This window comes from Corynebacterium jeddahense (assembly GCF_028609865.1).
In the GTDB taxonomy this organism is placed as follows: domain Bacteria; phylum Actinomycetota; class Actinomycetes; order Mycobacteriales; family Mycobacteriaceae; genus Corynebacterium; species Corynebacterium jeddahense.
This window is the reverse complement of the sequence record NZ_CP063194.1, coordinates 1,411,064-1,468,474: the sequence shown is the minus strand read 5'-3', so window position 1 is coordinate 1,468,474 and position 57,411 is coordinate 1,411,064. Positions and strand designations below refer to the sequence as shown.

The following is a 57,411-nucleotide window of genomic DNA, read 5'->3' as shown; positions in this document are numbered from 1 at the left end:
CGGCGTCACCCCGTCCAACGAGGGCCGCGGTTACATCCTGCGCCGCCTGCTGCGCCGCATCATCCGCTCCGCGCGCCTGCTCGGCGCGACCGGGCCGGTGATGGAGACGTTCATGAACACGATCATGGACACGATGACCCCGTCCTTCCCGGGGATCGCGGACAACCGCGAGCGCATCCTGCGCGTCGCGGTCGCGGAGGAGAAGGCGTTCTCGAAGACCCTCGAATCGGGCACAACGCGTTTCGACGAAGCCGCGTCCGCACTAAAAACTGCAGGCGCCGCCGTCCTGCCGGGCGAGCAGGCCTTTGAGCTGCACGACACGTACGGGTTCCCCATCGACCTCACCGTCGAGATGGCGCACGAGGCCGGCCTCGACGTGGACATGGACGCGTTCAACGCCGCCATGGCGGAGCAGCGCGCCCGCGCGAAGGCCGACAACAAGGCGAAGAAGCACCGCAACCTCGACGAGTCCCTCTACCGCGAATGGGTGGACAACAACCCGACCGAGTTCGTCGGCTACGACCAGCTCACCCACGACGGCACCGTCATCGGCCTCGTGCGCGGCGGCGAGAAGGTCGGCGAGGTGGCCCAGGGCGACGAGGTCGAGGTCATCCTCGACGTCACCCCGATGTACGCCGAGTCCGGCGGCCAGATGGCCGACCGCGGCCGGCTGGTCATGGGCGACACGATCCTCGACGTCCACGACGTCCAGCGCGTGGGCAAGAAGGTGTGGCTGCACAAGGCGACGGTGCAAAACGGCGGGCTGGATCTGGGCTCCACCGTCACCGCGGAGGTCGACGGCGGCTGGCGCCACGGCGCGCGCCAGGCGCACTCGGCGACCCACCTCATCCACGCGGCGCTGCGCCAGGTGCTCGGGCCCACCGCCGTGCAGGCGGGCTCGCTGAACAAGCCGGGCTACCTGCGCTTCGACTTCAACTACACCGAGCCGCTCACGGAGGCGCAGCTCGACGAGATCGCCACCATCACCAACCAGGCCGTCGACGCGGACTTCGCGGTGAACACGATCGAGACCTCCCTCGAGGAGGCGAAGGCGATGGGCGCGATGGCGCTGTTCGGCGAGAACTACGGCGACGTGGTGCGCGTCGTGGAGATCGGCGGTCCGTTCTCCATCGAGCTGTGCGGTGGCACCCACGTCGGCCACTCCTCGCAGATCGGCCCCGTGGCCGTGCTCGGCGAGTCCTCCGTCGGCTCCGGCGCGCGCCGCATCGAGGCGTACTCCGGCATGGACTCGTTTAAGTACCTGTCGAAGGAGGCCGCCCTCGCCTCCGGGCTCGCCGCCGAGCTGAAGGCCCCGACCGAGGAGCTGCCGGATCGCATCGCGCAGCTGTCTGAGCGCCTCCGCGCTGCCGAGAAGGAGATCGAAAATCTGCACCGCCAGCAGCTGCTCGCTTCGACCGCGGATCTCGCGGCGAAGGCTGAGACGGTCGGGGGGCGAAAGCTCGTCGCTACGCAACTGCCCGACGGCATCACCACCGGCGACCTGCGCACGATCGCGGGCGACCTGCGCGGCAAGCTGCAGGGCGAGGACGCGGTGGTCGTGCTCATGTCCAACGCGGGCGGCAAGGTCTCGCTCGCGGCGGCGGCGACGGCGCCCGCGGTCGAGGCCGGCGTGAAGGCGGGCGACCTGGTCAAGCTCGTCGGCGGCTACATCGACGGCAAGGGCGGCGGCAAGCCGGACCTCGCGCAGGGCAGCGGCGCGAACCCGGCGGGGATCGGCGCGGCGCTGCAGGCGGTGCGCGACGAGGTCGCCTCCCGCTAGCCGCGGCGGAAGACACGCCGACCCGGCGACACGCCTGGCGCACAGGAAACCGATAGGTTAAACCAAGGCCGGCCGCAGCGGGGAAGGAGAGCGAATGAACATGCAGCCCGACACGCCGGGCGTCGACGACCCGGGCCCGGGCCGACGCATCGGCATCGACGTCGGCACCGTGCGCATCGGCGTCGCCTCCTCCGACCGCGGCGCGGTGTTGGCCACCCCCGTGGAGACCGTCGCCCGGGTCACCGGGTTCAAGGACCGCGACGGCGAGGACATCGAGCGGCTGCTCGAGATCATCCGCGAGTACGAGGCGGTCGAGGTCGTGGTCGGGCTGCCGCGCAACCTCGATGGCAACGGGTCCACCAGCGTCAAGCACGCCAAGGAGATCGCGTTTCGCATCCGCCGCCGCAGCGACGTGCCGGTGCGCATGGCGGACGAGCGCCTCACCACCGTCGCCGCGACCCAGTCGCTGCGCGCCTCGGGCGTGACCGAGAGAGCGGGTCGCGCCGTGATCGACCAGGCTGCGGCGGTGGAGATTCTGCAATCCTGGCTGGACGGCCGCAACAACTACCTCAAGGAGAAATAACCGTGTCCACACGACAAGCCGCGATGCGGCGCACGCGAGGCACCGCGGTGCTGGCCGTCTCGATCCTGCTCATTGTCGGCCTGATCGCCTGGATCGCCATCGCCCGCGGCGGCGCGTCCGGCAAGGACTTCGAAGGCACCGGCAACGGCGAGGAACAGGTTGTGGAGATCCCCGAGGGCTCGAACCTCTCCGCGCTCGGCCCGGAGCTGGAAAAGCGCGGCATCGTCGCCTCCGACGGCGCGTTCCAGACCGCGGCGGCGAACAACCCCAACGCCGACAGCATCCAGCCGGGCTTCTACCGCCTCGAGGGCGAGATGAGCGCCGAGTCCGCGGTCGACGCACTGCTCGACCCGCAGCACCGCATCACGCCGGTGCAGGTCTACGGCGGCGCGACGCTCATGGACATCAACATCCTCGGCGGGCAGACCCGGTACGGCATCCTCTCCATGATCCAGCAGGTTAGCTGCGGCGACACGCCGAAGCCGGGCTGCGTCACCGTCGACCAGCTCAACGACGTCGCCGCGAACGCGGACCCGGCGGAGCTCGGCGTGCCGGAGTGGGCGCGCGAGACGGTTGCCGGCCGCGCCGGCGACGGCAAGCGCCTCGAGGGGCTCATCGCCCCGGGCGAGTACATCATCGACCCGCACGCGGACGCGAAGGCCATCCTCACCGACCTCATCACCCGCTCGGCGAAGCAGTACGAGGACACCGACATCGTCGGCCGCGCAAAGGCCGTCGGGCTGACGCCGTACGAGCTGCTCACCGCGGCGTCGCTCGTGGAGCGCGAGGCGCCGGCGGGCGAGTTCGACAAGGTCGCCCGCGTCATTCTCAACCGCCTCAAGGCGCCGATGCGCCTCGAGTTCGACTCCACCGTCAACTACGGCCTGCCGTCTGTCGAGGTGGCCACCACCGACGCGGACCGCGCACGCGTGACGCCGTGGAACACCTACGCCATGGACGGCCTGCCGCAGACCCCGATCGCGTCGCCGTCGATGGAGGCGATCGAGGCGATGGAGCACCCGGCTGACGGCAACTGGCTGTTCTTCGTCACCGTGGACAAGGACGGCACGACCGTGTTCAACGACACGTTCGAGGGCCACCTCAACGACACGCAGCGCGCAGTGGACAACGGCGTGCTCGATTCGAAGCGCTAGCCGTGGAGGTCACCCACCGCGCGGCGGTTCTCGGTTCGCCGATCGCGCACTCGCTCTCGCCCGTCCTGCACACCGCCGGCTACGAGGCGGCGGGGCTGACGGGCTGGGAGTACTCCCGCATCGAGTGCGTCGCCGAAGACCTGCCGCGCGTCGTTGGCGAGGCGGACCCGTCGTTTTGCGGTTTCTCCGTGACCATGCCGTGCAAGTTCGCGGCGCTCGAGTTCGCGGACGAGGCGACGCAGCGCGCCGTCGAGATCGGTTCGGCGAATACGCTCACGCGTATCGACGGCCGGTGGCGCGCCGACAACACCGACTGCGAGGGCGCCCTGGCCGCCCTGCGCGAGCTGTTGGGCGACGCCATCCCGCAGCGCGCCGTGCTCGTCGGCGCCGGCGGGACGGCGCGGGCCGTGATGTGTGCCCTGCGCGAGCTCGGCGCGCGGGAGGTGACCGTCGTGAATCGCTCCGACCGCTCCGCCGAGTACGCCGAGCTCGGGCGGGGGATGGACGTGCGCTTCATCCCGCTCGACGCCCACGCCCAGCGCGCGGCGATGGACGCGGACGTGGTGGTCTCCACAGTCCCGGCGCACGTGCTGGGGGAGCACGCCAAGGCGCTCGGCCACGCCCCGCTCTTCGACGTCATCTACGCTCCGTGGCCGACCGCGCTTGCGGTGCGCGCCGCGTCGAACGGGTACCCGACGGTCGGCGGCCTGTCGATGCTCGCTGGCCAGTCCTACGCGCAGTTCGAGCAGTTTACCGGCGTGGCCGCGCCGCGCGAGGCGATGCGGGCGGCGCTGTTGGCGCACCGTGAGGCATCGCAACGCGAGGAGCGCTAGACTCCCCCGCATGGGGAGCGGGGGGATTGCGCTCGCCGCGGTGTGGACCGCGGTGCTGTGCGCGTCGGATTTGAAACGCAGGCGGCTGCCGGACGGGTGCACCGTCCCGCCGGCGCTCGCCGGGATTGTCGGTTGCGTGGCGGCGCCGCACTGCGCGTGGGGGCTGGTGTGGCCCGCGCTGTACCTGCTGCTCGGGCGGGGGTTCGGGGGCGGCGACGTGAAGCTCGCGGTGTCGCTCGGGGTGGCGTGCGCGGCGCTGGCCGGGCCGACCGGCGTGCTCGCGGCCATGGGGTTGTCCGGCCTGCTCACCGTGGCGTCGGCGGCGCTGCGGCGCGAGCGGGTGGTGGCGCACGGGCCCGCGATGCTCGCCGCAGCGTGGGCGGTGGGGCTGGCCGGGGTAGCGGCGCGAGGGGTTTAAAGGCCGAACTGAGTGCGGGCTGTGTAAGAATATCGCCATGTTTCGATGGACCACTGCTGGGGAATCCCACGGCCAAAGCCTGATCGCGCTTGTGGAAAACGTGCCCTCGGGCGTACCGGTGCGCAGGGACGAGATTGCTCACCAGCTCGCGCGCCGCCGCCTCGGCTACGGCCGCGGCGCCCGGATGAAGTTCGAGGCGGACGAGCTCACGCTGCTCGCCGGCGTGCTGCACGGGCGGTCGATCGGCAGCCCCATCGCCATCGAGATCGGCAACACCGAGTGGCCGAAGTGGACCACGATCATGTCGCCCGAGCCGGTGGACATGGACGACCCGGAGGTGGCGAAGGCGATGTCGTCCGGCCGCGGCGCCGCGCTCACCCGCCCGCGCCCGGGCCACGCCGATTTCGCGGGCATGGTGAAGTACGGCTTCGACTCCGCGCGCCCGGTGCTCGAGCGCTCGTCCGCGCGCGAGACTGCCGCGCGTGTCGCCTGCGGCGCGGTGGCGCGCAGCTACCTGCGCGAGGCGCTCGGGGTGGAGGTGTTCTCCCACGTGGTCACCATCGGCGAGTCGGCGGAGGCCGTCGGCGAGCGCCCCACGTTTGCGGACATCGAGGCGATCGACGCGTCGCCGGTGCGCGCCTACGACAAGGCCGCCGAGGCGGACATGGTCGCGCGCATCGAAACCGCAAAGAAGGACGGCGACACCCTCGGCGGCGTCGTCGAGGTCATTGTCGACGGCCTGCCGGTCGGCCTCGGCTCCCACGTCTCCGGCGAGCGCCGCCTCGACGCGCGGCTCGCCGGCGCGCTGATGAGCATCCAGTCGGTGAAGGGCGTCGAGGTCGGCGACGGGTTCGCCGAGGCGCGCCGCCGCGGCTCGCAGGCGCACGACGAGATCGTGCGCGGCGCGGACGGCATCGAGCGGCTGAGCAACCGCGCCGGCGGCCTCGAGGGCGGCATGACCAACGGCGAGCAGCTGCGCGTGCGCGCGGCGATGAAGCCGATCTCGACGGTCCCGCGCGCGCTGCAGACGGTGGACATGCGCACCGGCGAGGCGGCGACCGGCATCCACCAGCGTTCCGACGTCTGCGCGGTGCCCGCCGGCGGCGTCGTCGCCGAGGCGATGGTGGCGCTCGTGCTCGCCGAGGCCGTCTCGGAAAAGTTCGGGGGCGACACCATCGAAGAGGTCAAGCGCAACGTCGAGTCCTACGCGCGCTACGCTGCGCAGAGGCTCGATTTCGCCCGTCAGGAGGAAACGCATGGGTAGCCCGATCGACAGCCAGACGCTGGGAATTGTCAACGACCTCGGCCCCGCCTTGGATGACGGCGCCGACGCCGCCGCGTTCAACGAGTACGACGCGCCGAGCGCGACCGAGCTCGTCGAGGCCGCGCCGGCGATGGTGCACTCCGCGCCGCGCGTCGTGCTCGTGGGCATGCCGGGGTCGGGCAAGTCGACCATTGGGCGTCGAGTAGCGAGCGCGCTGAACCTGCCCATCGTGGACTCCGACGTTCTCATCGAGCAGGGCGAGGGCAAGGCCTGCGGCGACGTGTTCAGCGAGCTGGGCGAGGAGGCTTTCCGCAAGCTTGAGGTCGGCTACGTCGCCCGCGCGCTGGCCACCGGCGGGGTGGTCAGCCTCGGCGGCGGGGCGGTGCTTACCGACGAGGTGCGCACGCTGCTGCAGCGCCACACCGTGGTGTGGCTCGACGTCAGCGCCGAGGAGGGCGTGCGCCGCACCGCGGACGACGAGTCGCGCCCGGTGCTCGCCAGCGAGGATCGCGAGCAGCGCTACCGCGACCTGCTCGCCGAGCGCGAGTCGTACTACCGCGAAGTGGCCACGTTCCGCGTGCACACCGACGAGCGGCCGCCGCAGCGCGTCGTCGCGGAGATCCTCGGCTTCATCGAGGCGGACTAGGCCATGGCGGTGGTGAGCGTTACGGGGCCGAGCCCCTACGACATCCACATCGGCCGGGGCAACCTCGCCGATGCCGCCCGGCGGGTCGCCGACGGTGGGGCGCGCCACGCGCTCGTCGTGCACCAGGAACCGCTGCGCCCGGTCGCGCGGCGGCTCGCGGATGAGTTCGCCGCGCTCGGCGTCGAACCGGTCGCTGCGTGCGTGCCGGACGCGGAGGCGGGCAAGGACCTCGACGTGCTCGCCGGGCTGTGGGACTTGCTCGGCGCGCGGGGGTTCTCGCGCCAGGACACGGTCGTCGGCCTCGGCGGGGGAGCGGTGACGGACCTCGCCGGGTTCGCCGCCGCGACGTGGATGCGCGGCATCAAGGTGGTGCAGGTGCCCACGACGCTGCTCGCGATGGTCGACGCCGCGGTCGGCGGCAAGACCGGCATCAATACCGCGGCGGGCAAGAACCTCGTCGGCGCGTTCCACGAGCCGGACGCGGTGTTCATCGACTTGGACCGCATTGACACCCTGCCCGCGCCCGAGGTCGTCTCCGGCTCCGCGGAGCTGATCAAGACCGGCTTCATCGCGGACCCGCGCATCCTCGAGCTCTACCAGGATGGGCCAGACAAGCACTGGCCGGAGCTCGTCGAGCGCTCAGTGGCGGTGAAGGCGCGCGTCGTCGGCCAGGACCTCAAGGAGTCGGGTCTGCGTGAGATCCTCAACTACGGCCACACGCTCGGCCATGCGATCGAGCGCCGCGAGCGCTACACGTGGCGCCACGGCAACGCCGTCGCCGTTGGCATGATGTTCGTCGCTCACCTCGCCCAGGGCAGAGGGCTTATCGACGCCCCGCTGGTCGCCCTCCACGAGGACATCCTCCGCGGCGCCGGCCTGCCCACGCGCTACGAGGCGGGCGCGTTTGACGAACTCCACGACGCGATGCTGCTGGACAAGAAAAACCGGGACGGGCGGATCCGCTTCGTCGTGCTCGACGGGCTCGGGTCCTGCACCCGGCTCGAAGACGCCACGGTGGAGGAGATGCGCGCGGCCTACGACGCGATTTCGGAGGCGTGATGAAGGTACTCGTGCTCAACGGGCCGAACCTCGACCGGCTGGGGAAGCGGCAGCCGGAGATTTATGGGCGGACGACGCTGGCGGACGTCGAGAAGCAACTGCTCGAGCGCGGCGCGGAGCTGGGCCTCGAGGTGGAGTGCCGCCAGTCGAACCACGAGGGCGAGCTCATCGACTGGGTGCACGAGGCGGCGGACGGCGCGTGGCCCGTGATTATCAACCCGGGCGGGTTCACCCACACCTCGGTCGCGCTGCGCGACGCGCTGGTAGAACTGAATGACCACCACGGTTTCATCGAGGTGCACATTTCCAACGTGCACGCGCGCGAGCCGTTCCGGCACCACTCGTACCTCTCGCCGATTGCCGTCGGCGTGATCGCGGGCCTGGGCACGGACGGCTACCTGCTCGCGCTCGACTACTTCGCAAGGAGGATTTGATGGCACTCGCCGACACCCGATTTGAGGACCGCCGCCGGAAGCTGTCCACGAAGCTCGCGGAACGCCGCATCGACGACATGCTGGTCACCCACCTCACGCACGTGCGCTACCTGTCCGGGTTCACGGGCTCGAACGGCGCGCTGCTCGTGTCGAAGGACCGCAGCGCGAAGATCGCCACCGACGGCCGCTACACCACGCAGATCGGCGAGGAGGTGCCCGACATCCCCGCGACGATCGAGCGCAGGGTCGCCGCCGCGCTGCTGGAGACGGCGAAGGACGGCCACCGCGTCGGCTACGAGGCGGACTACCTCTCCGTCGCCGAGCTGGAGAAGCTGCGCGAGGTCTGCCCCGAGGGCGTGACGCTCGTGCCGGTGAGCGGCGTGATCGAGGACATCCGGCTGATCAAGGACAACGTTGAACTCACGCGCCTCACCGAGGCCGCCCAGTTGGCCACGGAGGCGCTCGAGCAGCTCATCGAGGCCGGCGAACTGCGCGCGGGCCGCACCGAGCGCGATGTCGCCGCCGACCTCGAGTACCGGATGCGCAAGCTTGGTGCCGAGCGGGTGAGCTTCGACACCATCGTCGCCTCCGGCCCGAACTCGGCGAAGCCGCACCACCAGGCGGGCGACCGCGTCCTATCAAACGGCGAGCTGGTCACCATCGACTACGGCATGCACCGCCTCGGCTTCAACTCGGACATGACGCGCACCTTCGCCCTCGGCCAGGTGGGCGCGCTCGAGCGCGAGCTCTACGAGGTCACGCTCGCCGCGCAGCTCGCGGGCGTGCGGGCTGCGACGCCGGGCACTTCGCTTGTCGACGTCGACAAGGCATGCCGCGACATCATCGAAGACGCCGGCTACGGCGAGTACTTCGTGCACTCGACCGGCCACGGCGTTGGGCTCGACGTGCACGAGGCGCCTTCGGCGGCGCGGACTGGCACCGGCACGCTCGCCGAGGGGGTGACGCTCACCATCGAGCCGGGGATCTACCTGCCGGGCAAGGCGGGCGTGCGCATCGAGGACACGTTGATCATCACCGCCGCGGCGCCGCGGGTGATCACCGAGTTCCCGACGGATTTGACCGTGCTGTAACATTGCTGTGTTTGCACACGTCTGACCAGGAGGGTATCCACCAATGGCAACTACCGCCGACTTCAAGAACGGCCTTGTGCTGAAGAACGAAGGCAAGCTGCAACAGATCATCGAGTTCCAGCACGTTAAGCCCGGCAAGGGTCCGGCGTTCGTGCGCACGAAGCTGAAGGACGTTGTCACCGGCAAGACCGTGGACAAGACGTTCAACGCGGGCGTGAAGGTGGAGACCGCGACCGTGGATCGCCGCGACATGACCTACCTGTACAACGACGGCACCAACTACATCGTCATGGACGACAAGACCTTCGAGCAGTTCGAGCTGCCGGCCGACAAGTTCGGCGACTCCGCGCGCTTCCTGCTCGAGAACATGCGCGTCCAGGTGTCCTTCCACGAGGGTGAGGCCCTCTTCGCCGAGCTGCCGATCTCCGTGGATCTGAAGATCGAGCACACCGAGCCGGGCCTGCAGGGCGATCGCTCCACCGGCGGCACGAAGCCGGCGACGCTGGAGACCGGTGCCGAGATCCAGGTTCCGCTGTTCCTCGAGACCGGCAACGTGGTCAAGGTGGATACCCGTACCGGCGAGTACCTCTCGCGCGTGAACAACTAATGCAGGACTACAAGCGACACGGCGCGCGCTACCGCGCCCGCCGGCGCGCCGTGGACATCCTCTTCGAGGCGGAGACACGCGACATCGACCCGGTCGCCATCGTCGAGGACCGCGCCGAGCTGTCCCAGGACCCCGCGAACGCCGTGGCGCCGGTGGCGGACTACACCCGGACCATCGTCGCGGGCGCGGCGGAGAAGCTCGACGACCTTGACGACGCCATCGAGCGCCACCTCACCGAGGACTGGGAGCTGTTCCGGCTGCCCGCCGTGGACCGCCAGATCCTGCGCGTCGCCGCGTGGGAGATCCTGTTCAACGACGAGGTCGACGCGCCGATCTCCATCAAGGAGGGCGTTGAGATGGCCTCGGAGTACTCCGGCCAGCAGGCGGCGCCGTACATCAACGTTGTCCTCGACGGCATCGCGCAGGGCGCGGCGGCCAACGCCCCGTTCGCGGGCGAGGCGGCCGACGACGCGTACCCGGTGGCGGCCGAGCCCGCCGCCGCCGAGCCGGAAGCACCGGTATCCACCGCTGAGACCGAGCCCGAGGCACCGGCCGCCGAGCCCGGCGCCGAGGTCGCGTCCGGCGCCGCCGAGGCCGCTACCGCAGCGGAGGCCGCAGAAATCGCCGAGTCGACCGAACCAGTCGCCGCGGACGACGACGAGCCCACCGATCCCACCAGCGCGCAGTAGCGCCGCGCCCGCCACCATTTTCCACACCGCATCTCGCACGAGGTGCGGTGTTTGCAATGCGCCAGGGCGGTGATCGCGCCTACCCTGGAACGCCGAGTACATCAACGAAAGGAACCCCGATGTCCACACTCACCTTCGAAGAAGCGCAGCAGTTCCGCGTCGGCCCGAACTTCCAGATCGAGGACGTCGATCCGGCGGCGACGCCGGGCGTGAACGACGTCGATACGGCATTCCACGCCTTCGACCAGGAACTCGACAGCCTGCAGGAATGCCTCTACGCGAACGGGCGCGCGGGCAACGAGAAGGCCGGGTCGGTGCTGCTCGTCCTGCAGGGCATGGACACGTCCGGCAAGGGCGGGATCATCCGCCACGTCATCGGGGAGACCATGGACCTGCAGGGTGTGCACGTCCACGCCTTCGGCCGGCCGACGGAGGAGGAGGCGGCGCACGACTTCCTGTGGCGCATCACCCCGCACCTGCCACAGCCGGGCCAAGTTAGCGTCTTCGACCGCTCGCACTACGAGGACGTGCTCGTGCAGCGCGTGCGCCAGATGGCGCCGCCGGAGGAGATCGAGCGTCGCTACGGCGCAATCGTCGACTTCGAAAACGAGCTCGCCGCAAACGGCACAAAGATCATCAAGGTGATGCCGCACATCTCCCGCGCGGCGCAGGAGAAGAACCTGCGCAAGCGCATCGAGCGCCCGGAGAAGCACTGGAAATACAACCCGGGCGACATCGACGACCGCCGCCTGTGGAGCGAGTTCATGGCCGCCTACCAGATCGCCATGACGCGCACGTCCACTGACAACGCGCCGTGGTACTGCATCCCGTCCGACAACAAGACGTACTGCCGCACCGTGGTCAAGACATTGCTTGTCGACGCCTTCCGGTCCCTCAACCTCGACTGGCCCGCCGGCGACTTCGATAAGGACGTCGAACTCGAACGTCTCGCGAACTCGTAGGTTTCGGGCGCGCCGAATTGCCCGCCCTGTTGGGGCGGGTTTTGGGTGGGGTGGGGGTTAGTCGAAGAGCAGCTCCATGGCGCCGGGGGTGGTCATGGGCACTTCGGCCCCGTTCGGGGCGATCCAGTAGATCCGCCCGCCGCGGGTATCAATGTGGCCGCGCCACGCGCGTTCCCGGTCATCGTCGTTCGCCCCGTTGTGGTGGGGGCACAGTTGCACGAGGTTGTTCATGTTGGTCATGCCCCCGTGCTTCCACGCCCGCATGTGGTGGGTTTGGCACGACTCCGCGGCGTGGCGGCAGTCCGGGAACGCGCACGCGGGACTGACCAACTTCGACAAGGTGCGCTGCTTCGTGTTCGCGAGTCGGCTCGTGCGGTAGAGGTTCACCGCACCTGCCTGCGGGTGGAACGCCGCGACCTCTAACGTGGCCCCGTACTCCTGTTGCATGAACTCCGCCCCACTCATCGTCGTGCCGTCCGTGAGCGTGAGGGCGATGTCATCCCCGGTGCCGGAGGTGATGCGTAGGTAGTCCGGGATGGGCACGAGCACGATGGGTCGTGGTGCGGCGTTCGGGACGGCAGCCCCGTCGTGGAGCAAGGCGTGCAGGGCGTGGGCGAGGTCCGCAGCACCGGGGATGTCGGATTCTGCCATCGTGCGCAGCAGGTGTTCGAGGTCGGCGATGTCGCGCTCGTTGTAGGTCCAGATCATGGTGCGCATCCCGGCGACGGACTTACCAAAGCGGCAGGCGGGTTGCGGTGCGCGCACCGGAACCTTCACCAACCGGGTGATGCGCTTGGACAGGGCGCGATACGAGCCGCGGTGGCGCACGAGGTCGAGGCGGATGCGCCAGCGCTCGGCAGCATCGGCCACCACGCGTAGTTTCTTCTCGATGAGCACCAGCTGGTCGAGCGGCATCCCCGCCGCAAACACGAGCGCATCAGCCTGTTTGCGGGTGAACTTCGTCGGCCCGTAGTAGGCCTCCCACACCCGCCCCAGGTCGCGCACCCGCGTCGTCGACAGGCCGGCGGCCAGGGCGGCGTCGCGGGAGAAACCGGCGAGCACCTCGACACCGGCTTCGCAGAATTCGTTGAACATCATGCGGATCACGCTAACCGCACAACAAACGCACTGTAAACACTTTGCCCACTAAAGTGCGCAACCCGGGGTCCTACTCCTCAGCAGCCTCGGCCTGTTTCCGGATCTCCCCGACGAGGGCCCGCATGGCGTCCTGGGTTTCCAGTACTCCGTCGACGGCGGCCTTGAGGGCGGCGGCGAGTTGGTCGTCGGAAAGCCCGGCGCTTACCTGGATGTCCTCCTCGGTGCGCACGACGATGTTCTCGGTCCGGTTGACCACGAGGGCGCGGGCGTCGAGGTAGGAGCTGTTCACCTGGTTCGCGGCGAGGTACAAGGTGGCGTCGGTGGTGTCGGCCGGCGTGTCGGTGACGGAGTCCGCGCGCACGATGAGCACGGAGTCGAGCAGCACGAACAGCAGGTTGTAGCCGCTGACGTTGGCGTGGCCGGCGCGTCCCGACGGGTCGTCGGTGACCTCCACGCCTTGGTCCGCCATGGTGGCGATGACGCGGTCGATGGTGACGAGCGTTGCGTTGCTCACGGTTGCGGTTCCTCCCAGGTGACGAGGGCGGGGAAAGTGGATGCGAGATAGTCGAACGCCTGCAGCGTCATGTCGATCGAGCTGGTGATGAAGGCACCGAGCTGGTTGAACGACGCGCCGTGGGCGATGTTGAGCGTGCGGATCGCGCTCACGGCGAGCGTATCCTCGCCGCGCTCGAAGAAGCGCAGCGTGGGCGCGAAGTGCGTCTGGTTGTGCTCGTTGCAGGCGTAGAGCACCTGCGAGGCGGTGTCGACGGGGAACTCGCCGCGCCACAGGGCCTCGAAGATGAGGTGATCGCCGTCGATGGCGACGACGATGGCGGCGTTGACGAACCCGGAGCGCACGACCTGCTCCTCGATACGGTACTCGAGGTGTTCCTCCTCGAAGATCGCGGCGACCGCCTCGGGCGTCACCTCCGCGGTGACGTTGCGTTCGGGGTGCTCGCTCGGCTGGACGGGCTCTTCAGTCTGGTCTGTAGTCACGCCTGCGAGACTAGCAGCTGCTCCTTGCCCAGCTCGTGGCGCAGCGCCGCGTCGAGGGTGGGGTAGCGGAAGCGCCACCCGCGCGACGCGGCCGCCGCCGGCACGACGCGCTGGTCCGCCAGCGCGAGCTCGCGCGCGCCCTCCGCGCCGAGGAGCAGCTTCGGGCCGAGCGTCGGGATTGCGAGCAGATCCGGACGGTGCAGCAGCCGCGCGAGCTGCGCGGACATCTCGGCATTCGTCACCGGCTCCGGCGCGGTGGCGTTCACCGGGCCGGCGACGGTGCCGTCAAACAGCGCGCGGATATAGATGTCGGTGAGGTCATCGAGGGCGACCCAGCTCATCCAGAAGTCGCCGCGGCCGAACTGGGCGGTCAGCCCCGCCCGCACGCTCCGCGCGAGCACGGGCAGTAGCCCGCCGGCCCCCGACAGCGCGAGGCCGGTGCGGATGTTGACGGTCCGGAGGCCGTCGATACGCGAGGCGTCCTCCCACGCGGCGCAGACCTCGGCGAGGAAGCCCTCGCCCGGCCCGGCGGCCTCGGTGTGGGGGGCGGCGCCGGCGGAGGTGCCGTAGTACCCGACGGCCGAGGCGCTCACGAAGGCGCCCACGCCCGCGTCGGCGGCGAGGCGGGCGAGCTCGCGGGTAGGGCCGATGCGGGAGTCGGCGATGCGGCGCTTCTTTTCGTCGGTGAAGCGGCCCATGATCGGCTCGCCGGCGAGGTGGACTACCGCGTCGACGCCGTCGAGCAGGTCGGGCGCGGGGTGGTTCGGGTCCCAGTGGCGCTCGCCCGGGCCGGCCGCCCCGCGCACGAGCGGTACGACCGCGTGCCCGGCGGTGGTCAGCTGCGCGCGCAGGTGGGTGCCCACGAGGCCGCTCGCGCCGTTCATCGCGACGGTCAGCGGCGCGGCGTCGGGCAGGGAGGCGAGAAACGTCAGGTCCTCGAGTAGCTGGCGCTGGCGGTAGGCCCACGCGGGGCGCAGGGCGGCTTCGGGGATGGGGGCGGTGACGTCGTCGATAAGCAGGGTGCCCTCCGCCGACTCCTCGAACCGGTGCTCGTGGCGCCACCACACCGTGGTGTCGGTGAACATCCGGCCGGCGACGTAGCCGTCGGGGTCGTGGCGCGCCACCCACCGCCCGGCGGGCAGGGAGAACACGGTGGTGCCGCTGCGTAGCGACGCCGCCTCGCGCTCCACCCGCATCGGTACAAACCCCGGCGTCAGGCGGGTCACCGCCCCCGGGCGGGTGTGCCAGCGCCAGACGGTGCCGCGGTCGAAGGGGAGGGTGGTCTCGGCGTGGATGCCCATTGGAAAGATCCTTCGCGGTTTATACGTGCAGGTGCTATGGTGAAACTCGGTTACCAGACTACCGCTGGCCCCGGGAGGCGGGGCCGGGCTCGAATTCCTTTAAATTCCGCACAGCGAGGCGGGGAAGGAGGTTCGATGAGTGAGAAGGAGAGGCCGACCGTGGAGCTCTTGGGCGCCCACGACGTCGGTCGCACTGTCGCACGCATCGCGCACCAGATCATCGAGAAGACGGCGTTGGACGAGGAGGGTCGTCCCACCGTGGTCCTGCTGGGCATCCCGTCGGGGGGCGTGCCGCTCGCCCAGCGCCTCGCCGAGGCGATCGAAGAATTTTCCGGGGTGGCTGTGCCCGTGGGCAGCTTGGACGTCACCCTCTACCGCGACGACCTGCGCGGCGGGCCGCACCGCGCGCTGCGGCCGACGAACATCCCGGTCGACATCGACGGCGCGATCGTCGTCCTCGTCGACGACGTGCTCTACTCCGGCCGCACCATCCGCGCCGCGCTTGACTCGCTGCGCGACATCGGCCGGCCGAGCGCGATCCAGCTCGCCGTCCTCGTCGACCGCGGCCACCGCGAGCTGCCGATCCGCGCGGACTACGTGGGCAAAAATATCCCGACCTCGAAGGACGAGGACGTCACCGTTTCGCTGACGCCGCTCGACGCCGAGGACCGGGTCACGCTGAAACGGGAGGCATAGGTGAAGCACCTCATCGACATCGCGGATCTGACCCGCGACGAGATCGTCGGCCTCATGGACGAGGCCGACCGGTTCCGCGAGGCCCTCGAGGGCCGCGAGATCAAGAAACTGCCCACCCTGCGCGGGCGCACGGTGATGACGCTGTTCTACGAGAACTCCACCCGCACGCGCTCCTCGTTCGAGACCGCGGGCAAGTGGATGAGCGCGGACGTGATCAACATCTCCGCGTCGAGCTCCTCGGTGAAGAAGGGCGAGTCGCTCAAGGACACCGCCTCCACGCTCGCGGCGGTCGGCGCCGACGCGATCATCATGCGCCACCCCGCCTCGGGCGCGGCGAAGCTGCTCACGACGTGGCTGCCCGGCACAAGCATCATCAACGCCGGCGACGGCCAGCACCAGCACCCGACGCAGGCGCTGCTCGACGCCGTGACCATGCGCCAGCACATCGGCGACGTCAGCGGCAAGACCGTGCTCATCGTCGGCGACATCCTCCACTCGCGCGTGGCCCGCTCGAACGTCGACCTACTCCACGCGCTCGGGGCCGAGGTCGTCCTCGTCGCCCCGCCGACGTTGCTGCCCACCGGCGTGGAGCACTGGCCGGCGCGCGTGTCCTACGACTTCGACGCCGAGATCCCGGGCGCCGACGTGGTGATGATGCTGCGCGTCCAGGCCGAGCGCATGCAGGGCGGGTTCTTCCCCTCGCACCGCGAGTACGCCGCCCTCTACGGCCTGAGCAAGGATCGCGCCGACCGCATGAAGGACGCGGCGCTCATCATGCACCCGGGCCCGATGCTGCGTGGCATGGAGATCAACTTCGACGTCGCCGACCGCGACAACGCCGTGGTGCTGGGCCAGGTGTCCAACGGCGTGTACACCCGCATGGCCGTCCTGTTCACCCTGCTCGCGGGAGAGGAGACCGCATGACAACCCTCGCACTCAACAACGTCCGCCCGTACGGCGAGGACGTGAAGCATTTGCGTATCGACGTCACCGAAGGCCGCATCGCCGCCATCGCCGACGAGCCGTTCGGCCCGGCTGACGCCGACGCGGTCATCGACGGCGGCGGCAACGTCCTGCTGCCGGGCCTCGTGGACATGCACGTGCACCTGCGCGAGCCGGGCCGCGAGGACACCGAGACCATCGCCACCGGCTCCGACGCCGCGGCGAAGGGCGGGTTCACCGCCGTGTTCACCATGGCGAACACGAACCCGGTGATCGACCAGCCGTTCCTCGCCGAGGCGGTGTGGGAAAAGGGCCAGGCGTACGGCAAGTGCGACGTCTACCCGGTCGGCTCCATCACCCAGGGCCTGCGCGGCGAGCAGCTCACCGAGATCGGGCTCATGGCGCGCAGCGGCGTGCGCATGTTCTCCGACGACGGCAGGTGCGTCAACGACCCGCAGCTCATGCGCCGCGCCATCGAGTACGCGAAGGCGCACGACGTCGTCCTCGCGCAGCACGCCGAGGACCACCGCCTCACCGCCGGCGCTGCGGCCCACGAGGGCGAGCAGGCGGAGCGCCTCGGCCTGCGCGGCTGGCCGCGGGTGGCGGAGGAGTCCATCGTCGCCCGCGACGCGATCATGACCCGCGACTACGGCGGGCGCTACCACCTCTGCCACGCCTCGACCGAGGGCACGGTGGAGCTGCTCCGCTTCGCCAAGGCGCAGGGCATCAACGTCACGGCCGAGGTCACCCCGCACCACCTCATGCTCACCGACGAGAAGCTCGCCACCTACGACGGCGTCTTCCGCGTCAACCCGCCGCTACGCGAGGCGCGCGACGCCGAGGCGCTCAAGCAGGCGCTACTCGACGGCACCGTCGACGCCGTGGCCACCGACCACGCCCCGCACGGCTCCGAGGACAAGTGCGTCGAGTTCGAGAACGCGAAGCCCGGCATGCTCGGGCTGGAGACCTCGCTCGCGGTGGTGCACCGCGTCTTTGTCGAGCCGGGCCTGGCAGACTGGCGCTTCGTGGCGAAGGTGATGAGCGAGCGGCCCGCGGAGATCATGCGCCTGGAAGACCAGGGGCGCCCGATCGAGGTGGGGGAGCCGGCGAACCTTGTGCTCGTCGATACGCAATCGCCCTGGACGGCGCGCGGCGCTGAGATGGCGTCGAAGGCCTCCAACACCCCCTACGAGGGCATCGAATTCACCGCGCGCGTTGTGGGGACCTGGCTGCGCGGCACGCAGACGTTTGGGCTGAAGGACTAGAAGAAGAGATGACTGACATGACGCAAGAACGCATTCCCGCAGTGCTGGTCCTCGCGGACGGCACGACCTTCCCCGGCTTCGCCTTCGGCGCGCAGGACACGGTGTACGGCGAGGCCGTGTTCACCACCGCGATGACCGGCTACCAGGAGACGATGACGGACCCGTCCTACCACCGGCAGATCGTCGTGGCCACGGCCCCGCAGATCGGCAACACCGGTTGGAACGACGAGGACAACGAGTCCCACGACAACCGGATCTGGGTCGCCGGCCTGGTCATCCGCGACCTAGCCAAGCGCGTGTCCAACTGGCGCGCGAAGCGCAGCCTCGAAGAGGAGATGCGCGCGCAGGGTGTGACCGGCATCTACGGCGTGGACACCCGCTCGCTCGTGCGGCACCTGCGCAACTACGGCTCCATCGCCGCCGGGATTTTCACCGGCGAGGAGGCGCGCGAGGACGTCGAACAGCTGGTGGCGAAGGTGAAGGACCAGCCCTCGATGGAAGGCGCGGATCTCGCCGCCGACGTATCTACTGACACGCCGTACGTTGTCGAGGCGGTGGGCGAGAAGCGCTTCACCGTCGTCGCCTACGACATGGGCATCAAATCCGCGACGCCGGGCCACTTTGCCAAGCGCGGCATCGAGACCGTGGTCGTGCCGGCGAACACGCCGTTCGCCGAGATCGAGCAGTACCACCCGGACGGGGTGTTCGTCTCCAACGGCCCGGGCGACCCGGCGACCGCCGACGCGATGGTGGCCGTGGTTCGCGACGTCATCGCCGCTGGCATCCCGTTCTTCGGCATCTGCTTCGGCAACCAGATCCTCGGCCGAGCGCTGGGGCTGGAGACCTACAAGATGAAGTTCGGCCACCGCGGCGTCAACGTGCCGGTGAAGAACCACCTCACCGGCAAGATCGACATCACCTCGCAGAACCACGGCTTCGCGCTGCGCGCGCCGGAGGGTGTCGGCCCGGGCGGGACGTTCGACACCGACTTCGGCACCGCCGTGGTCACCCACACCTGCCTCAACGACGGCGTCGTCGAGGGCGTCGCGCTGCACAGCGGGATGGCGTACTCGGTGCAGTACCACCCGGAGTCCGCGGCCGGCCCGCACGACGCGAACCCCCTGTTCGACCAGTTCATCGAGCTGATGAGCGACCACCAGCAGGCCTAAGCCAGGAAAGGGACACCCATGAAACGCGAAGACATCAACCACGTCCTGGTCATCGGCTCCGGCCCGATCGTCATCGGCCAGGCCTGCGAGTTCGACTACTCCGGCACCCAGGCGTGCCGCGTGCTCAAGGAGGAGGGGCTGCGCGTCACGCTCATCAACTCCAACCCGGCGACGATTATGACCGACCCGGAGTTCGCCGACCACACCTACGTCGAGCCGATCCAGCCCGGCTACATCGACAAGATCCTCACCCGCGAGGCCGAGCAGGGCCACCCGGTCGACGCGATCCTGGCCACGCTCGGCGGCCAGACCGCGCTCAACGCCGCGATCCAGCTCGACCGCCAGGGCATCCTGGCCAAGCACGGCGTGGAGCTCATCGGCGCGAACATCGAGGCGATCGAGCGCGGCGAGGACCGCCAGAAGTTCAAGGACATCGTGGCCAAGATCGGCGGCGAGTCCGCCCGCTCGCGCGTGTGCCACAACATGGACGAGGTGCGCGAGACCGTCGCCGAGCTCGGCCTGCCAGTGGTCGTGCGCCCGTCGTTCACCATGGGCGGCCTCGGATCCGGCCTCGCCTTCACCATGGAGGACCTCGAGCGCATCGCCGGCGGCGGCCTCGACGCTTCCCCGGAGGCGAACGTGCTCATCGAGGAGTCCATCCTCGGGTGGAAGGAATTCGAACTCGAGCTCATGCGCGACGGCGACGACAACGTCGTGGTCATCGCCTCCATCGAAAACGTCGACGCGCTCGGCGTGCACACCGGCGACTCCGTCACGGTCGCCCCGGCGCTCACGCTCACGGACCGCGAGTACCAGACGATGCGCGACCAGGGCATCGCCATCATCCGCGAGGTGGGCGTCGACACCGGCGGCTGCAACATCCAGTTCGCGGTGAACCCGGCCGACGGGCGCATCATCACCATCGAGATGAACCCGCGCGTCTCCCGCTCCTCGGCGCTCGCCTCCAAGGCCACCGGTTTCCCGATCGCGAAGATCGCCTCGAAGCTCGCCATCGGCTACACCCTCGACGAGATCACGAACGACATCACGGGTGTCACCCCCGCGGCGTTCGAGCCGACGCTCGACTACGTCATTGTGAAGATGCCGCGCTTCGCCTTCGAGAAGTTCCCCGGCTCCGACGAGACCCTGGGCACCTCGATGAAGGCCGTGGGCGAGGCGATGGGCATTGGCCGCAACTACATCCAGGGGTTGAACAAGGTCATGCGCTCGATGGAGGAGAAGCCGAACGGGTTCTGGACGAAGCCGGACGAGTACTTCGCGGGCGAGCGCGCCGGCGACGTCGCCGCGGTGCTCGAGGACCTGAAGACCCCCACGGACAAGCGCATGTACGACGTCGAGCTCGCGCTGCGCCTCGGCGCGTCGATCGAGCAGGTCCACGAGGCCAGCGGCATCGACCCGTGGTTCCTCGCCGAGCTCGCCGCGCTCGTCGAGTTCAGGCAGCAGCTTATCGACGCACCAGTGCTCGACGCCGCACTCCTGCGCGAGGCGAAGGCGTACGGGCTTTCCGACGCCCAGCTGGCCGCACTGCGCCCCGAGCTGGCGGGCGAGGACGGCGTGCGCCGGCTGCGCTGGTCGCTCGGCATCCACCCCGTCTACAAGACCGTGGACACCTGCGCAGGCGAGTTCGAGGCGCAGACGCCGTACCACTACTCGGCCTACGAGCTTGACCCGAACGCGGAGAGCGAGGTGCGCGCCGCCGGCGGGGCGCAGGCCGGCGAGAAAGAGAAGGTGATCATCCTCGGCTCGGGCCCGAACCGCATCGGCCAGGGCATCGAGTTCGACTACTCCTGTGTCCACGCCGCCCTCGAGCTGTCCCGCGTGGGCTACGAGACGGTGATGGTCAACTGCAACCCGGAGACCGTCTCCACCGACTACGACACCGCCGACCGCCTCTACTTCGAGCCGCTCACGTTCGAAGACGTCATGGAGATCTACCGCGCCGAGTCCGAGACCGGCACCGTGGCCGGCGTCATCGTGCAGCTCGGCGGCCAGACCCCGCTGGGCCTCGCCCAGAAGCTGGCGGACGCCGGCGTGCCCGTCGTCGGCACGTCGCCGAAGGCGATCGACATGGCGGAGGACCGTGGCGAGTTTGGCAAGGTCCTCGAGGCCGCGCACCTGCCGGCGCCGGCCTACGGCACCGCGACGTCGTTCGAGGGCGCGCGCGAGGCGGCCGACCGGATCGGCTACCCCGTGCTCGTGCGCCCCTCCTACGTGCTCGGCGGGCGCGGCATGGAGATCGTCTACGACGAGGAGAACCTGCGCGACTACATCGAGCGCGCCACCGAGCTCACCCCTGACCACCCGGTGCTCGTGGACCGCTTCCTCGACAACGCCATCGAGATCGACGTCGACGTCCTCTGCGACGGCGAGGAGGTCTACCTCGGCGGCGTGATGGAGCACATCGAGGAGGCGGGCATCCACTCCGGCGACTCGGCGTGCGCGCTGCCGCCGATGACGCTCGGGCCCGACGACATCGACAAGGTGCGCCGCTCCGCCGAGGCGCTCGCCCACGGCATCGGCGTGCAGGGCCTCATGAACATCCAGTTCGCGCTCAAGGACGACGTCCTCTACGTCATCGAGGCGAACCCGCGCGCCTCGCGCACGGTGCCGTTCGTGTCCAAGGCGACCGGCGTGCACCTGGCGAAGGCGGCGGCGCGCATCATGCTCGGCGCGACGATCGCCGAGCTGCGCGCCGAGGGACTCATCCCGGCCGGCTACGACGGCGGCTCCCTGCCGCTCAACCACCCGATCGCCGTGAAGGAGGCGGTGCTGCCGTTCAACCGCTTCCGCCGCCCGGACGGCGCCATCCTAGACACGATCCTCGGCCCGGAGATGAAGTCCACCGGCGAGGTGATGGGCCTGGCGCCTTCGTTCGGCGTGGCGTACGCGAAGGCGGAGGCGGCCGCGTTCGGCGAACTGCCGACCGAGGGCACCGTGTTCGTCTCCCTCGCGAACCGGGACAAGCGCACCCTCATCTTCCCGATCCAGCGGCTGTCCACGATGGGCTTTACGGTGCTGGCCACAGAGGGCACCGCGCAGATGCTGCGGCGCAACGGCATCGACTGCGAGGTCGTGCCGAAGGCCTCGGAGGTGCGCGCCGGCGCGGAGGGTCCCTCGATCGTCGAGCGCATCCTCAACGGCGAGATCGACCTCATCCTCAACACCCCGGCGGGCTCGACCGGCTCGCGCCACGACGGCTACGACATCCGCGCGGCCGCCGTGATCGCCGACGTGGCCATCATGACCGACGTCCAGGGTGTGACCGCGGCCGTCCAGGGCATCGAGGCGGTGCGCGGCAACACCATCACGGTGACCAGCCTGCAGGAGCTCGAGCACGGCACGGCGGGGCAGCGGTAATGGCCACCGCGTTCGGTGACCGGCTCGTCGCGGCGGGCCGCGAATACGGCAGGCTGTGTGTCGGCATCGACCCGCACGCCGCGCTCCTCGAGGCGTGGGGGCTGGCCGACACCGTGGACGGGCTGCGCGCGTTCTCCGAGATCTGCGTCGAGGCGTTCGCGGGCCGGGTCGCGCTGGTCAAGCCGCAGGTCGCGTTCTACGAGCGGTTCGGCGCGGCCGGTTTCGCGGTGCTGGAGGACACCTTGGCGTCGATACGCGGCCGCGACACGCTCGTCGTCGCCGACGCGAAGCGGGGCGACATCGGCTCGACGATGGCCGGTTACGCCGCGGCGTGGCTGGCGCCGGGCGGGCCACTCGAGGCCGACGCGCTCACGCTCACCCCGTACCTCGGCGTCGGCTCGCTCGAGCCGGCGATTGCGCTCGCCGGGGAGCACGGCAAGGGCGTGTTCGTCATGGCGGCGAACTCGAACCCGGAGGCGGAGGCGTTCCAGGCGAGCCGTATCGACGGCCGCATGGTCTCCCAGCGCATGGTCGACGAGTGCGCCGCCTACAACGGCGGCGGCGGGGTCGGCCACGTCGGCGTCGTCGTCGGGGCGACCGTCGCGGCGCCGCCGGCGCTCGGGGGGCTCAACGCCCCAGTGCTCATGCCCGGCGTGGGCGCGCAGGGCGCCTCGATGGCGGACGCGGCGGCGATCGCGGGCGACGCGGCGCACCTCGTATTCCCCAGCGTGTCGCGGTCGGTGCTCGGTGCCGGGCCGGACGTTGCTGAACTGCGGAAACGCGTTGCTGACCTGCAGGAACAGGCAAAACCCTAGGCCGTATTACTCGCCCGGGAAAATCCCTGGTAGTTTAGTTCCGTCGCGCGGTGACGTGGAGAAATGCAGCGTGCATGTGCTCTGCGGCGCCGTCGTAACCCAGATGCAGTGTTAGACTGGCCCGGACGTGGCGAATTGCACCGGTGGTATTCGGTGCGTCGCTAGGTTCCGGCGATGGTCGGACTGGACAAATGTTCGTACTACACACATGGAGGAACCCGTGGCACTTCCACAGTTGACCGATGAGCAGCGCAAGGCAGCACTCGAGAAGGCAGCCGAGGCTCGCAAGGCCCGCGCGGAGCTGAAGGCTTCGCTAAAGCGCGGCGACACCACCCTGAAGGACGTCCTCGACAAGGCCGACACGGATGAGATCATCGGCAAGACCAAGGTTTCCGCCCTGCTCGAGGCGATGCCGAAGGTGGGCAAGGTCAAGGCGCGCGAGATCATGGAGGAGCTGGAGATCGCCCAGACCCGCCGTCTGCGCGGCCTCGGCGACCGCCAGCGTCGCGCTCTGCTGGAGCGCTTCGGCTACGAAGAGAACTAAGCGTGGCTCAGGTGGCGCCGCGCGGGCGGCTGGTCGTGCTGGCCGGCCCGTCCGCGGTGGGAAAGTCAACGGTGGTCAGCCGCCTGCGCGGTGACGTGCCGGACCTGTATTTCTCCGTCTCCATGACCACCCGCGCCCCGCGCCCCGGAGAGGTTGACGGCACCGACTACTTCTTCGTCTCGCCCGAGGACTTCCAGTCCCGGATCGACGCGGGCGAGATGCTCGAGTGGGCCGACATCCACGGTGGCCTGCAGCGCTCCGGCACCCCCGCCGGCCCGGTGCAGGAGGCGCTCGAGGCGGGCCGCCCGGTGCTGGTCGAGGTTGACTTGGCCGGCGCCCGCAACATCAAGCGGCTTATGCCGGAGGCACAGACGGTGTTCTTGGCGCCGCCGTCCTGGGACATCCTCGTGCAGCGCCTCACCGGCCGCGGCACGGAGACCCCCGAGGTCATTGAGCGCCGTCTCGCCACCGCTCGTGAGGAGCTCGACGCGCAAGGGGAATTCGACGCCGTCGTGGTCAACGACGACGTCGACGAGGCGGTGGCGCGCATCGCCAACATCCTCGCAGGATCATCTTCAACCAACAGTTAGCGAGTGGGTTTACACGTGAGCAACACAACCAACGACCTTTCGCAGACGGACGCTGCCGAGGAGACCCGGCAGGAGAGCGTCTACGACACCCCGGAGGGCATTACCGCCCCGCCGATCGACGAGCTCCTGAGCAAGGTCTCGTCGAAGTACGCGCTGGTGATCTTCGCCGCAAAGCGCGCGCGCCAGATCAACAGCTTCTACCAGAACTCCGAGGACGGCGTGTTCGAATTCATCGGCCCGCTGGTCACCCCCGAGGCTGGCGAGAAGCCGCTGTCGATCGCGCTGCGCGAGATCGAGGCCGGCCTCCTCGAGCACGAAGAGGGCCAGTAGCGCCTCGTACGCCGCCTCCCCGCACACGCTGCGGGGAGGCGGCGTTTTTGTATGCTTGGCCCTCATGAGCGAAGGCGTATCGACGCAACCACAGGCGGTGCCCGACGGGGCACACACACCCGCGAACGTGATCGTCGGGGTCGCCGGCGGCATCGCCGCGTACAAGGCGTGCCACCTCATCCGCAACTTCACGGAGCGCGGCGATAGCGTCCGCGTCATCCCGACGGAAAACGCTCTGCGGTTCGTCGGCGCCGCGACCTTTGAGGCGCTCAGCGGCAACCCGGTGGACACCGGCGTGTTCACCCGCGTCGACGAGGTGCAACACGTCCGGCTCGGCCAGGAGGCGGACCTCATCGTTGTCGCCCCGGCGACCGCGGACCTCATCGCCCGCGTCGCGACGGGGCGGGCGGACGACCTGCTCACCTCGACGATCCTGGTGGCCACGTGCCCGGTCGTCCTCGCGCCGGCCATGCACACCGAGATGTGGCGCAACCCGGCGACGCGGGCGAACGTGGCGACGCTGCGTGAGCGCGGCATCACCGTCCTCGAGCCCGCCCACGGGCGCCTCACGGGGAAGGACTCTGGGCCGGGGCGCCTGCCGGAGCCGGACGTCATCGCGGAGCTCGCCCGCACCGTCGCCGCGACCGGCCCGTTCGAGCGCACGCTCGAGGGCAAGCGGGTGCTCATCAGCGCCGGCGGGACGCAGGAGAATATCGACCCGGTCCGCTTCATCGGCAACCGCTCCTCGGGCAAGCAGGGCTTTGCGCTCGGCGACATCGCGGCGCAGCGCGGCGCTGCGGTGACGATCGTCGCGGGCAACACCGACGAACTCGAACCCCCGGCGGGCGCGGAGGTCGTGCGGGTGCGCTCGACGCGCGACCTCGAGCGGGAGATGAACGAGCGCGCCGCCGATGCGGACGTGATCATCATGGCGGCGGCCGTCGCGGATTTCCGCCCCGAATCGGAGGCGGGCACGAAGCTGAAGAAGGGCACGAGCGACGACGCGCTGTCCACCATCCACCTCGTGGAAAACCCGGACGTGCTCAAGGGGCTCGTCGCAAAGCGGGATGCGGGGGAGACCGACGCGACGATCATCGGCTTCGCGGCCGAGACCGACCACGAGCTCGAGCACGGGCGGGCGAAGCTCGCCCGGAAGGGCGCGGACATGCTCATGGTGAACTCGGTCTCCGGCGGCGGGGTGTTCGGCCAGGACCGCAACCGCGGCTGGCTGCTCGCCGCCGGCGGGGGCGAGGAGGAGATCCCGGACGGCACGAAGCACGAGGTGGCTGTGCGGATTTGGGACGCGGTGGAGCGGCTATCCCGCTAGCGTTGCCAAGTTAGACAGCTTGGTCTATCGTGGGCTTGGCTTTACTGCCTGCTCTCACATGAAGGAAAGACTACTTTGTCCACTGACACCTACTTCCGCCTGTTCACCAGCGAATCCGTCACCGAGGGCCACCCCGACAAGATTTGCGACGCGATCTCGGACGCGATCCTCGACGACATGCTCGCCCAGGATCCGGAATCGAAGGTTGCGGTAGAAACGCTCGCGACGACGGGCCAGGTCCACGTCGCCGGCGAGGTGCGCACCTCGGCGTACTCGAACATCGCGCAGATCGTGCGCGAGAAGCTCGTCGAGATCGGGTTCGACTCCTCCGAGGTCGGCTTCGACGGCCGCAGCTGCGGTGTCAACGTCGCAATCGGCGACCAGTCCTCCGAGATCCACGACGGCGTGGTCACCTCCCAGGAGGTCCGCGAGCACACCTCGACCGGCGAGGGCGACCAGACGGGCGCGGGCGACCAGGGCCTCATGTTTGGCTACGCCACGAACGAGACCCCGGAGTACATGCCGCTGCCGATCTCCACGGCGCACCGCCTCGCGCGCCGCCTCTCGCAGGCGCGCCACGAGGGCATCGTCGAAGGCCTGCGCCCGGACGGCAAGACCCAGGTCACCTTCGCCTACGACGGTGAGACCCCGGCCTTTATCGACACCATCGTCATCTCCACCCAGCACGACCCGGACTTCACCGGCGAGGCGCTCGAGCGCGCGCTGCGCGAGCACGTCATCGACTGGGTGATCGCCGACGCCGGCCTCGAGCAGTACTACCGCGCCGACACGAAGGTGCTCATCAACCCGTCCGGCTCCTTCATCCAGGGTGGCCCGATGAGTGACGCGGGCCTGACGGGCCGCAAGATCATCGTGGACACGTACGGTGGCATGGCCCGCCACGGCGGCGGCGCGTTCTCCGGCAAGGACCCGTCAAAGGTGGATCGCTCGGCGGCCTACGCGATGCGCTGGGTGGCCAAGAACATCGTCGCCGCGGGCCTGGCGGACCGCGTCGAGGTGCAGGTCGCCTACGCCATCGGACGCGCCAACCCGGTGGGCCTGTACGTGGAGACCTTCGGCACCGCCGCCGAGGGGCAGACCAACGAGACGATCCAGCAGGCCGTGGAGAAGGTATTCGACCTCCGCCCGGACGCGATCATCCGCGAGCTCGACCTCAAGCGCCCGATCTACGCGCAGACGGCCGCGTACGGCCACTTCGGCCGTACCGACATCGACGTGCCGTGGGAGCGCACGAATAAGGCCGACGACCTGCGCGGCGCGGCCGGGCTCTAAGGCGCCCCTCTGGGGGACCGCGGCTACTCGTCGCGGTCGTACACGTGGCCCGGCTCGGGGTGCCGGAACATCTCCTCGAGGCTGACGGGGCGCAGGCCCTTCGCGCGCAGGCCGTCGATGACGCACTCCGCGGCGTCGACGGTCGGCTGGTGGATGTCGTGCATGAGGATGATCGAGCCTTCGTGCGCACCCTCGACCGCCCGCGAGCAGGTGGTGGCGGTGTTGCGGTGCTGCCAGTCGGCGGTGTCGACGCTCCACACCGCGAGCGACATCCCGCGCGCGCCGGCCGCGGCGGCGACCCTGCCGTCGTAGGAGCCGTACGGCGGGCGCGCCCAGACCGGGTGCACGCCGGCGGCGCGTTCGAGCGCGGCGGAGGTGTCGTCGAACTGCGCCGCGATGGCGCCGTCCGCCTGGTGGGCGAGGTCGGGGTGGGAGTAGGAGTGGTTGCCGATGGTGTGGCCCTCGTCGCGGACGCGGCGCACGAGCTGCGGGTAGGCGTCCGCGTTCTGGCCCACCATGAAGAACGTGGCGTGGACGTTCTTGCGCTTGAGCGTATCCAGCAGCTGCTCGGTCGTGCCCGGGACGGGGCCGTCGTCGTACGTGATGGCCACGCAGTTGAAGCACTTCGGCGGCTCCGGCGCGGGCGACGGCTCGTGGGCGGGCACGACGGTGACCTCGGGCGGCAGCGGCGCCTCGGCGGGGCGAAGCTGCGGCGGCACCGCCTGCTGCACCTGCGGGGGCAGGCTCCCGTACGCCCGCTTCCACCCGTCCTGCACCGCGTTGTTGGCGCGCTGGGAGGAGCCGGAGACGAACGAGGAGCTGCCGTCGATCGGGGATCCCGTGCCCTGCGCCAGGATCGGGCCAAAGATGTCGCCCGGGATAAGTTGTGGGTTCGGCGCCTTCGCCACCGGCGTGATCAGCGGCAGCTCGAGCGCCCCGGCGGGCCCGGCACCTACTGCGGCACCCGCCGCCGTGAGCGCAACGGACATGCACAGGGAGAGCGCGGCGGGCACGAGGCGTTTCATGGCGGCGGGGCTTCTTTCGTCGTTCAGCGGCGGAGAATGTCTTTATTAGTACCGCACCTCGCTTGAAGTCGCACTTTGGGGCCGGGCGGGCGTGTCGGCGGGTGGTTTAGAATGCGTGCTCATGTCCAACACGCGCGCCGCCGACCGCCCTATCGCGCGCGTGCTGCCCATGCTCGGCCTCGCGCACCTCGACCGCGCGTTCGACTACCTCGTGGACGAGCGCGACGCCGAGGCCGCGCAGCCCGGGGTGCGGGTGCGGGTGCGCTTCGCCGGCCGGCTCGTCGACGCGCTCGTGCTCGAGCGCGCCGCGCAGTCGCGGCACGAGGCCTCGCTGCGCTACCTCGAGCGGGTCATCTCGCCGGAGGTGGTCGCGCCTGAGCCGACGCGGATGCTTATCGACGCCCTCGCGGACCGCTACGCGGGCATCCGCTCCGACCTCTACCGCGCGGCCATCCCGGCGCGCCACGCGAAGGCGGAGGAGACGGACACGTCCACGCCGTGGGAGGCGCTTGGCGAGGTGGGGGAGCCGGACCTGTCGGCGTGGACGGCGTACACGCACGGCGAATCCTTCGTCGACGCGGTGGTGGGCGGCAAGGTGGCCCGGGCGGCGTGGCAGGTGACGCCTGGGGATGGGTGGCCGGAGGCGCTCGCGGTGCTGGCGGCGAAGGTGGCGCTCGACGGCGGCGGCGCGCTCATCGTCGTGCCGGACCAAAAGGATGTGGACGCTTGCGAGGCGGCGCTGCGCGAGGTCGTCGGGCCCCGGCAGGTAACCACGCTGACGGCCGCGCAGGGCCCGCAGGCGCGGTACTCGCGCTACCTCTCCGTCCTGCACGGCCAGGGCAGGATTGTGGTGGGGACGCGCTCGGCGGCGTTCGCGCCGGTGCGCAACCTGCGCCTCGCGGCGGTGATGTTCGACGGCGACGGCAGCCTCGTCGACCCCCGCGCGCCGTATTCGCACGCGCGGGAGGTGCTGACGACGCGCAGCGCGCTCGAGGGCTGCTCCCTGCTCGTCGGCGGGTACGCGCGCACGGCGGAAACGCAGCTGCTCGTGGAGTCCGGGTGGATGCACGAGCTCGTGGCGCCGCGGGCCGTGCTGCGCACGCGCGCGCCGTACATCCACGCGGCCGGGGATTCGGACGTCGAGCTGGAGCGCGACCCGCGGGCGAAGCGGGCGCGCATGCCGTCGGTGGCATTCCAGGCCGCGTCGCGCGCGCTCGAGCGGGGCGCGCCGGTGCTGTTCCAGGTGCCGCGCACCGGGTATGTGCAGACGCTCGCCTGCGGCCAGTGCCGCACGCCCGCGCGGTGCCGCTGGTGCAACGGGCCGCTCGGGCTGCCCTCGGGCGGCGAGGCGGCCGCCCCGACCTGTCGCTGGTGCGGGCGGATGGACCCGGCGCATGTATGCCCGGCGTGCGGGTCGCGCAAGCTGCGGGCGGTGGTGCTCGGGGCCGAGCGTACGGCGGAGGAGCTCGGCCGGGCGTTTGCCAAGTACAAGGTGAAGACGTCGAGCGGCGAGCGGATCCTCACCCGGGTCGAGCCCGGCGCGCAGCTCGTGGTGGCCACCCCGGGCGCGGAGCCGCGGGTGGACGGCGGGTACGGTGCCGCGGTGCTGCTCGACGCGTGGGCGCTGCTGCAGCGCCCGGACTTGCGGGCGGTGGAGGATACGCTCGCGGCGTGGATGGGGGCCGCGGCGCTCGTCCAGCCGGGCGGGGACGGCGGCGAGGTCGTCGTGGTCGCGGAGCCGTCCCTGCCCGCGGTGCAGCACCTCATCAGGTGGGATGCGCCGGGGTTCGCGGCCGCCGAGCTGCAGCTGCGGCGCGAGGCGCGGTTCCCGCCCGCGGCGCGCGTGGCGGTCGTCGACGCCCCGCGCGACGGGCTCGAGCGGTTCTTCGCCGGGGTGGAGTTGCCGGAGCACACCGAGCTGCTCGGGCCGGTGGATCTGCCGGCCGGGACGCGGCTGCCGGGGGAGTGGAACCGCGAGGCGCTCGGCCCGGCGCAGCGCATGTTGGTGCGCTCGCCGCTGCAGTCGCGCTCGGCGCTGGGCAAGGCGCTGCGCGCGGGGGCGGTCGCGTGGGCGACGGCGAAGCAGGAGGCGCCGCTGCGCATCCAGGTGGACCCGGTGGATATCGGGTAGGCGGCGCGCCCAGTACACTGGCTGCCCATGGCCATCCGCGAGATCCGACTGTTCGGCGACCCCGTCCTCAACTCCGCCGCGTCGCCCGTCGCCGCGTTCGACGCGGGCCTGGAGCGCCTGGTCGCGGACATGCTGGAGACGATGGACCACGCCGGCGGGGTGGGGCTGGCCGCGAACCAGGTCGGGCTCGCCCGGCGGGTGTTCGTCTTCGACTGCCAGGGGCTGCGCGGCCACATCGTGAACCCGCGGTGGCGCCCCCTCGGCGAGGCGATGCAGACGGGCGCGGAGGGCTGCCTGTCCGTGCCCGGGGTGCGCGGCGAGGTGACGCGGCACAACACCGTGGTCGCCAGCGGTCAGGACTGCCACGGCCGTCCGCTCGCCCTGCGCGCGACGGGGCTGCTGGCCCGCTGCATCCAGCACGAGACCGACCACCTCGACGGGGTCATGTTCATGCGGCGCATGGCGCCCGAGCAGCGCAAGCAAGCGATGGCGGCGATCCGCGCCGCAGACTGGAGCTAAGGAGCAAGGCATGCGACTTGTATTCGCCGGCACGCCCGAGCCCGCCGCGGTGGCGCTCGAGCGGCTGATCAATTCCGACCACGAGGTCGTCGCGGTGCTTACGCGCCCCGACGCCCGCAAGGGCCGCGGCCGCACGCTGCACCCATCGCCGGTGAAGGCGCTCGCGGTGGAGCACGGCATCGAGGTGCTCACGCCTGAGCGTCTTTCGCGTGACGACGCCGTCCGGTCGCGCCTCACCGAGCTCGCCCCCGACGCGATCCCGGTCGTCGCGTACGGCAACCTCGTGCCGGCGGACATGCTGGACATCCCCGAGCACGGCTGGGTGAACCTGCACTTCTCGCTGCTGCCCGCCTGGCGCGGCGCCGCGCCCGTCCAGGCCGCCATCGCCAACGGGGACACGACGACGGGCGCGACCACGTTCCGCATCGACGAGGGCCTGGACACCGGCGACATCCTGGGCACGCTCTCCACCGACATCGCCGACGGGGAGACGAGCGGGCAGCTGCTCGAGCGCCTCGCCCTGGCGGGCGCGGACCTACTCGCCGAGACGATGGATGCGCTCGCCGCCGGTACTGCCGCCCCGCGCCCGCAGCCCGCGGAGGGGACCTACGCGCACAAGATCGCGCCGGCGGACGCGCGGGTCGACTGGGCCGCCCCCGCGGCCGTGGTCGAGCGCACGATCCGCGCCTACACGCCCGCGCCCGGCGCGTGGACGACGCTGCACGGCGACCGCGTCAAGCTCGGCCCCGTCACGGTGCCGGGCGGGGCGGCGCTTGAGCCCGGCGCGGCGGCGTTCGGCAAGAACGAGGTCCGGGTCGGCACCGGGGACAGGGACGTCGCCCTCGGCACGATCCAGCCGCCGGGGAAGAAGATGATGAACGCGGCGGACTGGGCCCGCGGGCTCGCCGCCGACGCGCGCGAGGGAGTGGTGTTCGAGTGAGTGGCGGATTCAGGTCGAGGTCGGCGGGGCGGCGCGAGGACAAACCCGCGCGGCAGCGCGCCGCGTCCCCCAGCGCGACGCCGCGCCAGCGCTACAGCGTGAAGGGCCGCCCGGCGGGCATCGGGGACCCGGCCCGCGAGGCCGCGTTCGAGGTCGTCCTGCGCGTCACACGCGACGGCGCGTTCGCGAACCTCACGCTGCCCGGCATCTTGCGCGAGCGAAAGATTGCGGGGCGCGACGCCGCGTTCGCCACCGAGCTGACGTACGGCACGCTGCGCACCCTCGGCGTGCTCGACGCCGTCATCGCGGAGAACTCCTCGCGCGAGCTCGAGCGGATCGCCCCGGAGGTGCTCGCCGCGCTGCGCCTCGGGGCGTACCAGCTGCTGTACACCCGGGTGGGCGACCACGCGGCGGTGGACACGTCGGTACGCCTCGTCGAGGCCGCGGACCAGGCGAAGGCGAAGGGGTTCGCGAACGGGGTGCTGCGCTCGATCGGGCGCACGCCCGCAGACGAGTGGCTCGCGAGGCTCGCGCCGGCGGACGAGCTCGGGGCGCTCGCGTTCACCCACGCCCACCCCGAGTGGATCGCGCGCTCGTTCGCCGAGGCGCTCGGCGACCGGGCGGGCGAGCTCGAGGCCGCGCTCGAGGCGGATTCGGCGCGCCCGGTGGTGCACCTCGTCGCGCGCCCGGGCGAGATCACCGCGGAGGAGCTCGCGCTGACCACCGGTGGCGAGGTGGGGAAGTACTCCCCGTACGCCGTGTACCTGCCTGAGGGCGACCCGGGCCAGCTCGAGCCGGTGCGCGAGGGCCTCGCCGCGGTGCAGGACGAGGGCTCCCAGGTCATCGCGCGCGCCGTCACCGAGGTCCCCGTCGCAAACGATCAAGGTCGCTGGCTTGACCTGTGCGCGGGTCCGGGCGGGAAGGCCGCGCTCATCGGGGCGATTGCGCGTATCGACGGCGCCCGCGTCGACGCCGTCGAAATCAGCCCCCACCGCGCCGAGCTCATCAGCAAGACGGTGCGCGACCTGCCGGTGACGGTCCACACCGCGGACGGGCGCGACCCGGGGCTTGCGCCCGGCTACGACCGCGTGCTCGTCGACGCGCCGTGTTCCGGGCTCGGCGCGCTGCGGCGGCGCCCCGAGGCGCGCTGGACGAAGTCGGAGGGCGACATCGCCGAGCTCAACCGGCTGCAGGAGGAGCTGCTCGCCTCCGCCGTCGCGCTGGCGAAGCCGGGCGGGGTGGTGGTGTACTCGACGTGCTCGCCGGATGTGCGTGAGACCCGGAGGATCGTCGAGAAGCAGTGTGCGAAGGGCGGGGTCGAGGAGCTCGATGCGCGCGAGTTCGCGGCCGGCATGGAGGACGCGGGCGCGGGGCCGAGCGTGCAGATGTGGCCGCACCGCCACGGCACCGACGCGATGTTTTTCACCGTGCTGCGCAAGACGGAAACGCTAGGGTAGAACCCATGATCCAGATTGCCCCATCGATCCTGGCGGCCAACTACGCCGCGCTCGGCGAGGACGTGCGCAAAGTGGCCAACGCGGACCTTATCCACGTGGACATCATGGACGGCCACTTCGTGCCCAACCTCTCGTTCGGGCCCGACGTCACGCGCGCCGTGGACGGCGTGACCGACCAGTTCCTCGACATACACCTCATGATCGAGGAGCCGGAGCGCTGGTTCGACACCTACGCCAAGGCTGGCGGTGACCGCCTCGTCTTCCACGTCGAGGCGGTACGCGACCACGTCGCGGCGGCCAAGCAGTGCCGCGAGCTGGGGGTGCAGTCCGGGTTCGCCATCAAGCCTCGCACGGCGATCGAGCCGTACCTCGACGACCTCGAGCACTTCGACGAGGTCATGGTCATGAGCGTCGAGCCCGGCTTCGGCGGGCAGAAGTTCATGCCGGAGGTGCTGGGCAAGGTGATGGCGTTGCGCGACCGCATCGCGCAGGCGGGGCTGGACACGGTGATCGGCATCGACGGCGGCATCGCCAACGCCACCATCGCGCAGGCCGCGGCCGCGGGCGTGGACGCGTTCGTCGCCGGCTCCGCGGTGTTCGGCGCGGACGACCCGGCGCAGGCGGTCGAGCGGCTGCGCGAGCTCGCCAGCGAGGCGCGGCAGGCGTGACCGAGGGGTTGAGCGCGGCCGTCGCGGCGGGCGACGCGGTGCGCGGCACCACCTCACCGAACCCGCCCGTGGGCTGCGCGCTCGTCGGCCCCGCCGGCGACCTCATCGCCACCGGCGCCACCTCGCCCGCCGGCGGGCCCCACGCGGAGGTCAACGCGCTGCGGGCCGCCGGCGAGCGGGCGCGCGGCGCGACCGCGGTGGTCACCCTCGAGCCGTGCAACCACACCGGCCGCACCGGGCCGTGCTCGCACGCGCTGGCGGAGGCGGGCGTCGCGCGCGTGGTGTACTGCACCGCGGATCCCTTCGCCCCGGCCGCCGGCGGGGCGGACTACCTGCGCTCCCGCGGCGTCGCGGTCGACTTCCGCCCAGCGCGGGTGGAGGCGCTGCAGCCGTGGCTGCGCTCCGTGCGTCACGGCCGGCCCAGTGTGACCTGGAAGTTCGCCGCCACCCTCGACGGCTTCACGGCCGCGGCGGACGGCACCAGCCAGTGGATCACCGGCGAGGCGGCCCGCGAGCTCGTGCACGCGGATCGCGCCGCGCGCGACGCGATTGTGATCGGCACCGGCACCGCCCTCGCCGACGACCCGTCGCTCACGGCGCGCTACCCGGACGGCTCGCTCCGGCCGCGGCAGCCGCGCCGCGTGGTCGTGGGCGCCCGGGCCGTGGGCGCGGGAAACCTCGCGCGCCTCGGCTTCGAGCAGTACGCCACGCCCCAGGAGGCGCTTGCCGCCTTGTGGGACGCCGGCGCGCGCGACGTGCTCCTCGAGGGCGGCGCGGGGCTGGCGGGCAGCTTCCTCGAGCTCGACCTCGTCGACGCGGTGCAGGCCTACGTGGCCCCGGCGCTCCTCGGCGCCGGGCGCGGGGTGCTCAACCGCGCGCTCACCGACACCATCACCGGCGCCCGCCGCTTCCGCACCACCGACGTGCGGCGCGCGGGCGACGACGTACGCATAGAAATGGAGCGGGATGTTTACGGGACTCGTTGAGGAAATCGGCACCGTCGAGGGGCTCACCCAGCTTGACGACGCCGTCCGGATCGCCGTCCACGCCCCCAAGGTCACCGCGGACGCGGCGCCGGGCGACTCGATCGCCGTCGACGGCGTATGCCTGACCCTGGTGGGCAACGACGGGGGCGTGTTCACCGCCGACGTGATGCGCGAGACGCTCGAGCGCTCGCGGCTCGGCTCGTACGCCCCCGGCGCGCGGGTGAACCTCGAGCGCGCGCTCGCGGCGGGGCAGCGCATGGGCGGGCACATCGTCCAGGGCCACGTCGATGGGGTGGGTGAGGTGGTCTCGCGCACGCCGTCCGCGCACTGGGAGGTGGTGCGCTTCACGCTGCCGGGGCGGCTTGAGCGCTACGTCGTGGAGAAGGGCTCGATCGCGGTGAACGGCACCTCGCTCACGGTCTCCGCGGTGGGCGAGGGCTTCTTCGAGGTCTCGCTCATCCCCACCACGCTGCGCGAGACCACCGCGGGCGGGCTCGCCCCGGGCGACCCGGTCAATCTCGAAGTGGACATCGTGGCCAAGTACGTCGAGAAGATGGTGCGGGGATAGTCTTGTCCGCTATGACTGATCCGGCCCCCTCGCACAGCACCCTCGATTCCGTAGAAGAGGCGATCGCCGCGGTCCGCGGGGGCGGCGCCGTCGTCGTCGTGGACAGCGAGGACCGCGAGAACGAAGGCGACCTCATCTTCGCCGCCGAGGACGCCACCCCCGAGCTCGTCGCGTTCATGGTGCACCACACCTCGGGCTACATCTGCGTGTCCATGTCAGACGAGCGCGCCACCGCGCTCGGCCTGCCGCCGATGGTGGCCCGCAACGAGGACCTCCACGGCACCGCCTACGCCGTCACGGTCGACGCCGCCACCGGCACGACCGGCATCTCCGCGCGCTCGCGGGCGGCGACGATCGCCTTGCTCGCCGACGCCTCCGCCACCGCCGACCGCTTCACCCGCCCGGGGCACGTCGTGCCGCTGCGTGCTCGTGAGGGAGGGGTGCTCGCCAGGCCGGGACACACCGAGGCCGCCGTCGACATCGCCCGGCTCGCCGGCAAGGCCCCGGTCGGCGCGCTGTGCGAGATCGTCTCGGAGGACGACCCGACCGACATGGCCCGCTTCGACGAGCTGCGCCGCTTCGCCGACGCCCACGGCCTGCCGATGATCTCCATCGAGCAGCTCGCCGCGTACCGGCGCCGCACCGAGCGCACCGTCGAGCGCGGGGCCGCGGCGCACCTGCCCACCGAGTACGGCGACTTCACGGCCGTCGGCTACCGCGACACCGTGAGCGGGGTGGAGCACGTGGCGCTCGTGGCCGGAGGCGTCGAGACGCTGCGCGGCGCCGACGACCTCCTCGTGCGGGTGCACTCGGAGTGCCTCACCGGCGACGTCTTCGCCTCCCGGCGCTGCGACTGCGGACCACAGCTCCACGAGTCGCTGCGCCGCGTGCAGGGGGCCGGCCGCGGCGTCGTGATCTACCTGCGCGGGCACGAGGGCCGGGGGATCGGTCTGCTGGCGAAGCTCGAGGCGTACCGGCTCCAGGACGAGGGGCTGGACACCGTCGACGCGAACCTCGAGCAGGGCCTGCCCGTCGACGCGCGGGAGTACTCCGCGGCGGGCCAGATCCTCGCAGACCTCGGGGTGGGCTCCGTCGATCTGCTCACGAACAACCCCGCCAAGGCCGACGCGCTGGCCGGCTACGGCCCGCGCCTCGCCGGGCGAAGTAGGATCGAGGTCGTTCCCAACCACGACAACATCGCGTACCTGCGCACGAAGCGCGACCGGATGGGCCACGACCTGCCCGGCGTCGGGCAGTGGCTGAACACCCACCCGGGGTACGACAAGTAAAGGAGCTCACTGTGGCCGCGACCGGTGCACCGGAGGACTACCACATACAGGCTGAGGGCATGACTGTCGCAGTCGTCTACACCCGCTGGAACGACAAAGTCGTCGACCTGCTGCTCGCCGGCGCGCGCGACGAGGCGCGCGAGCTGGGCGTGAAGCTGGAGGAGTACGCGGTCGCGGGCGCCCTCGAGCTGCCGGTGCTCGCGCAGGCGTGCGCGAAGCGTTACGACGCGGTCGTGGCGCTCGGCTGCGTCATCCGCGGCGAAACCGCGCACTTCACCTACGTCTGCGAGGCCGTCACCAACGGCCTGGCGCGCGTCGCGCTCGACGAGGAGACCCCGGTGGGCAACGGCGTGCTCACCGTGGAGGACGAGGATCAGGCGTACGAGCGCGCCGGCGGCGAGGACGCGAAGGAAGACAAGGGGGCGGAGGCCGTGCGCGCCGCCGCCGGCGCGGCGGCTGAGCTGCGCAAAGTCAGGGCGCTGCCGGTCAGGGGTTAAGGTAGCCCGGTGGCGTGGGGCGCCGGAGGGCGTCGACACGCAAAATGCTTGAGCGCGCAAGGAGAGTGGCAGTGGCTGAACCGCACAACCCAGTGGCGAGCGAGAACGAGGTCGCGTACCTCAACGCGCTCGACCCGCACGCGACGACCACGACGAAGCCGTGGGAGCTCGAGATTTCCTCGCCGTTTTTGCGCAAGCTCGCGCTCGGCTGGGTGATCGTCGTCATGGCGGTGCACTTCTTCATGGCCTGGGCGGTGGACGTGGAGTTCACCGGCGTGGCCATCACCGGGGTGGACAAGCTGGCCTTCGTCGGCGTCGGGCTGATCATCTCGGTGCTGTCCTGGATCGCGCTCACCCGCCCCCGGGTGCGCGTCAACGCGGACGGCGTCGAGGTGGCCAACATCATCGGCACCCGCTTCTACCCGTGGGCCGTCATCTACGGCCTGAGCTTCCCGAAGGGCTCGCGCATGGCCCGCCTCGAGCTGCCCGAGTTCGAGTACGTCCCGCTCTGGGCGATCCAGTCCGGCGACAAAGAGCGCGCGATCCGCGCCGTGGACGACTTCCGCGCGCTCGAAGCCAAGTACATGCCGCAGGATTAACCCTTGGCGGACCCGCAGTCATACCGCCCGGCGCCGGGCACCATCCCGACCGACCCCGGCGTGTACAAGTTCCGCGACCGCGACGGCCGCGTCATCTACGTGGGCAAGGCGAAAAACCTGCGCGCGCGGCTGAATAACTATTTCCAGCCCCCGCAGACGCTGCACCCGCGCACCCGCCAGATGGTCTACACCGGCGCGTCCGTCGAGTGGACCGTCGTCGCCTCCGAGGTGGAGGCGCTGCAGCTCGAGTACACGTGGATCAAGCGCTTCGACCCGTGGTTCAACGTCATGTACCGCGACGACAAGACGTACCCCATGCTCGCGGTGAGCGTGCGGGAGCGCTACCCGCGCGCGTTCTTTTACCGCGGACCGAAGCGCAAGGGGGTGCGCTACTTCGGCCCGTACTCCCACGCGTGGGCGGTGCGCGAGACGCTCGACCTGCTCACGCGCGTGTTCCCGATCCGCACGTGCTCGAACGGCGTGTTCAACCGCCACGAGTCGCTCGGGCGCCCGTGCCTTTTGGGCTACATCGACAAGTGCGCCGCGCCGTGCGTCGGCAGGGTGAGCGAGGCGGAGTACGACGAGATCGTCCAGGGCTTCCTGGGCTTCATGTCGGGGCGCAGCGACCAGCTCGTGCGCGGGATCACGGCGCAGATGGAGGAGGCTGCGGAGAACCTCGAGTTCGAGAAGGCGGCCCGGCTGCGCGACGACCTCGGGGCGGTGAACAAGGTAATGGAGCGCCAGACCGTGGTGCTCGGCCAGGACACCGACGCCGATGTCATCGCCTTCGACACCGACGAGCTCGAGGCCGCGGTGCAGATCTTCAACGTCCGCGACGGCCGTATTCGCGCCCAGCGCGGCTGGGTCGTGGAGAAGACCGGCGACGAGCCGGGCGCGAACGAGCGCCTCGAGGAGGGGCAGGCCGACCCGACCCTGCCCACGCTCATGCAGAACTTCCTCGTGCAGTACTACTCCGACGCCGTCGAGCGCGTGCGGCAAGAGGAGGAGGAAGACCGCACGATTGAGGCGCAGAAGATCCGGCGCCGCGGGGTGGACCAGGAGTCCCACGCGCAGGTGGCGCCCCCGATGCCGGTGCCGCGCGAGATCCTCGTGGAGACGCTGCCGACCGAGCTGCACGAGGTCACGGTGCTGCTGGAGGAGTTGCGCGGCGGGCCCGTGGAGATCCGCGTGCCGCAGCGCGGGGACAAGCGCGCGCTCATGGAGACGGTGCACAAGAACGCCTCCGAGGCGTTGCACCAGCACAAGCTCAAGCGCGTCGGCGACCTCACCGCGCGCTCCCAGGCGCTGCAGGACATCCAGGACGCCCTGGGGATGGACGAGGCGCCGCTGCGCATCGAGTGCACCGACATCTCGCACATCCAGGGCACCGACGTCGTCGCCTCGCTCGTCGTGTTCGAGGACGGGCTGCCTAAGAAGAACGACTACCGCCGCTACCGCATCAAAGAGGCGGCGGGCGAGGGCCACTCGAACGACGTCGGCTCCATCGCGGAGGTGACGCGGCGCCGCTTCAAGCGCTACAACGAGGATAAGCTCGCCAACCCCGACGAGGCCGCCGAGGAGCAGACCTTTGCCGACGAGCGCCCCGACGGCGCCGACGAGACCACCGGCGCGAAGCGCTTCGCCTACCCGCCGCAGCTGTTCATCGTCGACGGCGGCAAGCCCCAGGTGACGGCGGCGCAGGAGGTGTTCGACGAGCTGGGCATCGTCGACGTGCAGCTCATCGGCCTGGCCAAGCGCCTCGAGGAGGTCTGGGTGCCGGACGACGACGAGCCCGTCATCCTCCCGCGCAACTCCGAGGGGATGTACCTGCTCCAGCAGGTGCGCGACGAGGCCCACCGCTTCGCCATCACCTACCACCGCCAGCAGCGCTCGAAGCGCATGCGCGCCTCCGCCCTCGACGCGGTGCCCGGCCTCGGCCCCGCCCGCCGCACCGACCTGGTGAAGCACTTCGGGTCGGTGAAGAAGATCAAGGAAGCCTCGGTCGAGGAGATCCAGCAGGTCAAGGGCGTCGGGCCGAAGCTCGCGGAGACCATCTACCAGCACCTCCACGAGTGAGGGCATCGTGCGTATCGACGTCGCTTCGCCCGCGCCTTCGTTAGGATGAAGGCCATGCCAACCACCTCCGCCGCCCGCGCCCTGCCCCAGGAAGACGCCGCCACCACGCACAGGCCGGTGATCATCACCGGCCTGTCCGGGGGCGGCCTGTCCACGGCGGCGAAGGTATTCGAGGACCGCGGCTTCTTCGTCTCCCAGAACGTCCCGCCGCAGCTCATCCTCGAGCTGGTGGACCTGGCGGCGTCGGACACCTCGCCGGTCGAGCGCCTCGCGGTGGTCACCGACGTGCGCTCGCGGGGGTTCCACGGCTCGCTCATGGACACGATCTCCGCGATCCGGGAGCGCGGCTACGCCCCGTTCGTACTCTTCCTCGAGGCGCGCGACGACGTGCTCATCCGCCGCTTCGACTCGGTGCGGCGCACCCACCCGCTACAGGGCGATGGCACGCTGCAGTCCGGCATCGAGCGCGAGCGGGCGGAGCTGGAGGAGCTGCGGGCGGCGGCGGACATCATCATCGACACCTCGAACCTGTCCGTCCACGACCTGCGCCGCGCGGTGGAGGCGTCCGTGGGCGAGCTGCCCGCGGGACGCCAGCACGTCACCATCGAGTCGTTCGGTTTCAAGCACGGCTCGCCCCGCGACGCGGACATCGTCCTCGACGTGCGTTTCCTGCCCAACCCGTACTGGATCGAGGAGCTGCGCGAATTCCGCGGCGTCGATGCCGCGGTGGCGGACTACGTGCTCTCGCAGCCGGGAGCGCGCGAGTACGTCGACGGGTTCGTCGACCTGCTCACCAGCACCCTCGGCGGGTACCACCACGAGGGCAAGGACTTCATCACCGTCGGCGTGGGCTGCACGGGCGGCCACCACCGCTCCGTCGCCGTCGCCGAGGCGATCGGCAAGCGCCTGCGCCAGCAGGGACAGGTCGACGTGAGCGTCATCCACCGCGACCTCGAGCGCCACTAGCGCGCGACCTGGGAAGGAATGCATGCACCACACCAGTGAACAACCGGCGTCGTTCACCTGCCTCGGCGGCGGCCACGGGCTCTACCAGACGCTTACCGCGGCGCGCTTTGCGGGGGCGAGCGACATCAACGCGGTGGTCACCGTCGCGGACGACGGCGGCTCGTCGGGCCGGCTGCGCCGCGAGATGGACGTCGTCCCGCCCGGCGACCTGCGCATGGCGCTCGCGGCGCTGAGCGGCGAGGGTGAGGACGGCGAGCGGTGGCGAGGTACGCTGCAGCACCGCTTCGGCGGCCACGGCGCGATGGCGGGGCACGCGCTGGGCAACCTCCTCATCACCGGCCTTGCGGAGCAGCTCGGGGACACGCAGGCCGCCCTCGACCAGGTCGCCGCGTGGACGGGCTCGGCCGGGCGCGTTATCCCGGTGTGCCCGCGGCCGCTCGACATCGAGGCGGACGTCGCCGGGCTCGACGACGACCCGCGGGTGCTGCGCTCGGTGCGCGGCCAGGTGGCCGTCGCCACGACGCCCGGGACGGTTCGCCGGGTCCGGCTCACCCCGGACAAGCCGGCCGCAAGCCCGGACGCGGTCGAGGCGATCCTCGGCGCGGACGTGGTCACCATCGGCCCGGGGTCGTGGTTCTCCTCGGTGATCCCGCACATCCTCGTCCCCGAGATCGCGCAGGCGCTCAACGACACCGACGCGAAGGTCGTGGTCATCCTCAACCTCACGCCCGAGGCCGGCGAGACCCACGGGTTCACTACCGAGCGCCACATCCACGTCTTCTCGCAGCACGCGCCCGAACTTCGTGTCGACGCTTTCCTCGCGGACGACCGCGCGGCCACCACCGCCGGCGAGCGCGAGAACATCGCCCGCGCCGCGGCGGGGCTCGACGCTGCGGTGACGTTCATGCCGCTGGGGGAGCAGACGGAGGACGGCAGCGCCTCCACGAGGCACGACCCGGAGAAGTTGGCAGCTGCCCTCAAAGCCGTGCATGCGGCGCGCTAAACTGCACTCCAGCGAATAGACATGAGGGGAGGCGCCGGTGGCGCTCACGGCCAAGGTCAAGGACGAGCTGCTCGCGGCGCCGAGCGGCGGCCTCGAGGCGCGCGCCGCGGAGGCGACCGCGCTCATCCGCTTTGCGGGCGGGATCGCCGCCGCGCCCGAGGGCGTCGAGATCGTCGCCGACTTCGAGGAGGAGGCGGTGGCCGCCCGGCTCGCCGAGTCCCTCGGTGAGCTGTGCGCGGTCCGGCCGGCCGTCGAGACGGTCCCGCCGGGGCCGAACAACCGGGAGACGCGCCACGAGGTGCGCGTCGCGGACGGGGCCGCCGACGTGATCCGCCGCCTCAAGCTGGTCACCGCGTCGGGGCACCCGGTGGTGGGCATGCCGCGGCAGGTGATTTCTGGTTCGATGGCCGCGGTCGAGGCCGCGTGGCGGGGCGCGTTCCTCGCCCGCGGGCGGCTCACCGAGCCGGGCCGCACGGCGACGCTCGAGGTCGCCTGCCCGGGTCAGGAGGCCGCGCTCGCGCTCGTCGGGCTGGCGCGCCGGATGGGGGTCACGGCGAAGACCCGCGAGACCCGCGGCGTGGAGCGGGTGTGCATCCGCGACGGGGAGACGATCGGGATCCTGCTCAGCCGGATCGGCGCGCCGGTGACGCGCCTGGAGTGGGACCGCAAGCGGGAGCAGCGCGCGGACACGTCGAAGTCGGGCAACCGGCTGGCGACGTTCGACGACGCGAACACCCGCCGCTCGGCGCAGGCGGCCGCGGCCGCTGCGGCGCGTGTGGAGCGGGCGATGGAGATTCTTGGCGACGACGTGCCCGAGCACCTCGCCGAGGCGGGGTACCTGCGCGTCGAGCACCGCCACGCGTCGCTCGAGGAGCTGGGCCGGCTCGCGGACCCGCAGATGACGAAGGACGCGATCGCCGGGCGCATCCGGCGGCTGCTCTCGCTCGCCGACAAGCGGGCGAAGGAGCTCGGGGTCGACGACACGCACGGGTCCCCGGCCACGTAGCACCGCCTGCTGAGACAGACATCACACTGGGGCCGCGGCGTTCGGCTCCGGGGGTGGTTTTGGCGGGATTCGCCCCCATGATTCGCCGCATCCGGGCGTAAACCAACACAGTTTCGGCGAACCCGGTGCAGTTGCCACCCCCGGTTTTGTGGTCACCCGTCGGGCCCCTGCAGGTGCCCGGCGCGCTCGTTACACTCGCGGACGTACCGAAAAACCGCACGAACACGAGGAGCTTTCACTGTGACTACCCGCATTGGCATCAACGGCTTCGGCCGCATCGGGCGCGCGGCGTTCCGCATCATCGAGGACGAGTACAAGGGCGAGCTCGAGGTCGCGAAGATCAACGATCTCACCGACAACGAGACGCTCGCGCACCTCATGAAGTACGACACCGCCTACGGCCAGTTCAACCACGACGTCGAGTACGACGAGAACTCCATCACCGTCGACGGCCGCCGCATCGAGGTCTCCGCCGAGAAGGATCCGGCGAACCTTGCGTGGGGCGACGCGGGCGTGGACATCGTGCTCGAGTGCACCGGCGTGTTCCGCAAGGGCCCGGACGCGAAGGCCCACATTGACGCGGGCGCGAAGAAGGTCATCATCTCCGCACCGGGCAAGGACGTCGACGGCACCTACGTGTGGGGCGTGAACCACCACGACTACACCAACGACGCGACCGTCATCTCCGCCGCGTCTTGCACGACGAACTCGCTCGCCCCGGTGGCGAAGGTGCTCGACGAGGCCTTCGGCATCGAGCGCGGCCTCATGACCACGATCCACGCTTACACCGGCGACCAGCGCCTGCAGGACGCGCCGCACAAGGACCTGCGCCGCGCCCGCGCCGCCGCGCAGAACATCGTGCCGACCACGACCGGCGCCGCGAAGGCCGTCGCCCTCGTGCTGCCGAACCTCGAGGGCAAGCTCGACGGCTTCGCCATGCGCGTGCCCACGATCACCGGCTCGGCGACCGACCTCACGGTCACCCTCGGCAAGGACGTCACGGTCGAGGAGATCAACGCCGCGGTGAAGCAGGCCGTGGCCGACGACGAGTTCGGCACCGCGATGCAGTACACCGAGGACCCGATCGTCTCCTCCGACATCATCGGCAACAACCACGGCGCGATCTTCGACGCCGGCATGACCCGCGTCATCGACGGCAACCTGGTGAAGGTCATCTCCTGGTACGACAACGAGTGGTCCTACACCTCGCAGTACATCCGCCTGACGAAGCACGTCGCGGACCAGCTCTAAGCTCAACCTGCGGGCCCGCGGCGCTTCACGGCGCGGCGGGCCCGTTTTTCATACGATGGACCATGTTCACGAAGCAAAGGAGACAACCATGACCAAGACACTGCAGCAGCTTCTCGACGAAGGCGTGGACGGCCGCCACATCCTCGTCCGCTCCGACTTCAACGTCCCGCTCGACGACGACGGCAACATCACGGACGCGGGCCGCATCGACGCCTCGATCCCGACCCTCAAGGCCCTCCTCGACGGGGGCGCCAAGGTGATCGTCATGGCGCACCTCGGCCGCCCGAAGGGCGAGGTCAACCCGAAGTACTCCCTCGCCCCGGTCGCCGAGGCCCTGTCCGAGCGTCTCGGCCAGTTCGTCCCGCTCGCGGGCGACGTCTCGGGCGAGGACGCCCACGAGCGCGCGAACGGGCTGACGGAGGGTGAGATCCTCCTCCTCGAAAACGTCCGCTTCGACCCGCGCGAGACCTCGAAGGACGAGGCGGAGCGCTCCGCGTTCGCCGAAGAGCTTGCGGCGCTTGCCGCTGACAATGGCGCCTTCGTCTCCGACGGCTTCGGCGTGGTGCACCGCGCGCAGGCGTCCGTCTACGACGTGGCAAAGAAGCTCCCGGCCTACGCCGGCTTCCTCGTGGAGAAGGAGGTGGAGACCCTCTCGAGCGTGAAGGACAACCCGCAGCACCCGTACGTCGTCGTCCTCGGCGGCTCGAAGGTCTCCGACAAGCTCGGCGTCATCGAGGCGCTGGCGGAGAAGGCCGACACCGTCATCATCGGCGGCGGCATGTGCTACACGTTCCTCGCCGCGCAGGGCCACAACGTGCAGAAGTCCCTGCTCCAGGAGGACATGGTGGACACCTGCAAGGGGCTCATCGAGAAGTACGGCGACAAGCTGCTCCTTCCGGTCGACGTCGCGGCGGGCGCCGAGTTCGACAAGGACACCGAGAAGAAGGTCGTCGGCCTCGACGAGATCCCGGAGGGTTGGATGGGCCTCGACATCGGCCCGGAGACCGCGGAGAAGTACGCCGCGGCCATCAAGGACTCGAAGACCGTGTTCTGGAACGGGCCGATGGGCGTGTTCGAGTTCCCGAACTTCGCCGACGGCACGAAGGCCGTCGCCGAGGCGATGATCGCGGCGACGAAGGACAACGGCTCCTTCACCGTGGTCGGCGGCGGCGACTCGGCGGCGTCGGTACGCACGCTCGGCCTCGACGAGGACGGCTTCTCCCACATCTCCACCGGCGGCGGCGCCTCCCTCGAGCTCATCGAGGGCAAGGAGCTCCCCGGCGTTTCCGTGCTGCAGTAAGGAGGCATCACACATGGCACGCACACCGCTCATCGCGGGCAACTGGAAGATGAACCACGACCACCTCGAGGCGATCCAGAGCGCCCAGAAGCTCGTCTTCGCGTTCCCGAAGGACGGCTACGAGGCCGTCGACATCGCGCTCACCGTCCCGTTCACCGACCTGCGCTCGATTCAGACGCTCGTCGAGGGCGACAAGCTGAAGATCACCTACGGCGCGCAGGACGTTTCCGAGCACGACAACGGCGCGTACACCGGCGACATTTCGGCGTCGATGCTCGAGCGCCTCGGGTGCAGCTGGGTGGTCGTTGGCCACTCGGAGCGCCGCGAGTACCACGGCGAGACGAACGAGCAGGTCGCCGCGAAGGCGAAGAAGGCGCAGGAGCACGGGATCACCCCGATCGTCTGCGTGGGCGAGCCGCTCGAGGTGCGCGAGGCGGGGGAGCACGTCTCGTACGTCGTGACGCAGGCGCGCGAGTCGCTCGCCGGGGTGGACCTCACCAACGCGGTCATCGCGTACGAGCCGGTCTGGGCGATCGGCACCGGCAAGGTCGCCTCCGCCGAGGACGCGCAGGAGGTCTGCCACGGCATCCGGGAGCTCGTGCGCGAACTCGCGGGCGACGAGGCGGCGGACGCGATCCGCATCCTCTACGGCGGGTCGGTGAAGGCGGACACCGTCGCCGAGATCATCACCCAGCCCGACGTCGACGGCGGGCTCGTCGGCGGCGCGTCGCTCGACGGGCAGGACTTTGCCAAGCTCGCCGCGGCCGCCGCGAACGCGACGCGGTAAAGGGATTCGGCTTCTAATGGTGTAAGCTCTTCAAGAGTTTGCACCATTTCCTATTGCGAGGGGAGACGCCCACATGGCGCTTGCGCTTGAGATCGTGCTGGTGATCGCCGCGATTTTGATGACCATCTTCGTCCTGCTGCACAAGGGTAAGGGTGGCGGCCTGTCCAGCCTCTTCGGCGGCGGCGTGCAGGCCAACCTGTCGGGTTCGACGACGGTGGAGCGCAACCTCGACCGCATCACGATCCTCATGGCGATCATCTGGATCGCCTGCATCATCGGCCTGAACCTCATCCAGACCTACGCGGTGTAACCCGCCGGCCCGTTTAGCGCGGTCCTGTGACGTCCTCGGTGGCGAACAGGACCGTTTCTTTTCGCCCGATGGCGCCGGCGACGGGCCACGCCTCCGCGGCGGCGGCGCCGTCGGACACGTGCGCGGCGGCCTCCGCTTTCCCCGCGCCCGAGACGAGCAGCCACACGTGATCCGCGGACTGCACGGCGGGCAGGGTGAGCGTCGCGCGCTCGGCCGGGGGCTTCGGCGAGTCGGTCACGGCGACGACGAGCTCGCGGCGCTCGCGGACGGCCGCGGAGTGGGGGAAGAGCGAGTTGATGTGCCCCTCGCCGCCCATGCCGAGCAGGTGGAGGTCGAACCCGCCCGTGGCGTGGCGCTGCAGCACGTCGCGGTAGCGGGCGACGGCGCCGTCCATCGGGCCGCCGTCGAGGCCGTAGCCGTGGATGTTGCCCTCCGGGATGCCCACCTTCGACAGGAGGGCCGCGCGGGCCTGCCCCTCGTTCGAATCGGGGTGGGAGACAGGCACGTTGCGCTCGTCGCCGAAGAAGACCTCGACGCGCGACCAGTCGACCGGCGCGTCGGCGAGGCGCTCGAGCAGCGCGATGCCGGCCGTGCCGCCGGTGAGCACGACGCGCGCGGCGCGGCCCTCGGCGTGGATGCCGGCGGTGAGGGTGGTGAACCGCGAGGTGGCGTCGTCTAGCAGCGATGCAAGATCCCTATAGCCCACGGCGCACCCCCGACAGCCCGCGCAGCGCGCGCTCGAAGGTCGCGTCGGGGCCGAGGTGGCGCAGCTCCTCGGCGAGGCACTCCGCGTCGGTGCGCTCGCCGACGGCGACGAACGAGTCCGCCAGCTCCGGCGCGGAGATGCGCACGGTGTGGGCGTCCTGCACCGCCACCTCGACGTCGCCGCCCTCGCAGTGCAGCGCGAGGTGGGCGATGGGGAAGTCGGTGGCGCCACGAGCCTCGTGGCGGGCGACCTCGACGCCGAGGCTCGAGGCGAGCCAGCCGGCGGCGAGGTCGACGCTCGGATCGCCCGCGGCGCCCGCGATCTCGGCGCCGCGGACCGCGCGGCCAGGGTATCGGTCGAGGGCGGAGGCGACCGTGCCGCGCCACGGGGTGATGCGCGACCACATCATGTCGGAATCGCCCGGCTCGTAGCCGGCGGCGAGGCGCTCGAGCGTCATCCCGCGCGTGTCGCGCCGCAGGTTCGTGATGCGGCGCTGCGCGATGCGCCCGAGCTGGGTCTGGCCCGGGTGCGCCGGGGCCTTCTCGGGCCAGCACGCCACCACCGGGGTGTCCGGCAGGAGCAGCGGCGTGACGACGGCCCCAAGGTTCGCCGTGAGCTCCCCGCGCAGCCACATGACCACCACCTCCGAGGCGCCGGCGTCGGCGGCGATGCGGACCTCGGCGTCGAGGCGCGGCGGGGCCTCCGGGTCGCCGGAGATAAGCACGAGGACCCTGGCGGGGTGCTCGAAGGAGGCGTCGCGGAGGGTGGCCAGGGTGTCGTCGATACGCGACTGCCCCTCGTCGTCGATGGCGACGAGGAGGGTGAGCACGCGGCCCGTGGCTAGCGAGTGGCTCTCGCGCGCGTTCGCGAGCTCGGCGGCGATCGCCTTCGTCGACGTGTTGGGGAGTTCGATGATCATGCCGGAACCTTTCTCTGGCTTACGGGCGGCGCCACGTCCGGCCGTCCTTGGCCAGCATGCGGTCGGCCGAGGCCGGGCCCCAGGTGCCCGCCTCGTACTCGTCGGGGGTGCCCTGCTCGGCCCAGTACTCGAGCACCGGGTCGAGGATCTCCCAGCTGCGCTCCACCTCCGAGTTCGTGGGGAAGAGGCTCGACTCGTCGAGCAGGGCGTCGAGGATGAGGCGCTCGTAGGCCTCGGGGGACTGCTCGGTGAACGCTTCTGAGTAGTGGAAGTCCATGTTCACGTCCCGCAGCTCCATGCCGGGCCCCGGCACCTTCGAGCCGAAGCGCATGAGCACGCCCTCGTCGGGCTGGACGCGGATGACCACGGCGTTGTTCGTGAGCAGGTCCGTCTGCCCGGCCGTGAACGGCTGGTACGGGGGCTCTTTGAACACGAGCGCGATTTCGGTGACGCGCCGGCCGAGGCGCTTGCCGGTGCGCAGGTAGAACGGCACGCCTGCCCAGCGGCGCGACTCGATCTGGAGGGTGCAGGCGGCGTAGGTCTCGGTGGTCGAGGCGGGGTCGAACCCCTCCTCCTCGCGCAGCCCGACGACGCGCTGCGAGCCCTGCCAGCCCGCGGTGTACTGGCCGCGGGCGGTGGTCTTGCCGAACGGGCCGACCGCCGAGGTAGCGCGCAGCACCTTGAGCTTCTCGGCGCGCAGCTGGGCGGGGGAAAACGAGGTCGGTTCCTCCATGGCCACGAGCGCGAGGAGCTGGATGAGGTGGTTCTGGATCACGTCGCGGGCGGCGCCGATGCCGTCGTAGTAGCTCGCGCGCCCGCCGAGCCCGATGTCCTCGGCCATGGTGATCTGCACGTGGTCGATGTAGTGCGAGTTCCACACCGGCTCGAACAGCTGGTTGGAAAAGCGCAGGGCGAGGATGTTCTGCACCGTCTCCTTGCCCAGGTAGTGGTCGATGCGGAACACGGAACGCTCGTCGAAGACGGCGCCAACGACCTCGTTGAGCTGCTTCGCCGAAGCGAGGTCGTGGCCGAACGGCTTCTCGATGATCACGCGCCGCCACTGCCCCTCGCTCCCGCGGGCCATGCCGCTGCGGTCGAGCTGGTGGACGACCTCCGCGAAGAACTCGGGCGGCACCGACAGGTAGTAGGCCCAGTTGCCCGCCGTGCCGCGCTCCGCGTCGCTGCGTGCGAGCGTGGCGGCGAGGCGGTCGAAGGCGGCGTCGTCGTCGAAGTTGCCCTGCACGAACTCGAGCCCCTCCGCGAGGCGGCGCCAGACGTTCTCGTGGAACGGGGTGCGCGCCCCGTTGTCCACCGCCTCGCGCACGTAGGCCTCGAAGTCCTGCTTGCTCCAGTCGCGGCGCCCGTAACCCACGAGCGTGAACCCGCCGGGCAACAGCCCTCGGTTGGCGAGGTCGTACACCGCCGGCAGCAGCTTCTTCCGGGCGAGGTCGCCGGTCACCCCGAAGATCACCAGCCCCGAGGGGCCGGCGATCTGGGGCAAGCGCTTGTCGGCGTCTGAGCGCAGTGGGTTCGACCAGGGGCGGGGCGGTTGCGTCACGTTAGGCGAGCCTAGCAGTCATGGAATCGAGCAGTTCCTGCCACGCGTCCACGAACTTCTCCACGCCCTCGCGCTCGAGCACGGCCACGACGTCGTCCATGTCGATGCCCACGGCCTCGAGCGCCGCGAACGTCTCGCGGGCGGCGGTCTCGGTGCCGGTGAGGGTGTCGCCGTGGATGCCGCCGTCGCGCAGCACCGCGTCGATCGTCTTCTCCGGCATCGTGTTCACGGTGTCCGGGCCGGCGAGCTCGGTGACGTACATCGTCGCCGGGTACGCCGGGTTCTTCACGCCCGTCGACGCCCACAGGGGGCGCTGCACGTTCGCGCCGGCAGGCAGCGTATCGACGTCCAGGGGCCCGAACTCGCGCTGGAACAGCGCGTACGCCAGCCGGGCGTTCGCGATGCCGGCCTTGCCACGCAGCGCGAGGGCCTCGTCGGTCCCGATCGCCTCGAGGCGCTTGTCCACCTCGGTGTCCATGCGGGAGACGAAGAAGGACGCGACCGAGTGGATCGCCGCGACGTCGTTGCCGTTCGCCGCTGCCTGGCGGACGCCCTCCTTGTAGGCCTCGACGACCTGGGCGTAGCGCTCGACGGAGAAGATGAGGGTGACGTTGACGGAGATCCCCTCCGCGAGCGCCGCCGTGACGGCCGGCAGCGACTCGTCGGTGGCCGGGATCTTGATCATGAGGTTCTCGCGGTCCACGAGCTGCCACAGCTCGCGGGCCTGGGCGATGGTCTGCGCCTCGTCGGCCGCGAAGCGCGGGTCCACCTCGATGGAGACGCGCCCGTCCTTGCCGCCGGTCTCCTCGTAGGTGTCCCGGAAGAGGTCGCAGGCGTCCTGGACATCTTTCACGCTCATCGCGTACACCGCGGTGTCGGCGGTCGTGCCGGCGAGCTTCAGTTCGGCGAGCTGGTCGTCGTAGTGGGTGCCGCTGCTCATCGCGGCGGCGAAGATCGCCGGGTTGGTGGTGACGCCGACGATGGACTTGTCCTTCTTCACCTCGCCGAGGTTGCCGGTGGCGATGCGCTCGCGCGACAGGTCGTCGAGCCAGGTGGAGGTGCCCACCTCGTACAGGTCGTCAATTGCAGTCATGTGCTCCTACTTTCCGTCTCCGCGGGTCGGCTCGGACTCGGTGTCGCCGACACGCACGCTTGTGGCCACGCTCCGGTTCTCCCGCACGCACGCGAGGGTGTCGCGGGCGGTGCGCACAACGTTGTCCGTCGTAAAGCCGAAGCGTTCGAACAGCTCCGCCCCCGGGGCGGAGGCGCCGAAGTGCTCGAGCGAGACCGCCCGGCCGTGCTCGCCGAGGAAGCGGAACCACGGCATGGACGTCGCGGCCTCGACCGAGACGCGGGCCTTGACGTCGCGCGGCAGGATCTCGTCGATGTACGCGTCGTCCTGCTCCATGAACCAGTCCATGGACGGCATGGACACGACGCGGGTCGCGGTGCCCTCCGCCTCGAGAATCTTCGCGGCCTCGACGGCGTACTGCACCTCGGAGCCGGTGGCCATGATGATGAGGTCGGGCGTGTCCGCAGACTCCTCGACTAGGACGTACGCGCCGCGGGCGACGCCCTCGAACGCCTTCTCTTTCGTGCCCACGAGCACCGGGAGGTTCTGGCGCGACAGGGCGAGCGCCTTCGGCTGCGGCTTCGCCTCGAGCGCCGCGATCCAGGCGGCGGAGGTCTCGTTCGCGTCGGCCGGGCGGATCACCGCGAGGTCCGGGATGGCGCGCAGCGCGGCGAGGGTCTCCACCGGCTGGTGGGTCGGCCCGTCCTCGCCGAGACCGATCGAGTCGTGGGTGAACACGTAGTAGCCGTCGATGCCGGAAAGCGCCGCGACGCGGATGGCGGGGTAGAGGTATTCAGAGAAGATGAGGAACGTGCCGCCGTAGACGCGGGTTCCGCCGTGGAGGGCGATGCCGTTCATCACCGCGCCCATCGCGTGCTCGCGGATGCCGAAGTGGAGGTTGCGCCCGTACGGCTCCGCCTGGAACTTGCCGGTGGAGATCGCCTCCGGGCCGAACGACGGCGCGCCCTTGATCAGGGTGTTGTTCGAGCCGGCGAGGTCGGCGGAGCCGCCCCACAGCTCGGGCAGCGCGGCCGCGGCGGCCTGGATCGCGGCCTCGGACGCCTTACGGGTGGCCAGGCCCTTCGCGTCCGGCTCCCAGGTCGGGAAGTCCTTCGCCCAGTCCTCCGGGAGCTCGCGGGCGCTCACGCGGTCGAGCAGCGCCTTGCGCTCCGGGTTCGCCGCGGCCCACGCGTCGAACTTCTCGTTCCACGCGGCGTGCTTCGCGGCGGCGCGCTCGCGCAGTGCGCGGGTGTGGGCGATGACCTCGGCCTCCTCGGGGAAGTCGACGGCTGGGTCGAAGCCGAGCTCCTCCTTGACGGCGCGGATTTCGTCGGCGCCGAGGGCCGCGCCGTGCGCCGCGCCGGTGTTCATGAGGTTCGGGGCGGGGTAGCCGATCACGGTCTTTACCCGGATGATCGTCGGCTTCGTCGTCTCCGCCTGCGCCTCGGCCACGGCGGCCTCGATCGCGGCAACGTCCTCGCCGGACTCGACGGTGAGCGTCTGCCAGCCGTAGGCGTCGTAACGCTTGAGCACGTCCTCCGTGAACGCGATCTGGGTGTCGTCCTCGATGGAGATGCGGTTGTCGTCCCAGAAGAGGATGAGGTTGCCCAGCTGCTGGGTGCCGGCGAGCGAGGACGCCTCGGAGGTCACGCCCTCCTGCAGGCAGCCGTCGCCGGCGACGACGTAAATGAAGTGGTCGAACGGGCTCTCGCCGGCCGGGGCGTCCGGGTCAAAGAGGCCGCGCTCGCGCCGCGCTGCCATGGCCATGCCCACCGCGGAGGCGAGCCCCTGGCCGAGCGGGCCGGTGGTGATCTCGATGTGGTCGGTGTGGTTGTACTCCGGGTGGCCCGGGGTCTTCGACGCCCAGGTGCGCAGGGACTTGAGGTCCTCGAGCTCGAGGCCGAAGCCGCCGAGGTAGAGCTGCACGTACTGCGTGAGCGAGGAGTGGCCGTTCGAGAGCACGAAGCGGTCGCGCCCAATCCAGTCCTTGTCCGCCGGGTCGACGTCCATGACGCGCTGGAACAGCGTGTAGGCGAGCGGCGCGAGCGACATCGCGGTGCCCGGGTGGCCGGAGCCGCAGTGCTCAACGGCGTCGGCAGCGAGCACCCTGGCCGTATCCACCGCCCTCGTGTCAGTCTCCGTCCAGTCCGCGGGGTAGTTCCGCTTCGTCATCGCCTGCAATTCGGGGGGCAGCGTCATGGGGTCCTCGCTTTCGTTGTGGTCGGAGAAGAGCATAGTGCGTATCGACGCCTCCGGGACACTGCGCGCCCACGATTCGTGGCGTTGCGCCGCGAGGGTCTACCATCGTCCGAAGGTATGATTGCCCGCGCTACGTGCGGACCGCAAAGGAGAAAGTTGTTGGAGACCATCAAGGCATATTTCGCGTTGACGAAGCCGAGGGTCATTGAACTTCTCTTGGTCGCCGCGATCCCCGCGATGCTGCAGGCGGATCGCGGCGAGGTACACCCCTGGCTCGTGCTGGGCACGCTGCTCGGCGGCTGGATGGGCGCCGCGGCGGCGAACACCTTCAACATGGTCGCCGACTACGACATCGACCAGAAGATGGGCCGCACCCGCGCCCGCCCCCTCGTGCGCCACACCGTGACCAAGGAGAAGGCGGCGGTGTTCGCGTGGGTCATGCTCGTGCTCAGCGTGCTGTGGCTCGGGCTGCTGTGCCACTCCTGGCTCGCGGCGTTTTTCATCGTGCTCACGAACTTCTTCTACATCTTCGTGTACACGAAGTGGCTGAAGCGCCGCACCTGGCAAAACGTCATCTGGGGCGGCGCCGCGGGCTGCATGCCGGTGCTCGTCGGCTGGGCCGTGATCAGGGACAACGTCCACGACGGCTCGCCGGACAACTGGTGGCAGGCCGTCGTGATGTTCATGATCATCTTCTTCTGGACGCCGCCGCACACCTGGGCGCTGGCCATGAAGTACAAGGACGACTACGCGCGCGCCGAGGTGCCGATGCTGCCGGTCGTGGCCTCGGCGCAGGAGACGAGCCGCCAGATCGTCATCTACTCCTGGCTCACCGTGGCCGTCTCGCTGCTGCTCGTGCCGGCGGCGTCCTGGATCTACCCCGTGGTCGCCCTCGCCTCGGGCATCTGGTTCCTCGTCATGGCCACCCGCCTGCACCAAGGCATCGTTCGCGGCGAGAACGTCAAGCCGCTCAAGCTGTTCATCCTCTCGAACAACTACCTCGCGGCGCTCTTCCTCGGCCTCTCCTTCGACGCCGTGCTCGGCTGGCAGACGGTCGGCGAGCTGCTCTTCTAAACTGCCAGCACCACCGAGCCGGTGGTTCTACGCGCCTGCAGGTCCTCGTGGGCCTGGCGGGCGTTTTTTAGCTCGTAGGGCGGGTTGACCCGGATCTTCACCGTGCCGTCCTCGACGGCGCGGGTGACGGCCTGGGCGCGCATGAGGAACTCGTCATCGGTGGCCACGTAGTGGGCGAGCGAGGGGCGCGTGAGAAAGAGCGCGCCGTGGGACTTGAGCTCCTGGATCTTGAACGGCTCCACGTCGCCCGAGGCCGAGCCGAACGAGCAGACGAGCCCGCGCGGGCGGGCGACGTCGAGGCACATCTCGAACGTGTCCTTGCCCACGCCGTCGTAGACCACGTCGACGCCGCGCCCGCCGTTTTCCGCCTTGATCTCCTCGGCGAGGGACGGGCCGTAGCGGAACACCTTCGCCGCGCCCGCCTCGTAGGCGAGCCGCTCCTTCTCGTCGGTGGAGACGACCGAGTAGACCGTCGCCTCCTCCGCGGCGGCCATTTGGGTGAGGATGAGGCCGACGCCGCCGGCGCCCGCGGTGACCACCATCGTGTCCCCGGGGGCCGTCTCGCGCACGCCGTGGAGGAGGTAGTGCGACGTCATGCCCTGCAGCAGCATCGAGGCCGCCACCTCGGGCGCGACGCCCTCCGGCACCGCGACGAGCCGGTTGCGGTCCACCGCCACCTGCTCCGCGTAAGAGCCGGGGGCGTCGTGCCACGCGACGAGGGTGCCGGGCGCGATCTCGCCGCGCGGGTCGTCGACGACTCGGCCGCACCCCTCCGTGCCGGGGATGTAGGGCGGTTCGGACGGGTAGGTCCCGGAGCGGAAGTAGGTGTCGATGAAGTTGACGCCGGCGAAGCTGACGTCGACAAGCAACTGCCCCTCGCCCGGCACCGGGGCGTCGACGTCGGTGTACTCGAGGACTTCGGGGCCGCCGTGGCGGGAAACGAGGATCGCTTTCATGTCACACGAGCGTAGGCAACCTGCGCTTCGCGTGCGAGAAGAGGAAGGCGGAGAAGGCGACGACCGTGGACGACATCGCGATGTGCGCCGGGATGGTCCAGCGGGGCACGCCGAGGCGGAACTGCGTCACGCCGATGGCCCACTGCACGAGGATGAGGCCGACGAGGATCCAGGACGTGCGCCGCGCGTCCTCGGGCGCGCCGGTGCGGTGGAGGAGCACCGCGGTGATGAGCGTGGAGATGAGGTAGAGGTACATGCACACCGCGTGGACGTAGGCGAGCACCTTCGTGTCCAGGTTGAGGCGGCCGTCCATACCGACGCCCGAGTCGCCCGAGTGCGGGCCGGAGCCGGTGACCATCGTGCCGGTGACGAGCACGCAGCACAGCGCGACGGCGGCGATGACGGTCCAGTGCTGGGCGCGGGCGGGGTAGCGGCGCGTCGGCGCGGCGCCGTCGGGCTCGGCGAGGCGCATGTAGAGCATCGCGGCGACCCAGACAAGGACCATCGAGGGCAGGAAGTGCACGGCGACGGACCACCAGCGCAGGTCGAGGAGCACCGAGATGCCGCCGAGGACGGCCTGCAGCACGACGCCGCCGAGCGAGATCCAGGCGAGCGCCTTGATGTCGCGGCGGCGCCCGGCGCGGTACACGGCGACGAGCACGAGAATTGCGGCGACGCCGACGACGAAGGTGAGCAGCCGGTTGCCGAACTCGATGGTCTGGTGGACCCACGGCGCGGCGCCCTCCACCGGGACGAGGGAGCCCTCGTGGCACAGCGGCCACGTGTTGCAGCCGAGCCCGGAGCCGGTGACGCGCACGAGCGAGCCGGTCACGGTGATCCCGCCCTGGCACAGCAGTAGCACCATGGCGAGGGTGCGCTGCATGTGCAGCGACGGGTCGCGCCACGCCTCTTTCCAGGCGGCGCCGCGGCCGGTTGCGGGGTGGTCGGCGGTGGTGGTGCTCACAATGTCTCCAACTTTCGGACGATGTTCTGGTGCAGTGTATCGCCCCTAGCCGTCGAACCGGAACAGGCGCACGGCTGCGGTGATGGAGACCACGGCCCACGCCGCGAGCGAGGCCCACGCCGGCCAGTTCACGTGCAGCTGCAGCGCCTGGTCGAGGGCCCCGGCGAGCGCGACGGTGGGCACCGCGTTCCACCACCCGGCGTCGGCGATGTCGCCGGCGTAGCCCACCCAGCCGAGGATGCCCATGAGCACGAGCCAGATGAGGTTCGCGAGCGCGAGGACCATCTCCGAGCTCAGCGTCCCGCCCATGAGCAGGCCCATCGCGGTGAACGCGGACACGCCGAAGAGGAGGGTGACCAGGCCGAACAGTGCCCCGCCCACGGAGACGTGCCACCCGAGCGCGAGCGCGATGGCGCCGAGGACGACGATCTGCACCACCACCATCGCGAGCACGCCGAGGATTTTGCCCACGATGATCGTCCACGCCGGCACGCCGGAGGCGCCGGTGCGCTTAAGGGCCCCGTAGCGGCGGTCGAACGCGACCGCGATCGCCTGGCCGGTGAAGCCGGCGCCGGTCGCGGCGATGGCGAAGACCATGGGCACGAGCAGGTTGAAGTCGGTGTTGTCGCCGAGGATCGGCGCGAAGTGCGCGGCGAACAGGATCGCCGCGGGGATGACCAGGTTGACCAGCAGCTGCTCGCCGTGGCTGAGGATGAGCTTCGCCTCGACGCGGCCCTGCGCCGTCGCCATCGCGGCGAACGAGGCCCGCTGCGGGGCGGGGGCGAACACGCCGGGCTGCAACACGTCCTTAGTTTCCATTAGCTCCTCAGCTCCTTTCCCGTGATGTCGAGGAACACGTCCTCGAGGTTGCGGTGCGACACCGACAGCTCCCGGATGAGCACGCCCTGCCGCGCCGCCACGCTCGCCAGCTTCTCGACGACCTCCGGCGACCCGTTGCCGCGCACCCGGTAGCTGTGCGGGCGGACGGTCTCCGCGGTGAGCCCGAGGGGCGAAAGCTCCGCGTTGAGCGGGCGCAGGTCGAGCTCTTCCGCGGTCTCCACCGCGATGACGGGAAACTCCTCGTGGCTCGTCAGATCCGCGGGTGTGCCGTGGGCGACGACGCTGCCGTGGTCGATGATGACCACGTCGTCGGCGAGGGTCTCCGCCTCGTCCATGAGGTGCGTGGTGAGCACGACGGTCACCCCGTCGCGCTTCATCGCCGAGATAATGTCCCACACCGCGAGGCGGGACTGGGCGTCCATGCCGGCCGTCGGCTCGTCGAGAAAGATGAGCTCGGGCCGGCCGATCATCGCGAGCGCGA

Annotated in this window: 56 protein-coding genes and 1 pseudogene (2 of these 57 only partly in view); 43 read left to right on the top strand and 14 right to left on the bottom strand. The window is 70.5% G+C overall.

Annotated features, from left to right (window positions below):
- From alaS to CJEDD_RS07120, 13 genes and pseudogenes are all read left to right on the top strand, one after another.
- On the top strand, positions 1-1,780 hold the 3' portion of the coding sequence (gene alaS, locus CJEDD_RS07180) for an alanine--tRNA ligase (RefSeq protein ID WP_042404876.1). The gene continues 890 nt to the left of window position 1, outside the view; 1,780 of the gene's 2,670 nt are visible here — the last part of the coding sequence; its start codon lies off the left edge, out of view; its stop codon occupies positions 1,778-1,780.
- Between the two features lie 94 nt (positions 1,781-1,874).
- Complete coding sequence (gene ruvX, locus CJEDD_RS07175; protein WP_042404878.1) at positions 1,875-2,363, top strand: Holliday junction resolvase RuvX; 489 nt, start codon at positions 1,875-1,877, stop codon at positions 2,361-2,363.
- Positions 2,364-2,386: 23 nt separating this feature from the next.
- Complete coding sequence (gene mltG / locus CJEDD_RS07170) at positions 2,387-3,517, top strand: endolytic transglycosylase MltG (protein WP_042404879.1); 1,131 nt, start codon at positions 2,387-2,389, stop codon at positions 3,515-3,517.
- 2 nt (positions 3,518-3,519) lie between these two features.
- A complete protein-coding gene (locus CJEDD_RS07165; protein WP_042404881.1) occupies positions 3,520-4,350 on the top strand; it encodes a shikimate dehydrogenase in 831 nt (276 codons plus the stop codon).
- 10 nt (positions 4,351-4,360) lie between these two features.
- Positions 4,361-4,768 (top strand): prepilin peptidase, encoded by a 408-nt coding sequence (locus tag CJEDD_RS07160; protein WP_042404882.1) that lies wholly within the window; start codon positions 4,361-4,363, stop codon positions 4,766-4,768.
- Between the two features lie 37 nt (positions 4,769-4,805).
- A complete protein-coding gene (gene aroC, locus CJEDD_RS07155; protein ID WP_042404884.1) occupies positions 4,806-6,032 on the top strand; it encodes a chorismate synthase in 1,227 nt (408 codons plus the stop codon).
- Between the two features lie 130 nt (positions 6,033-6,162).
- On the top strand, positions 6,163-6,678 hold the full coding sequence (locus tag CJEDD_RS07150) for a shikimate kinase (RefSeq protein WP_042404904.1): 516 nt from the start codon (positions 6,163-6,165) through the stop codon (positions 6,676-6,678).
- Positions 6,679-6,681: 3 nt separating this feature from the next.
- Positions 6,682-7,737, top strand: a complete 1,056-nt coding sequence (gene aroB / locus CJEDD_RS07145; protein ID WP_042404886.1) for a 3-dehydroquinate synthase — start codon at positions 6,682-6,684, stop codon at positions 7,735-7,737.
- Positions 7,737-8,171, top strand: coding sequence for a type II 3-dehydroquinate dehydratase (gene aroQ, locus CJEDD_RS07140; protein ID WP_042404906.1), 435 nt, complete (start codon positions 7,737-7,739; stop codon positions 8,169-8,171). Before aroB ends, aroQ begins: the two co-directional genes overlap by 1 nt.
- The gene (locus tag CJEDD_RS07135; RefSeq protein WP_042404888.1) at positions 8,171-9,262 is read left to right on the top strand and encodes a M24 family metallopeptidase; all 1,092 of its coding nucleotides are present in this window, start codon (positions 8,171-8,173) and stop codon (positions 9,260-9,262) included. The genes aroQ and CJEDD_RS07135 overlap by 1 nt, the downstream gene beginning before the upstream one ends.
- Positions 9,263-9,305: 43 nt before the next feature.
- Positions 9,306-9,869 (top strand): elongation factor P, encoded by a 564-nt coding sequence (gene efp / locus CJEDD_RS07130; RefSeq protein WP_042404890.1) that lies wholly within the window; start codon positions 9,306-9,308, stop codon positions 9,867-9,869.
- Positions 9,869-10,408 (top strand): annotated as a pseudogene (nusB, locus tag CJEDD_RS07125) (transcription antitermination factor NusB); the annotation flags it as partial. The gene efp and the pseudogene nusB, both read left to right, overlap by 1 nt.
- A gap of 269 nt (positions 10,409-10,677) precedes the next feature.
- Complete coding sequence (locus CJEDD_RS07120) at positions 10,678-11,520, top strand: PPK2 family polyphosphate kinase (RefSeq protein ID WP_042404895.1); 843 nt, start codon at positions 10,678-10,680, stop codon at positions 11,518-11,520.
- A 57-nt stretch (positions 11,521-11,577) separates the two neighbouring features.
- Here the strand turns inward: CJEDD_RS07120 and CJEDD_RS07115 are convergent, their stop codons facing one another.
- The 4 genes from CJEDD_RS07115 to CJEDD_RS07100 form a co-directional block, all read right to left on the bottom strand.
- On the bottom strand, positions 11,578-12,618 hold the full coding sequence (locus CJEDD_RS07115) for an HNH endonuclease signature motif containing protein (protein ID WP_273657455.1): 1,041 nt from the start codon (positions 12,616-12,618) through the stop codon (positions 11,578-11,580).
- 70 nt (positions 12,619-12,688) lie between these two features.
- The gene (locus CJEDD_RS07110; protein ID WP_232297733.1) at positions 12,689-13,132 is read right to left on the bottom strand and encodes a YbjN domain-containing protein; all 444 of its coding nucleotides are present in this window, start codon (positions 13,130-13,132) and stop codon (positions 12,689-12,691) included.
- A complete protein-coding gene (locus tag CJEDD_RS07105) occupies positions 13,129-13,614 on the bottom strand; it encodes a YbjN domain-containing protein (RefSeq protein ID WP_042408030.1) in 486 nt (161 codons plus the stop codon). Before CJEDD_RS07105 ends, CJEDD_RS07110 begins: the two co-directional genes overlap by 4 nt.
- On the bottom strand, positions 13,611-14,915 hold the full coding sequence (locus tag CJEDD_RS07100; protein WP_042408028.1) for a TIGR01777 family oxidoreductase: 1,305 nt from the start codon (positions 14,913-14,915) through the stop codon (positions 13,611-13,613). Before CJEDD_RS07100 ends, CJEDD_RS07105 begins: the two co-directional genes overlap by 4 nt.
- Before the next feature lie 135 nt (positions 14,916-15,050).
- Between CJEDD_RS07100 and pyrR the strand changes: the two genes are divergently transcribed.
- From pyrR to metK, 11 genes are all read left to right on the top strand, one after another.
- Positions 15,051-15,611 (top strand): bifunctional pyr operon transcriptional regulator/uracil phosphoribosyltransferase PyrR, encoded by a 561-nt coding sequence (gene pyrR / locus CJEDD_RS07095; RefSeq protein ID WP_042408025.1) that lies wholly within the window; start codon positions 15,051-15,053, stop codon positions 15,609-15,611.
- Positions 15,612-16,535, top strand: a complete 924-nt coding sequence (locus CJEDD_RS07090) for an aspartate carbamoyltransferase catalytic subunit (RefSeq protein WP_042408023.1) — start codon at positions 15,612-15,614, stop codon at positions 16,533-16,535.
- Positions 16,532-17,818 carry a dihydroorotase gene (locus CJEDD_RS07085; protein ID WP_042408020.1) on the top strand — a complete coding sequence of 429 codons (1,287 nt, stop codon included), beginning with the start codon at positions 16,532-16,534 and terminating at the stop codon, positions 17,816-17,818. Before CJEDD_RS07090 ends, CJEDD_RS07085 begins: the two co-directional genes overlap by 4 nt.
- A 17-nt stretch (positions 17,819-17,835) precedes the next feature.
- On the top strand, positions 17,836-18,987 hold the full coding sequence (carA, locus tag CJEDD_RS07080; RefSeq protein ID WP_157034493.1) for a glutamine-hydrolyzing carbamoyl-phosphate synthase small subunit: 1,152 nt from the start codon (positions 17,836-17,838) through the stop codon (positions 18,985-18,987).
- 18 nt (positions 18,988-19,005) lie between these two features.
- The gene (carB, locus tag CJEDD_RS07075; protein ID WP_042408015.1) at positions 19,006-22,365 is read left to right on the top strand and encodes a carbamoyl-phosphate synthase large subunit; all 3,360 of its coding nucleotides are present in this window, start codon (positions 19,006-19,008) and stop codon (positions 22,363-22,365) included.
- Positions 22,365-23,180: an orotidine-5'-phosphate decarboxylase gene (gene pyrF / locus CJEDD_RS07070; protein WP_042408011.1), complete on the top strand. Its 816-nt coding sequence runs from the start codon at positions 22,365-22,367 to the stop codon at positions 23,178-23,180. The genes carB and pyrF overlap by 1 nt, the downstream gene beginning before the upstream one ends.
- A 220-nt stretch (positions 23,181-23,400) precedes the next feature.
- Positions 23,401-23,724, top strand: a complete 324-nt coding sequence (mihF, locus tag CJEDD_RS07065; protein ID WP_042408036.1) for an integration host factor, actinobacterial type — start codon at positions 23,401-23,403, stop codon at positions 23,722-23,724.
- Positions 23,725-23,726: 2 nt separating this feature from the next.
- Positions 23,727-24,314 (top strand): guanylate kinase, encoded by a 588-nt coding sequence (gene gmk, locus CJEDD_RS07060; protein ID WP_042408008.1) that lies wholly within the window; start codon positions 23,727-23,729, stop codon positions 24,312-24,314.
- Positions 24,315-24,329: 15 nt separating this feature from the next.
- Positions 24,330-24,644: a DNA-directed RNA polymerase subunit omega gene (rpoZ, locus tag CJEDD_RS07055; protein WP_042408007.1), complete on the top strand. Its 315-nt coding sequence runs from the start codon at positions 24,330-24,332 to the stop codon at positions 24,642-24,644.
- A 64-nt stretch (positions 24,645-24,708) separates the two neighbouring features.
- Positions 24,709-25,971, top strand: coding sequence for a bifunctional phosphopantothenoylcysteine decarboxylase/phosphopantothenate--cysteine ligase CoaBC (gene coaBC / locus CJEDD_RS07050; protein WP_273657454.1), 1,263 nt, complete (start codon positions 24,709-24,711; stop codon positions 25,969-25,971).
- Positions 25,972-26,046: 75 nt separating this feature from the next.
- Positions 26,047-27,264, top strand: a complete 1,218-nt coding sequence (gene metK, locus CJEDD_RS07045; protein ID WP_042404816.1) for a methionine adenosyltransferase — start codon at positions 26,047-26,049, stop codon at positions 27,262-27,264.
- A 23-nt stretch (positions 27,265-27,287) separates the two neighbouring features.
- Here the strand turns inward: metK and CJEDD_RS07040 are convergent, their stop codons facing one another.
- Positions 27,288-28,289, bottom strand: coding sequence for a polysaccharide deacetylase family protein (locus CJEDD_RS07040; RefSeq protein WP_052333691.1), 1,002 nt, complete (start codon positions 28,287-28,289; stop codon positions 27,288-27,290).
- Between the two features lie 121 nt (positions 28,290-28,410).
- Between CJEDD_RS07040 and CJEDD_RS07035 the strand changes: the two genes are divergently transcribed.
- The 18 genes from CJEDD_RS07035 (at position 28,411) to secG (ending at position 46,642) form a co-directional block, all read left to right on the top strand.
- Positions 28,411-30,420 (top strand): primosomal protein N', encoded by a 2,010-nt coding sequence (locus tag CJEDD_RS07035; protein ID WP_042404828.1) that lies wholly within the window; start codon positions 28,411-28,413, stop codon positions 30,418-30,420.
- A gap of 27 nt (positions 30,421-30,447) precedes the next feature.
- Complete coding sequence (def, locus tag CJEDD_RS07030; protein ID WP_042404812.1) at positions 30,448-30,939, top strand: peptide deformylase; 492 nt, start codon at positions 30,448-30,450, stop codon at positions 30,937-30,939.
- A gap of 10 nt (positions 30,940-30,949) precedes the next feature.
- Complete coding sequence (fmt, locus tag CJEDD_RS07025) at positions 30,950-31,879, top strand: methionyl-tRNA formyltransferase (RefSeq protein WP_042404810.1); 930 nt, start codon at positions 30,950-30,952, stop codon at positions 31,877-31,879.
- Positions 31,876-33,336: an RsmB/NOP family class I SAM-dependent RNA methyltransferase gene (locus CJEDD_RS07020; RefSeq protein WP_042404808.1), complete on the top strand. Its 1,461-nt coding sequence runs from the start codon at positions 31,876-31,878 to the stop codon at positions 33,334-33,336. Before fmt ends, CJEDD_RS07020 begins: the two co-directional genes overlap by 4 nt.
- Positions 33,337-33,341: 5 nt before the next feature.
- The gene (gene rpe, locus CJEDD_RS07015) at positions 33,342-34,004 is read left to right on the top strand and encodes a ribulose-phosphate 3-epimerase (RefSeq protein WP_042404807.1); all 663 of its coding nucleotides are present in this window, start codon (positions 33,342-33,344) and stop codon (positions 34,002-34,004) included.
- Complete coding sequence (gene ribD, locus CJEDD_RS07010) at positions 34,001-34,990, top strand: bifunctional diaminohydroxyphosphoribosylaminopyrimidine deaminase/5-amino-6-(5-phosphoribosylamino)uracil reductase RibD (RefSeq protein ID WP_042404805.1); 990 nt, start codon at positions 34,001-34,003, stop codon at positions 34,988-34,990. Before rpe ends, ribD begins: the two co-directional genes overlap by 4 nt.
- Positions 34,971-35,558, top strand: a complete 588-nt coding sequence (locus CJEDD_RS07005; RefSeq protein WP_042404803.1) for a riboflavin synthase — start codon at positions 34,971-34,973, stop codon at positions 35,556-35,558. The genes ribD and CJEDD_RS07005 overlap by 20 nt, the downstream gene beginning before the upstream one ends.
- Before the next feature lie 11 nt (positions 35,559-35,569).
- Positions 35,570-36,847: a bifunctional 3,4-dihydroxy-2-butanone-4-phosphate synthase/GTP cyclohydrolase II gene (locus CJEDD_RS07000; RefSeq protein ID WP_042404801.1), complete on the top strand. Its 1,278-nt coding sequence runs from the start codon at positions 35,570-35,572 to the stop codon at positions 36,845-36,847.
- An 11-nt stretch (positions 36,848-36,858) separates the two neighbouring features.
- Positions 36,859-37,344, top strand: a complete 486-nt coding sequence (gene ribH, locus CJEDD_RS06995; protein ID WP_074432459.1) for a 6,7-dimethyl-8-ribityllumazine synthase — start codon at positions 36,859-36,861, stop codon at positions 37,342-37,344.
- 71 nt (positions 37,345-37,415) lie between these two features.
- A complete protein-coding gene (locus CJEDD_RS06990; RefSeq protein WP_232297646.1) occupies positions 37,416-37,943 on the top strand; it encodes a PH domain-containing protein in 528 nt (175 codons plus the stop codon).
- Between the two features lie 3 nt (positions 37,944-37,946).
- Entirely contained in the window at positions 37,947-40,019 is a 2,073-nt protein-coding gene (uvrC, locus tag CJEDD_RS06985; RefSeq protein ID WP_042404797.1) for an excinuclease ABC subunit UvrC, read from the top strand.
- Positions 40,020-40,073: 54 nt separating this feature from the next.
- The gene (rapZ, locus tag CJEDD_RS06980; RefSeq protein WP_042404823.1) at positions 40,074-40,985 is read left to right on the top strand and encodes an RNase adapter RapZ; all 912 of its coding nucleotides are present in this window, start codon (positions 40,074-40,076) and stop codon (positions 40,983-40,985) included.
- 22 nt (positions 40,986-41,007) lie between these two features.
- A complete protein-coding gene (locus CJEDD_RS06975) occupies positions 41,008-41,988 on the top strand; it encodes a gluconeogenesis factor YvcK family protein (protein ID WP_042404795.1) in 981 nt (326 codons plus the stop codon).
- 37 nt (positions 41,989-42,025) lie between these two features.
- Positions 42,026-42,994 (top strand): DNA-binding protein WhiA, encoded by a 969-nt coding sequence (whiA, locus tag CJEDD_RS06970; protein WP_042404793.1) that lies wholly within the window; start codon positions 42,026-42,028, stop codon positions 42,992-42,994.
- Positions 42,995-43,234: 240 nt separating this feature from the next.
- Entirely contained in the window at positions 43,235-44,245 is a 1,011-nt protein-coding gene (gene gap, locus CJEDD_RS06965; protein ID WP_042404791.1) for a type I glyceraldehyde-3-phosphate dehydrogenase, read from the top strand.
- Between the two features lie 88 nt (positions 44,246-44,333).
- Positions 44,334-45,545, top strand: coding sequence for a phosphoglycerate kinase (locus tag CJEDD_RS06960; protein ID WP_042404788.1), 1,212 nt, complete (start codon positions 44,334-44,336; stop codon positions 45,543-45,545).
- A gap of 13 nt (positions 45,546-45,558) precedes the next feature.
- Entirely contained in the window at positions 45,559-46,332 is a 774-nt protein-coding gene (tpiA, locus tag CJEDD_RS06955; RefSeq protein WP_042404786.1) for a triose-phosphate isomerase, read from the top strand.
- A 73-nt stretch (positions 46,333-46,405) separates the two neighbouring features.
- A complete protein-coding gene (gene secG / locus CJEDD_RS06950; protein WP_042404784.1) occupies positions 46,406-46,642 on the top strand; it encodes a preprotein translocase subunit SecG in 237 nt (78 codons plus the stop codon).
- A gap of 13 nt (positions 46,643-46,655) precedes the next feature.
- Here secG and pgl read toward each other — a convergent pair whose 3' ends face one another.
- Genes pgl through tkt form a run of 5 tightly spaced genes read right to left on the bottom strand, consistent with a single transcriptional unit; the run spans position 46,656 to position 53,096 of the window.
- Positions 46,656-47,348 (bottom strand): 6-phosphogluconolactonase, encoded by a 693-nt coding sequence (gene pgl / locus CJEDD_RS06945; protein ID WP_052333688.1) that lies wholly within the window; start codon positions 47,346-47,348, stop codon positions 46,656-46,658.
- Positions 47,338-48,267, bottom strand: a complete 930-nt coding sequence (locus CJEDD_RS06940; RefSeq protein WP_042404782.1) for a glucose-6-phosphate dehydrogenase assembly protein OpcA — start codon at positions 48,265-48,267, stop codon at positions 47,338-47,340. The genes pgl and CJEDD_RS06940 overlap by 11 nt, the downstream gene beginning before the upstream one ends.
- Before the next feature lie 19 nt (positions 48,268-48,286).
- Positions 48,287-49,825 carry a glucose-6-phosphate dehydrogenase gene (gene zwf, locus CJEDD_RS06935; RefSeq protein ID WP_081764448.1) on the bottom strand — a complete coding sequence of 513 codons (1,539 nt, stop codon included), beginning with the start codon at positions 49,823-49,825 and terminating at the stop codon, positions 48,287-48,289.
- Position 49,826: 1 nt separating this feature from the next.
- Positions 49,827-50,918 carry a transaldolase gene (gene tal / locus CJEDD_RS06930; protein ID WP_042404778.1) on the bottom strand — a complete coding sequence of 364 codons (1,092 nt, stop codon included), beginning with the start codon at positions 50,916-50,918 and terminating at the stop codon, positions 49,827-49,829.
- Positions 50,919-50,924: 6 nt separating this feature from the next.
- Positions 50,925-53,096, bottom strand: a complete 2,172-nt coding sequence (gene tkt, locus CJEDD_RS06925; RefSeq protein WP_081764450.1) for a transketolase — start codon at positions 53,094-53,096, stop codon at positions 50,925-50,927.
- A 159-nt stretch (positions 53,097-53,255) separates the two neighbouring features.
- Between tkt and CJEDD_RS06920 the strand changes: the two genes are divergently transcribed.
- Positions 53,256-54,170 (top strand): heme o synthase, encoded by a 915-nt coding sequence (locus tag CJEDD_RS06920; protein WP_042404775.1) that lies wholly within the window; start codon positions 53,256-53,258, stop codon positions 54,168-54,170.
- Here CJEDD_RS06920 and CJEDD_RS06915 read toward each other — a convergent pair.
- The 4 genes in view from CJEDD_RS06915 to CJEDD_RS06900 are tightly spaced (at most 45 nt apart) and all read right to left on the bottom strand, a layout consistent with a single transcriptional unit that may run on beyond the window.
- Positions 54,167-55,126, bottom strand: a complete 960-nt coding sequence (locus CJEDD_RS06915) for a quinone oxidoreductase family protein (RefSeq protein ID WP_042404774.1) — start codon at positions 55,124-55,126, stop codon at positions 54,167-54,169. The two genes, CJEDD_RS06920 and CJEDD_RS06915, sit on opposite strands and share 4 nt — an antisense overlap.
- Before the next feature lies 1 nt (position 55,127).
- On the bottom strand, positions 55,128-56,090 hold the full coding sequence (locus tag CJEDD_RS06910; RefSeq protein ID WP_042404771.1) for a COX15/CtaA family protein: 963 nt from the start codon (positions 56,088-56,090) through the stop codon (positions 55,128-55,130).
- A gap of 45 nt (positions 56,091-56,135) precedes the next feature.
- Complete coding sequence (locus CJEDD_RS06905; protein ID WP_042404769.1) at positions 56,136-56,909, bottom strand: ABC transporter permease; 774 nt, start codon at positions 56,907-56,909, stop codon at positions 56,136-56,138.
- Positions 56,909-57,411, bottom strand: the 3' portion of a protein-coding gene (locus CJEDD_RS06900) for an ABC transporter ATP-binding protein (protein ID WP_042404767.1). It continues 424 nt past the right edge of the window; only the last 503 of its 927 coding nucleotides appear in the window; its start codon lies beyond the right edge, outside the window; its stop codon occupies positions 56,909-56,911. Before CJEDD_RS06900 ends, CJEDD_RS06905 begins: the two co-directional genes overlap by 1 nt.

Coding starts and splice junctions, on each gene's coding strand:
- ruvX (WP_042404878.1), top strand. CDS start 1,875: ATGAACATGCAGCCCGACACGCCGGGCGTCGACGACCCGGGCCCGGGC.
- mltG (WP_042404879.1), top strand. CDS start 2,387: ATGCGGCGCACGCGAGGCACCGCGGTGCTGGCCGTCTCGATCCTGCTC.
- CJEDD_RS07160 (WP_042404882.1), top strand. CDS start 4,361: ATGGGGAGCGGGGGGATTGCGCTCGCCGCGGTGTGGACCGCGGTGCTG.
- aroC (WP_042404884.1), top strand. CDS start 4,806: ATGTTTCGATGGACCACTGCTGGGGAATCCCACGGCCAAAGCCTGATC.
- CJEDD_RS07150 (WP_042404904.1), top strand. CDS start 6,163: ATGGTGCACTCCGCGCCGCGCGTCGTGCTCGTGGGCATGCCGGGGTCG.
- aroB (WP_042404886.1), top strand. CDS start 6,682: ATGGCGGTGGTGAGCGTTACGGGGCCGAGCCCCTACGACATCCACATC.
- aroQ (WP_042404906.1), top strand. CDS start 7,737: ATGAAGGTACTCGTGCTCAACGGGCCGAACCTCGACCGGCTGGGGAAG.
- CJEDD_RS07135 (WP_042404888.1), top strand. CDS start 8,171: ATGGCACTCGCCGACACCCGATTTGAGGACCGCCGCCGGAAGCTGTCC.
- efp (WP_042404890.1), top strand. CDS start 9,306: ATGGCAACTACCGCCGACTTCAAGAACGGCCTTGTGCTGAAGAACGAA.
- CJEDD_RS07120 (WP_042404895.1), top strand. CDS start 10,678: ATGTCCACACTCACCTTCGAAGAAGCGCAGCAGTTCCGCGTCGGCCCG.
- CJEDD_RS07115 (WP_273657455.1), bottom strand. CDS start 12,618: ATGATGTTCAACGAATTCTGCGAAGCCGGTGTCGAGGTGCTCGCCGGT.
- CJEDD_RS07100 (WP_042408028.1), bottom strand. CDS start 14,915: ATGGGCATCCACGCCGAGACCACCCTCCCCTTCGACCGCGGCACCGTC.
- pyrR (WP_042408025.1), top strand. CDS start 15,051: ATGAGTGAGAAGGAGAGGCCGACCGTGGAGCTCTTGGGCGCCCACGAC.
- CJEDD_RS07085 (WP_042408020.1), top strand. CDS start 16,532: ATGACAACCCTCGCACTCAACAACGTCCGCCCGTACGGCGAGGACGTG.
- carA (WP_157034493.1), top strand. CDS start 17,836: ATGACGCAAGAACGCATTCCCGCAGTGCTGGTCCTCGCGGACGGCACG.
- carB (WP_042408015.1), top strand. CDS start 19,006: ATGAAACGCGAAGACATCAACCACGTCCTGGTCATCGGCTCCGGCCCG.
- pyrF (WP_042408011.1), top strand. CDS start 22,365: ATGGCCACCGCGTTCGGTGACCGGCTCGTCGCGGCGGGCCGCGAATAC.
- coaBC (WP_273657454.1), top strand. CDS start 24,709: ATGAGCGAAGGCGTATCGACGCAACCACAGGCGGTGCCCGACGGGGCA.
- CJEDD_RS07040 (WP_052333691.1), bottom strand. CDS start 28,289: ATGAAACGCCTCGTGCCCGCCGCGCTCTCCCTGTGCATGTCCGTTGCG.
- CJEDD_RS07035 (WP_042404828.1), top strand. CDS start 28,411: ATGTCCAACACGCGCGCCGCCGACCGCCCTATCGCGCGCGTGCTGCCC.
- def (WP_042404812.1), top strand. CDS start 30,448: ATGGCCATCCGCGAGATCCGACTGTTCGGCGACCCCGTCCTCAACTCC.
- fmt (WP_042404810.1), top strand. CDS start 30,950: ATGCGACTTGTATTCGCCGGCACGCCCGAGCCCGCCGCGGTGGCGCTC.
- rpe (WP_042404807.1), top strand. CDS start 33,342: ATGATCCAGATTGCCCCATCGATCCTGGCGGCCAACTACGCCGCGCTC.
- CJEDD_RS07005 (WP_042404803.1), top strand. CDS start 34,971: ATGTTTACGGGACTCGTTGAGGAAATCGGCACCGTCGAGGGGCTCACC.
- CJEDD_RS07000 (WP_042404801.1), top strand. CDS start 35,570: ATGACTGATCCGGCCCCCTCGCACAGCACCCTCGATTCCGTAGAAGAG.
- rapZ (WP_042404823.1), top strand. CDS start 40,074: ATGCCAACCACCTCCGCCGCCCGCGCCCTGCCCCAGGAAGACGCCGCC.
- CJEDD_RS06975 (WP_042404795.1), top strand. CDS start 41,008: ATGCACCACACCAGTGAACAACCGGCGTCGTTCACCTGCCTCGGCGGC.
- CJEDD_RS06960 (WP_042404788.1), top strand. CDS start 44,334: ATGACCAAGACACTGCAGCAGCTTCTCGACGAAGGCGTGGACGGCCGC.
- tpiA (WP_042404786.1), top strand. CDS start 45,559: ATGGCACGCACACCGCTCATCGCGGGCAACTGGAAGATGAACCACGAC.
- secG (WP_042404784.1), top strand. CDS start 46,406: ATGGCGCTTGCGCTTGAGATCGTGCTGGTGATCGCCGCGATTTTGATG.
- CJEDD_RS06940 (WP_042404782.1), bottom strand. CDS start 48,267: ATGATCATCGAACTCCCCAACACGTCGACGAAGGCGATCGCCGCCGAG.
- tal (WP_042404778.1), bottom strand. CDS start 50,918: ATGACTGCAATTGACGACCTGTACGAGGTGGGCACCTCCACCTGGCTC.
- tkt (WP_081764450.1), bottom strand. CDS start 53,096: ATGACGCTGCCCCCCGAATTGCAGGCGATGACGAAGCGGAACTACCCC.
- CJEDD_RS06915 (WP_042404774.1), bottom strand. CDS start 55,126: ATGAAAGCGATCCTCGTTTCCCGCCACGGCGGCCCCGAAGTCCTCGAG.
- CJEDD_RS06905 (WP_042404769.1), bottom strand. CDS start 56,909: ATGGAAACTAAGGACGTGTTGCAGCCCGGCGTGTTCGCCCCCGCCCCG.